Raw genomic sequence first — 49,658 nt, 5'->3', positions numbered from 1 at the left:
TAAGGATTATGTTTCAATATAATACTATTTGTATCTGTTGCCAGTACATCTATTTGATAGCCTAATTCACTTAACTCTCTTAATAAGATAGTATCCACTATCATATCGCCTAATTTCCCTTCATTTCGTAATAAGAGAATAGTCTTTATGTTATCAGCATCAAAATATTTTTTCGCTCTATCATCCCAAATTAATTTAGAAATAAATAACTTAACGTAATATCTTAAATCTTTCATCAGATAATTTCGTTTACGATTCCATGCTCTCAATGTAGCAAATTTCTTATTTTTTTTATTCATACCATTCCAATTTCACATGAAAAAATAACAACCATCTCATTATTCATTTGTATGAGCCCCTCACTCTAATAACATTTAAATATCAACTAAAAGCATTTATAGTTCTGTTTTTACATCATTGCTATAACAAAACTTTAAATATGCTCATAGAATGATAAAATTGCCCTTTGAATTTACCTATAAAATATACCTACCATTATAATACTATTTTAAAATTTTTTAAGTATATATTAGCAAGATAAATGTATCTAACTTACACCTGATTTTAACTTGAAGGTGCAGTTCTCAATGGCATGATACTAAAATTCTCACAGCCACTGACAAAGGGCGAAAAAATAAGAACGCCTATAGGAAAAAGTAGTCACTTAATTCCCTTGTTCCCAATGGGGATAGCATTATCACTTACATTTAAACCGATAATACTCTCCCAACGTCATTCCCTGAACCAACGGATTCAAAAATTCAAATAACCCCTCTAAATCCTGATAAAGTTGTTCTATCTGTTTTTCATCCTTAAATGTCGGACTACCGCCAGGCATAAATTCCGATGAGTGCAACATAAATTCAACATAATCACTACCAGATGCCAATGTTTGCTGGACAACTGTTTTCATCTGTTCCAAGTTACCACCTTTTGGGCGCAGCCAGTTAACCGATGGAGTACGTTGTTTCCCTCTAAGAGAGTCGTATTTCTGCTTAATAAAAGTCATAAACGGAGAGTGCTTATACTGGATACTCATTGGTACCTGTAACAAAGCAGAGTCTCCTTCTTTGGAAATATCCTGCAAATCCATAAAATAAGCCTGAGATGGAAAGTGGCTATAATCTGTTCCACCCTTTCCATTAGGATCACCTTTAGTAAAATGCCAGTTAACTTTAGGTGTAACAGAGCAATCTATCTGATAGCCATATTCAACCAACAATTGTGCATAATATTCGTTAAATGCCCAGCGACCCGCACGATGACTCACCATTTTAGTCTGAAGTTTTTCTTCAAGCAGATTTGTCATCAATTCGATTTTCGCCTTGATCTGATCTTTCGGATACTCAATTAGATACGGCTTATAATGCATATCATCATCAGTCAGAGGTATAATCGGAGGATTGTTCCAGGCATGCAGATGCATACCGATCTCTCCTGTATTTCTGGCAATGACATCTTTAGCAAATTCGATATAGCTATCATCCATTGCCATTTCGTAATTAGTTAACCAAACAGGTTTAAACTCAAAACGCTCACATAAGTTCTGAAATCTGGGTAGGTAATGAGTATTTTTCGTTGAGATATGATCTCGATTTTGCCATAGATCATCACCTTCAGTATCGATCGTGATAATAAAAGCGGGTAATGACATCAACATGCACCAAAATGTGATAATAATAGTTGCCCTAATGGTACTCATAGTAATTACATAGCGCAATTAGAGAATCTTAGCGACTAACTTGAGTGTAAAATCAATCCAGCAAGGCTGTTTTTATTTATATCTAAAGAACTCAATATATGGAAAGAAAAAATAATAAAATCAAAAGAATTCTGGTGATAAAACTACAACATCATGGCGATATGTTGCTGACCACTCCAGTTATCAATACATTGGCTCATCATTACCCTAATGCAAAAATTGATGTCCTTCTTTATCAAGAAACGCTACCCATGCTGGAGAATTTAAAAGAAATCTCCCAAATTTTTTCAATAGACAGAAAATGGAAACAGCTAAGGACAAAGAAAAAATTATCACATGAGTGGAGCCTACTGAAAACATTAAGGCAACAACGCTATGACTTAGTTATAAACCTAGCAGATCAGTGGCGAAGCGCATTTATCACCCGTTTTACTGGTGCTCCTATCCGCTTGGCACTTGATTACCCCAAGCGCCAGAATTGGAAATGGCGTTTATGCCATACTGAGGTCATATCCACAGATGATCACGAATCTCTGCATACAGTAGAACAAAATCTTTCTGTTCTTAATCCACTGAATCTTAATCCCCTCATAACCAAGGTGACAATGAGTTATAGTGAACAAGATTCACAGTGGGTAAAATCATCTCTTTTGAATCATCAAATTTCTGGGCAATATATAGTAATTCAGCCTACTTCTCGCTGGTTCTTTAAATGCTGGAATGAGAAGAAAATGGCACAAGTAATAACTGCCTTACAGAAGGATGGACAAAAAATTATTATTACTTCAGGGCCTGATAATCGGGAGCTAGAGATGGTCAATACTATCTTATCCCACTGCTCTGAGAAGGAGAAAATCCTGTCTCTCGCAGGTTTGTTAACCTTACCTAAACTTGCAGCACTAATCGATCATGCTAATTTATTTATAGGGGTAGATTCAGTCCCTATGCACATGGCTGCTGCACTGAAAACGCCCTGTATTGCGTTATTTGGACCATCAAAACTCACATTCTGGAAGCCTTGGGAATCAATTGGTGAAGTAATTTGGGCTGGTGATTATGGCAATATTCCGCACCCTGATGATATCAAAACTCATACAAATGAACGCTATCTCGACCTGATATCAGCAGATACAGTCATTTCAGCCGCAAGGAAATATATTTCATGAAACCTCTCCGTTTAGCTATTGTCCGTCAAAAATACCGCCCAGATGGAGGGGCTGAACGTTTTGTCTCTAGAGCATTAGAAGCATTAAATCATCAAGACATTGAGCTCAATGTCATTACGCGCTCCTGGCAGGGAGAGAGTAATCCTAACTGGAATATTCATCTATGTAACCCTGTTAAGCTTGGCAGAATCAGTCGCGAGCGAGGCTTTGCCCAGGCTGCCCGAAAATTATGGCAAAAAGAACAATTCGATTTAGTTCAAAGTCACGAAAGAATTGCTGGTTGCGATATTTATAGAGCTGGAGATGGAGTGCATAAGTCTTGGCTACATCAACGATCACGCATTTTACCTAAATGGAAGGCAAAATGGTTGTTAAATAGCCGCTATCACCGCTATATAATGAACGCCGAAAAGGAAATGTATTCAGATAACTCACTGAAGCAAGTAATTTGCAATGCTGAGATGATTAAAAATGAAATTATTGAGGAATTTGGTATATCTGAAGACAAGATTTCCGTGATATACAATGCCATTGATAATAAGAAATTCTTTCCTGCTGATGAACAAATCCGTCAGCAATTACGTAAACAATACGAGATACCTTTTACTGCAAAATGTCTGGTCTACGTTGGTTCAGGATTTGAGCGTAAAGGCTTAGCCGCCGCAATAAAAACAGTAGCAAAAACAGGTGACTACCTACTAGTTATAGGTAAAGACAAAGAACAAAAAAAGTATCAAGAACTTGCTAAAGAGTTAGGATGTTATCCTCGTATCCGATTTATGGGACTACAAAAAAACACCCTCCATTTTTATCAAATGTCTGATACGTTATTGTTGCCAACACTGTATGATCCATTTCCGAATGTCATACTTGAAGCTATGTCATGTGGTTTGCCTGTGATCACCAGCACAACCTGTGGTGGAGCAGAATTTATTACCGAAGGTAAAAATGGCTTTGTCTGTGATGCCTTGGATCTCCCCAAATTGGAGGAAGCAGTCCGTTGTATACCTGACTATATTTTAGGTACAGATATGTCTATAGCAGCAAGAGAGAAGGTGATAAATTCAACTCCTGAAAATTTATCACAACAATTAATTCAGCTTTATCAACGAGTTTTAGCATAGTGAAAGAACATATTCTTTTTGTTATTGATGGGTTACCGGGGGGAGGAGCTGAAAATGTGACTCTCCGACTGGCTACTGGTTTACATCAATCAGGTTATCAAGTCTCATTACTTTCACTTAACACCCAATTGGCTTACACAATACCAGAAGGTATTCACTATGTTGTCAGCCTTGATCATTATAATGGTCCGTTAAGAAAGGTAAATGAACTTAGTCGCCGTGCTAAAGCTATGGATAAGGTGCTACTGGAGCTTTTTCAGCAAAAAGGTAAACCAGTTCTTGTTCTTTCTAACCTACATAAAACTGATCGTATCGTAGTTAAATCAAAATTATTGCATGATTGCAATGTGTGGCATTGCATCCATGGTGTTTTCTCAAAGTCATACTTGAGCAATAAAAATACCTTTTCTTCTTGGACAAAAAAAGAAAAGATAAAAAAAGTTTATAAGAATAGAAAAATCATCTGTGTTTCTAATGCAATCTGTAAGGATTTGTTAGAGAACATAGGCGTTCAGCCAGCACAGATAAAAACCATTTATAACCCATTTGACTTCAATGAAATAAAAAAGAAGTCTTTACAACCCAATCCTTACCAGAACTTAAACTATCTGCTACATATTGGTCGTTTTCATGAAGTAAAACGTCAGGACAGATTGATAGAAGCTTTTGCAAAGGCCAAACTTCCATGCAAACTTCTTATCGTAGGGAATGGTTCTGAAGAAATAGAAAACGGTATTAAGAAAAAAATTCGTGAATTAGGCCTAAATGATAATGTTATTTTAGCGGGATTCCATTCTAATCCACTCCCTATTATTCACGATGCCAAAGCAGTAATCATCAGTTCTGACAGTGAAGGGCTACCCACCGTACTAATCGAAGCATTGATTTGTCATACGCCAATAGCCAGCACGGATTGCCCAGGTGGAGTCAGAGAAATCATGACACATGGGCTCGAAAAATATTTAGCAGAACTGACTGCTGACTCGTTAGCGGAAAAAATGCAGCTTGCTTATACTCAGCCTCCAAAGATCTCAAACATAATGTATGAAAAATTTGAGGTAAGAAATATTATAAAGCAATACATTGCGTTAATAGAAAAATAGCCCAAGCTATTGCCATTTGGGTATAAAGGGTATCCGCATTTTGCACACTTTCTTCAATCCAATGTGATACTATAGCCGCAGTCTATTTCAGTGAATTTGATAGAATGTTGCTTCGCTTATATCAGGTACTTCTCTACCTTATCCAACCTATTATCTGGTTGCGCCTGCTACTGCGCAGCCGTAAATCTCCGGCTTACCGTAAGCGCTGGAGTGAACGCTATGGTTTCTGTGCCCAAAAGGTGAAACCGGGAGGAATCTTACTCCATTCGGTTTCAGTCGGAGAAACATTAGCTGCTATTCCTCTCGTCAGGATATTACGGCACCATTATCCTTTTCTGCCAATCACTGTAACAACGATGACGCCAACCGGTTCGGAAAGAGTACTTTCTGCACTGGGGGCCGATGTTAACCATGTTTATTTACCGTATGATTTGCCGGGCTCTATGGGGCGTTTCCTTGATAATATCAATCCCAAGCTGGTGATTATTATGGAAACTGAACTATGGCCTAATCTCATTACCCAGCTGCATCAGCGCGGAATACCACTGGTTATTGCTAATGCCAGACTTTCAGCACGCTCTGCTACCGGGTATCAGAAAATAAACAGTTTTATCAAAACTATTCTAAATAAAATAACACTCATCGCAGCACAAAATCAGGAAGATGGTGAGCGTTTTATTGAATTAGGGCTAAAACGAACCCAGCTGGCAGTCACAGGCAGTCTTAAATTCGATATTTCTGTCACACCAGAACTGGCAGCCAAAGCCGTTACGCTTCGCCGCCAATGGGCTGCACACCGTCCCGTATGGATAGCCACGAGTACTCATGAAGGTGAAGAAACGATTATACTGGATGCACATCGAAATTTATTAAAACAGCATCCTGATTTACTGTTAATTTTAGTTCCACGCCACCCTGAGCGTTTTGCCAAGGCAGAGGAATTAACACAAAAAGCAGGGCTAAAGTCAGTACTGAGGAGTTCCGGCACTATCCCTGATGCAAATATTCAGGTTGTTATCGGCGATACGATGGGTGAACTGATGCTCTTGTACGGGATCGCTGATTTAGCTTTTGTCGGTGGTAGCTTAATCGAGCGCGGTGGTCATAACCCTCTGGAAGCTGCCGCTCATGCAATCCCTGTCATAATGGGCCCACATACATTCAATTTTAAAGATATCTGTGCCAAGCTGAATAAAGCTGATGGCCTTATCACGGTTACAGATAGCTCGTCTTTAAGTAGTGCTGTTAATAGCCTGCTGACAGATGAAGACTACCGCCTTTATTACGGTCGTCACGCCGCCGAAGTACTACATGAAAATCAGGGCGCATTGCAACGTTTGTTAAAATTACTGGAACCCTACCTCCCACCACGGAGCCATTAATGAGTGTGAGAAAACGTCTGTCCGTTGTGATGATTGCCAAAAATGCCGCTGATTTGATTGGTGATTGCCTGTTATCTGTGGATTGGGTGGATGAAATTATCGTTCTGGACTCTGGCAGTACCGATGCTACCTGCCAGATAGCCACAGAGATGGGTGCGAAAGTATACACCAATGCACAATGGCCAGGCTTCGGTTCACAACGGCAACTTGCTCAATCTTATGCCAACGGTGATTACATCTTCATGATTGATACCGATGAGCGGGTTACTCCAGAATTAAGGGCTTCAATTGAACAGGTTTTGGCAGCACCTGATGATAATAAAGTCTATGCCTGCGCTCGCCAGAACTTATTCATGAGCCGATTTATGAAGCACAGCGGCTGGTATCCTGATAAAGTCACCCGCCTTTATTGCCGTGAACGTTATCAATATAACGATAATCAGGTTCATGAATCACTTGATACTCAGGGTGCCCGTGTCGTGACATTAAAAGGTGACTTACGCCATTTAACTTGTCGCAATCTGATGGAGTTCCAGCAGAAACAACTTAATTACGCAAAAGACTGGGCCAAACAACGCCACGAACAAGGTAAAACCACCCGGTATTTTTCTATTATCAGCCATACTTTGAGCGCATTTTTTAAAACATGGCTGCTAAGAGCAGGTTTCCTTGATGGCAAACAGGGGTTAATATTAGCTGTTGTCAATGCTCAATATACATTCAATAAATATGCAGCACTCTGGGAACTCACCCAAGCAGAGAATCAAAGGCAATGAAAAAAAAAGCAATTTATCCCGGTACTTTTGATCCTATCACTTACGGTCATCTCGATATTGTGACCCGTGCAGCTAATATGTTTGACCATGTTTTGCTGGCGATCGCCAACAGTGACAGAAAAAACCCTATGTTCACTCTCGAAGAACGTATCGCGCTGGCAACAGAAGTGACTTCTCATTTAGATAATGTTGAAGTCGCTGGATTCAGCGAATTGATGGCCAATTTTGCGAAAAAACAGCAGGCGACAATTTTAATTCGTGGTGTTCGTTCAATTTCTGATTTTGAATATGAATGGCAGCTTGCCAATATGAATCGGCATTTTATGTCCGAGCTGGAAAGCGTCTTCTTGCTACCTTCTCAAAATTTATCCTTTGTATCATCATCCTTGATTAAAGATGTTGCCCGTCATGATGGCGATGTTTCATCATTCTTGCCAGAACCGGTTACACAAGCCATGTTGAAGAAGCTAGCGAATTAATCTTTCCGGGGGCACCTACGCCCCCCAAGTACAGATCTAAACACAATCAATGCTGGCATTGCCGACAAAAAAATGTGCTTCTTTGCCCCAGTTTTATGCTGTCAATTTTTTCACCACATATTGGGCAAGACTCGCCTTTCTTACCGTAAACAAATAACTCTTGCGCAAAATATCCTGGTTTTCCATCCGATTGCAGAAAATCTTTCAGCGTTGTTCCTCCCTGTTCAATAGAACGACGCAAGATCTGCTTTATTGTATCAGCCAGCAGGTGTGCTTCTTCCTGAGTCAATGAGGACGCAGGACGTTCAGGCAAAATATGAGAAGCATACAGAGCTTCATTGGCATAAATATTACCCACACCAACAACCACTTTGTTATCCATTATCCAGGGCTTAATTGCCGTTCTCTTGTTGCGGGAAAGGGTATAAAGATATTCACCATCAAACAAATCAGACAGAGGTTCAGGACCTAAATGAGCCAATACAGAGCACTCTTCCAGGCTCTGACTCCATAGCCAGGCACCAAATCGCCGTGGGTCGGTATAACGAAGAATTTTGCCATCGGCCATCACTAAATCGATATGATCATGTTTTGCCGGAGGAGAGTCATGCAGCAAAATACGCAAACTGCCGGACATACCCAGATGAACAATAATCCATCCATCAGATAATTCTATCAGCAGATACTTTGCCCGACGCTGTACGCTGATTACACGGCTATCCGATAACTTCATAATCTGCTCAGAAACAGGCCAGCGCAAACGTGAGTTTCGTACTTCAACATAATGAATCACATTTCCGGCCAAATGTGGCTCAATTCCCCTGCGACTGGTTTCAACCTCTGGTAGCTCCGGCATATTTACTCCTTGGATAAACGTTCTACAGCACCTATTTCAGCAGATTATACTCAAGAAAGATTTTTCTCTATCTCCTGCATAATTAATTTTGCACGTTGATCCCAATTAAAATGCTCCTCAACCAATCTCTGGGAGTGTTCCGTTTTGAGCACTATTTCAGCCGGGTTATCAATTAATAACTGAATTTGTTGCGCAAAACTTTCTGCATTTTCACTGTGGGCAAAACTCACTGACTTCTCATCAACAGCATCACGAATGGAAGGAAAATCAGAAATAACAACGGGTTTTCCCATTGCCATATATTCAAAAAGTTTAAGAGGGGAAGTATAACGGCTACCAATGCTGGTTTTTGTCAACGGCAGGATGCAAATATCATTATCTGCAATGACTCGAAAACGATCTTTAGGGTGGATAAACCCCATAAAATTAACTCTGTCACTGACACCAATCTGCTGTGCTACAAATTTTAGCTGCTCAATCTGCTCACTATTTCCGCCAGCTATATTCAATACTGCATTATTGAGGTAACACATCGATTTCATAGCAGTCGGTACACCTTTCCAGCGGTGTAAACTACCCAGATACAATACCTGTGTTGTTTCTCCTTTCTGGTATTGTTTACCAGAAGAGGCCATTTTTGTTTCTTCAACTGCCAACAGATCAACACCATCAGGTGCAACAATAATCGGCGTTTTTACACAATATTCTGTATAAATGTCATCACGCAGTAGTGAAGTCAGCACAAAAATAGCGCTGGCACGCTGATAAACGTGCTGTTCAATTTTTCTCAGTTTAGAGTATTTGCTCTTATTAACATAAGTACTAATACCATGAGATTCTTTAAAGGACTGAGAAAAAATTTCATGGCTTTCAAAGAAGTGAGGAATATCAGGATGCTTGTGCAGCAGATAATTAGCCATCTTAATATTGCGAGTAAAAATGGCATCTATCTTATGTTTTCGCAACCAGCAAGAAACCTGAAAATAAAATAATTTTTGCGTGTTGACAGGAAAATACCATCTACGCCGCATATCACGCAAAGCAATTAATTCAACAGAGGAAGGTAATTTTCTGCCGAGGATCTCCTCGACATTATTTCGGCCAGCAGGTGTAATCAAACAAACCTCGTGCCCCTGACGAGCAAAAGCATCCACATTCTGCAAAATTTGCAGTGAAGCAACTCGAAAATCAGGTACAGGGTAAGGGTCAATATAAGCAATCTTCATTATTTTTTTATAGTGTCTAATAAACGGTTTGCAGAATGCTCCCAGGTATACAGGGTTTCTATTCTCTGACGAGCACGTTTTCCCATATCTTTTCCTCTATCCGGTAAAGACAGGAGATGATTAACTGCTCCGGCAATAGCCGTCTCACTACCCGGTGCGACCAGAATACCAGACTGGTTTTCATTTCCCACCACTTCAGGTATGCCACCGATATAACTAGCAATAACAGGACGTCCGCATGCCATTGCCTCTGCAATAGTAATACCGAATGCTTCATCGCCAATACTCGGAAATATCCCAGCATCCCCTGCGGCATAAAACTCAGGTAATTGGTCATGGCTAACAGGAGGATGGAAAATCACTGATTGTTCTAATCTTAACTCAGCAACTTTTCTTTCAAGTTGCTTTAGTTCTTCACCTGCGCCAATAATTAATAATTTAACATCCTTATCTCGCAGCAAAGCCATTGCTTTGATAGCAACTTTCATACCTTTCCAGCCCACTAAGCGGCCAGCAAAAGTCAGCAAAAACGTATTTTCATGGATCCCAAGCTTGCTCCTGACATCAGAGTGAGCGGGTTTAAATTTATCAATATCTACTCCATTGTAGATAACATTTGGAAATTGTTTGAAATGATGCTGAATCTGCCAACCGTTAAAATGGCTACAGGCGGCCCAGGCTGATATTTTTTTCCCTAACAGCCGATCACCTTTAAAAAAGCTGGTTCCTCCACTCATATAACAAAACTTAGTACGGGAATGAGTTGGCATCATTCTGGGCCAGAAAAAATCAAAAGGTTTTGTCAGTATGACCCAGTCAAAATTTTCAGCAATCACCGCCTCACGGGCATGACGGGCAAACGAGTAACGTTCAACAATTCGCTGGAAACGACGACCGATATTGATTACACGTTCTCTGGGAATAAATGGGAAAGTATGGATCCGAATATTTCGATTGCCCAATTCTGGTTTAATATCCCCTGTACCTCCGAAAATATGGATCTCATGCCCTGCGTCAGTCAATGCCTTCGCCAGCTCCCAAACTGCGGTCTGAATACCACCGTAGGACATCGTCACGGTGACATCAATAAACCCTATTTTCATCGTTTTTATTATCCTTTGTCTTCGGCTTCCAATATGCTTTTCACTGATTGCCAGACCTGTTCCACTGATATATCTGACATATGATCTTCGCGAGTTGCCTGACGATAATCCACCGGATGCTCGATGACAGCCAATTTTGCATGCTGTTGTGGAGCAAGAAAGCGACCGGGATGAAAGCTATGGTACATAGCAACCATTGGTATCCCCAATGCTCCGGCCAAATGCGTTGTTCCCGTATCAACACCAACATATAAACTCAGTTGACTTATAATCGCCGCATTTTGACGCATCGTCGTTTTTCCAGCCAGAGATATACACCTTTGTGCGCCTAATTGCTCAGACAAGCGTTCTGCCACTTCAGCACTATCCTGACTACCCAGTAGTAAAATAGAAGCTGACGGGTAATGAGAATAAATTCGTTCAGCTAGTTCATGAAAAGAGTCTACTGGCCAGTCACGATAAGATTTCGCTGGAAAACTTTGTAACTGGAAGCCAATCCTTAATTTATCTTCAAGCCCGTGGAGATGTAAAAAAGAGTGGGCATACTCTGCTTCACTCGGACTCACGCAATATTTCAAACGCCAGTCATGGATCTCAATACCAAGGGCATTCGCTAATAACGCTCTTTCCTGCTGAGCCTGTATAAGCTCCTGCGGTTTTTCTACAGATAATTCATTTAAAGTTTGACGGGAATGTTCAGAAAAACAAACAACGACATTCGCTTTTCTTCTGGCATATTGTAGCAATGGCTCATCATTACTATATACCAATGCCAAATCATAGCTATGACGAGAAAACCATCCTCTCCACTTCGCTTTTGTTTTTGAAAAAGCAATTATTGAATTGATTTCATCAATATTCTCAAGGATCTCTTTTGTTCTTTTATGCGCCAATACATCAATATTGGCTTCCGGCCAGCTTAGTTTCAAAGCTCGAATTACTGGTGTGACGAGTAATGTATCACCAAAACGTGCAATATTGACGATCAAAATATTTTTAGGCTGCATAATGATGAATTATAAAATTATCCATTAAAGAGATTACTCAAAAGAACCGAGGTCAAGGTTATTTAATATGTATTGGTGAAACTAACTATCAATTTTGCTTTAATATAATAATTCATGCTGTATTTGATAAAGCAATGATAAGAGCATAAATTACTATTTTCTGCCACTGGTAATAAATATAGACTCCATTTTATCCAGCATATTATCCATACCAAATTCAGATATTGCCCGTCTCAGTGAAGCATCTCCCATCTGTAAACGTAGTTCTGCATTTCTTATTAGCAATTCTAACTGATTCGTTAATTGTTCGACACACTTAGGCTCGATAATATAGCCAGTTTCACCATCAATCACAGCCTCAGAAATCGCGCCAACCGATGTCGATATGACCGGTAAACCACAGGCCATTGCCTGCATAATACCTTGCGGTACTCCTTCGTTACCAAAAGAAGGCAATGCAAAAATATCCATTGAGTTTAAACAGTCCGGTACATCCTGCCGATTGCCAAGAAAGATAACACTATCCGTCAGGCCTTCCTGCTTAACCCATGGTTCAAGATTTTTTCGCTGTGGCCCGTCGCCAACAAACAGTAATTGCCACTCCGGATAGCGTTTATGGAGTGCTTTCCAGCTATCCAACAGATAGCGGTGCCCCTTCCAGGTTCGCATTGTTGCCACAATCCCAATTGTCGGTTTATCTGCAATTCCAATACGTTGACGGCACTCCTGTTTATTTTTAGGATGAAAACGGGTCAGATCAATGCCTGTGGGAACAGATGTCATGTGGGATAAAGGGTAACGATTGTTTGTGTGCAGAGACTGGCGCAACTTTTCTCCAGTCGTCACGATATGGCGGCTAGACTGCAAATAAAGCCAGCGGGTCGCTATAGACGTTGAAACATTGGTGGAAACGTGTCGGGTCCGGACTATCGGGGGCATGCCCTTTAATGTGGCACTCGCCGCAGCTACCAGCCAGGAATCAGTCGAACTGTGGGTGTTAATGACATCAAACCGTTGGCCTTCAGCCTTTAACCAGCGGCGCATTGCTGTAAAACATGAGAAGCGTTTTTTTTCAATCGGCAATGCCACAACAGGAACACCATAATGGTGAGCCTCACGATAGAGTGTAGAAGTAGGACAGCAAACGATAACCACATGATGTCCACGGCGCATCATACCCTGAGATTCCGTCAGAATACGAATCTCCTGCCCTCCCCAACCACATGATGATTCTGTGTGTAAGATATTTAAGGTTTTTCTAGTCATTTTCAGAGTCACGCCTGACGATTCATATATCAAAAAACGTAGTATAACTGAACGACCGTTTACGTTCACGAGTAACCATATCCATCTAAATATATGAAGGTTTCAATTGCATCAGGCATAAAAAAGCCCAGCAATTTGCTGGGCTTTTTCAATCCACTAAAATTATTTAATTTTAGCTTCTTTGTACATTACATGCTGACGAACAACTGGATCAAACTTTTTCATTTCCAGTTTTTCAGGCATAGTACGCTTGTTCTTCGTAGTGGTATAGAAGTGACCAGTACCAGCAGAAGAAACCAGCTTAATTTTATCGCGAATACCTTTAGCCATTTTTCAGCTCCTTAGTATTTCTCACCGCGGGCACGCAGTCCAGCAAGAACTGTATCGATACCCTTTTTGTCGATCACACGCATACCTTTAGCAGTTACACGCAGAGTTACAAAACGCTTCTCAGACTCAACCCAGAAACGGTGAGAGTGCAGGTTAGGCAGAAAACGACGCTTGGTCGCATTTAATGCGTGAGAGCGGTTGTTGCCACTCACAGGACGCTTGCCAGTAACTTGGCAGACTCGGGACATGTCTATTCTCCAAAAATCAATTCAGCTCGAGCTTTGTATTGGGTATGGCCGCCTCGTCAGGCTTAGGAGCCCATCTCAGCAAATTTTCTTTACTGATAAAAAACGTTGCTGAAAAGACTCACAATCTCTCAGCAAAAAATCCACTGAGATAGGCTCTTCTCGCCAGGCCCAAGATCCTCAAAGGTGGCGTAGTATACGCCCTCATTCGCCGATGCTCAAGTCCCGAACAGCTAAGATCTGATCGGTTCGTGCAAAAACCGTATTAAATCCAGCCTCTTTCTACAAATGAAACACAATATTGTTTGCCAATAACAATATGATCTAAAACTTTAACCCCGATTAAATCACAAGCCTCAATGATTTTTTCTGTTACCAGTTTGTCCGCCAGACTGGGCTCCGGGTTACCGGAAGGATGATTATGGGCCAGGATAATGGATGCAGCATTTACTTTAACTGCCTGTTTTACAATTTCACGCGGGTGGATTTCAACTTTGTTTATCGTTCCTTTAAACATTTCATCATGACAAATGACTTTATGCTGATTTGTCAAAAACAGGACGACAAAAATCTCCCGATCCTGCCAGGATAATAAATCCTGCAAATAATTTTGGGTTGCGACCGGGCTGCTCATCACATCTTCATGGATAAATTGGCTGGAGAAGAAACGTTTTGCCAGTTCAGAAACGGCTTGTAACTGCACGTATTTGCATAATCCCATACCTTTATGTGAGCAAAAATCAGCATAATCAGCTGAAAGCAGATGGTACAGGGAACCGAATGATTGCAATAGATGCTCAGCCATTTGTACAACAGGCACACCTCTGGCTCCTGTGCGTAAAAATATCGCTAACAGCTCTGCATCCGTCAGAGCAACCGCACCATATGCCAGCAGTTTCTCCCGGGGAGCAAGATCTGAATTCACTTCATCGCTTTTTTCCACCATCGTGATATCCATTCGCTCCCCCCTTTTACTTATCCTGTGTCTGGTGAACAGCCATCATGGCGCATACTGCCGATACTCACATCGCTAATATCTCATGATGAAAAAACAACCGCCAGAGCCATTCTTATGCTTTGCGTAACGCTTCGCAAACTTGTCATTTAGTCATCACAAAACAGAGGCGTTCTCAACGCCATATTCTCAGTACCTTATTTTCTTATGATAGAATCTTGATAATCGTAACTTACAGGTGGACAATCAGAATGGCAGGACTTTCCGGCAACGAATTTTCTGGTAAGCATCTTTCTGGTAAACAGATTGTGCTCGGTATCAGTGGCGGTATTGCTGCTTATAAAACAGCGGAGCTGGTACGTCGTTTACGCGATCGCGGTGCACAAGTGCGCGTAGTGATGACACCAGCAGCAGAAGCTTTTATTACTCCTCTGACATTACAGGCCGTCTCAGGCCATCCGGTTTCTGATGATCTTTTAGACCCAGCGGCAGAAGCGGCTATGGGGCATATTGAACTGGCGAAATGGGCTGACTTGATCATTCTTGCCCCTGCTACCGCCGATCTGCTGGCCCGTTTAAGTGCTGGTATGGCAAACGATTTAGTAACGACTATTTGCCTGGCTTCAGCAGCACCTCTGGCAGTTGTTCCTGCAATGAACCAGCAAATGTACCGGGCCAAAGCTACTCAGCATAATCTCAACATACTAAGAGAGCGTAATGTGCTGATTTGGGGTCCGGATGAAGGCAATCAGGCCTGTGGTGATGTAGGGCCGGGAAGAATGATTGAACCGATGGAGATCGTCGAGCGGGCAACTCAGCACTTAAACCCTGTCAGAGATTTGATGGGCCTTCAAATCACAATTACTGCCGGCCCGACTCGTGAGGCATTAGATCCTGTCCGTTTTATTACTAATCATAGCTCCGGAAAAATGGGCTTTTCTATCGCTCAGGCAGCGGCAGAACGTGGTGCAGAAGTCACGTTGATTACCGGCCCTGTTAATTTACCGACGCCTCTGCACGTCAAACGTATTGATGTCACCAGCGCACTGGAAATGTACAAACAAGTACAGGAAACGGCTGCTTCACAGCATATTTTCATCGGCTGTGCTGCCGTCTCTGATTATCGCTTCAAGCAGACTGCAACTGAAAAACTCAAGAAACAGGGTGATGAAATCACCTATACATTAGTCAAAAATCCTGACATCGTAGCGAGTGTTGCGGCAATGGAAAAACATCGCCCCTTTGTCGTTGGATTTGCAGCCGAAACCCGGAATGTGGAAGAATACGCCCGCGGAAAACTCAGGCAGAAGAATCTGGACCTGATTTGCGCGAACGATGTATCGCTGGCTGAACACGGCTTTAACAGTGATACCAACGCATTACAGCTGTTCTGGCATGATGGCAGCATTAATTTACCGCACAGTGGTAAATTACAACTCAGCCACCGCTTATTAGACGAGATATTCAAACGCTATGATGAAAAAAATCGACGTTAAAATCCTTGATCCCCGCATCGGACAAGAATTTCCTTTACCGACTTACGCTACTCCTGGTTCTGCGGGTTTAGATTTACGTGCTTGTCTGGATAATGCAGTGGAACTGGCTCCCGGTCAGACTGAACTTCTTCCCACGGGGCTGGCTATCCATATCGCGGATGAACAACTCGCTGCGGTCATCCTTCCCCGCTCTGGCCTGGGTCATAAACACGGGGTAGTACTGGGTAATCTAGTCGGGTTGATTGACTCTGATTATCAGGGGCAGCTGATGGTTTCTGTCTGGAACCGCGGAGATAAGACCTTCGTCATTGAACCGGGTGAACGCATTGCACAAATGGTGCTTGTGCCCGTTGTTCAGGCTGAGTTTAACTTGGTAGAAGATTTTGAAAGCAGTGAACGTGGCAGTGGTGGTTTTGGTCATTCCGGTCGTCAATAATTTTCCTAACGCCTGATACCATTAACCCACTTTTATATTTTTGCCCATCTTTGCATGGGCAAAATGTATACCCAATCAGTTTTGAGTTGCGATTTATACCCAATGGATTTCAAGTTGCATCGCGGCGGCAAGGGAATGACAAATTCGTCGGGAACGAATTTGCCCAGCCAAAGGCTGGCCTCCGGTGAGAGGCAGGAGCCTCTCAGCAATCCCCGGGAGCATAGATAACTATGTGACCGGGGTGAATGAATGCAGCCAACAAAGAGGCATCTTGAAAGGCGAAAGGTATAGATATTTTGCTGTCTTTGCAGGGGTATTACCAGACATGGCAGAAATAGAACGTACAAAAAAGAAAAACAGACGTGAAGAAATCTTGCAGGCACTGGCACATATGCTTGAATCCAGCGATGGCAGCCAGCGTATTACCACAGCAAAACTTGCCGCCAACGTCGGTGTTTCTGAAGCCGCACTTTATCGTCATTTTCCAAGCAAAACCCGGATGTTTGACAGCCTGATCGAGTTCATTGAAGACTCTTTGATTTCACGTATCAATCTCATCCTACAGGATGAAAAAGAGACTATTCCCCGACTCCGGTTAATCCTGATGCTGATTTTAGGCTTTGCAGAAAAAAACCCGGGGCTGACCCGTATCATGACAGGCCATGCCCTGATGTTTGAGCAGGACAAGCTACAAAGCCGCATTAACCAGCTGTTTGAGCGCATTGAAGTACAGCTTCGTCAGATCTTAAAAGAGAAGAAAATACGGGATGGTCATGGTTTTAGTTATGATGAAACCGTGCTGGCATCACAATTGCTGGCTTTTTGTGAAGGAATGCTCTCTCGCTTCGTTCGCTCTGAATTTCGTTATCGACCAACGAAAGAATTTGAAGTGCGCTGGCCTTTGATATTAACGCAATTACAATAAATCACGCTTACCACTTTTCATGATAGAAATTTGATAACAGGCGTTTTTTTACATTAATTTGTGTTAACATGATTTGGCTAGCTGAGTTGACTACCCAATCGCTCAGTAATGACATTCCAGCCATATTATATACGGAATGTTATTTCTACTACTCACCCCGCCCACCATTGGGCGAGGGATTTTTTTTAGCCTGCTATTACGGCAGAACTTATCAATCAGATACCATACTCGCGACGGTAAGCTTCCACAGCTTCCAAATGAGACTGCATTTCCGGATTTTCCCGCAGATAAGTGATCAAGTCATTTAAAGTAATGATAGAGAAGACCTGACAATGGTAATCACGTTCAACTTCCTGAATTGCTGAAAGTGTTTCCCGCCCGCGCTCCTGACGATCCAGACACAAAATAACGCCAGATAACGTTGCACCATGTTGTTTGATGATTTCCATCGATTCACGAATCGCAGTTCCGGCTGTTATCACATCATCTACCACAACAACTCTGCCTTGCAGTGGGCTACCGACCAGCGTTCCGCCTTCCCCATGATCTTTCGCTTCTTTGCGATTAAAGCAATAAGGCATATCAATATCATGATGTTCCGCCAATGCTACAGCGGTTGTCGTTGCAATTGGGATCCCTTTATAAGCTGGCCCGAACAGCAGATCACACGGGATACCACTATCCTGTAATGCTGCAGCATAAAAACGACCAATCAATGCCAAATCACGCCCGGTATTAAAAAGACCCGCATTGAAAAAATATGGGCTCTTACGACCGGATTTCAGCGTAAACTCGCCAAATTTCAGCACTTGCTTTTTCAGTGCCAGTTCAATAAATTCGCGCTGATAGGCTTTCATGGGTTTCTCCTTTTGTGCATTATTATCATTCTTGTTGCTGTTATTACAGACATAAAAAAGGCGACTCTTCAGCCGCCTGATCTATTTACTTTTCTAGCGCATCTCGCTGCGCCGCAAAAATAGTTTCCAATCCCCCTTTTGCAAGGGAAAGCAATGAGAGCAGTTCATCATGGCTGAATGGTTCACCTTCTGCTGTGCCCTGAACTTCAATCATCCGGCCATCATCCATCATGACGACGTTCATATCAGTTTCAGCCGCAGAGTCTTCTACATACTCCAAATCACAACGGCCTTCACCTTCAACAATACCAACAGAAACAGCTGCTACCATTGATTTCAGCGGGCTTTCTTTCAGTTTGCCATCAGCAACCAGTTTATTCAGTGCATCTACCAGAGCCACACATGCGCCGGAAATCGCGGCAGTACGCGTGCCGCCATCTGCCTGAATAACATCACAGTCTAACGTGATGGTATATTCACCCAGCTTTTTCAGATCGACTGCCGCACGCAATGAACGGGCAATCAGACGCTGGATTTCCATTGTACGGCCAGTCTGCTTGCCTCTTGCTGCTTCACGGGCATTGCGGGTATTTGTCGCCCGCGGCAACATACCATATTCTGCTGTGATCCAGCCCTGCCCCTGACCTTTCAGGAAACGGGGGATCCCTTCTTCAACGGAGGCATTACATAACACCTTGGTATCCCCAAACTCAACCAGAACTGAGCCTTCCGCATGTTTAGTGTAATTACGGGTGATTGTAATAGGACGAACCTGCTCTACTGCTCTTCCTGCCGGACGCATTCCTATCTGGCTCATAGTGTTCTCTCCGCTGTTAATACTTTATTGGGGGCGCATTATACGGCCTAACGTGGCGAATGCCTATCCTGCATCTGCATGGAGCGTTATAATCTTTCATCATTTTATAAATTGGGAATGAGTTATGATCCGTAGCATGACCGCTTTTGCGCGGCGAGATATCAAGGGAGACTGGGGAAACGCGGCCTGGGAACTGCGTTCTGTCAATCAACGTTACCTGGAAACTTACATTCGTCTGCCGGAGCAATTCAGAAGTCTGGAACCCGTCATCCGTGAGCGTATTCGTTCCCGCCTGACTCGCGGCAAAGTGGAGTGTAACCTGCGCTTTGAACTGGATACCCGCACTCAGGGCACACTGATTCTTAATGAAAAGCTGGCAAAACAGCTCGTTGAAGCCGCTGGCTGGATTAAACAGCAGAGCAACGAAGGGGAAATCAACCCTGTCGATATCCTGCGCTGGCCGGGTGTAATGTCTGCCGAAGAACAGGATCTGGATGCCATCAGCGCACAACTGCTGGCAGAACTCGATCTGGCACTGGATGCCTTTATCCAAAGCCGTGAAACTGAAGGTCAGGCACTTAAGGCGCTGATCGAGAAGCGCTTAGATGCCGTAACAGTAGAAATGGGTAAAGTTCGTGAACAGATGCCGGCCATCCTGCAATGGCAAAGAGAGCGTTTACAAACTAAGCTGGAAGAAGCCCAAATCCAATTAGAAAACAACCGTCTTGAACAAGAACTTATCTTGTTGGCTCAGCGTATTGATGTAGCGGAAGAGCTGGATCGTTTAGACGCACATATCAAAGAAACACGTAATATTCTGAAAAAGAAAGAAGCCGTCGGCCGTCGGCTGGATTTCATGATGCAGGAATTTAACCGCGAGTCGAATACGCTGGCATCAAAATCAATTAATTCCGATGTAACAAATTCTGCGATTGAGTTGAAAGTGTTGATTGAGCAGATGCGTGAGCAAATACAAAATATTGAATAAGGTTTCTTAGCATTTCAGAGAAAATCATAAAGCCAGATATATATTGTTATATCTGGCTTTTTTACTATCAGAGCATTGCAGAGCGAATCACAGTAGCGCATGATTAGCGTGTACCACTAGGGTGTACCACTGCCATTATAGAAACCCATTTAGTGGTACACATCTATTTTTTATATTGGAGATTACACAATGCCTAAACTCACCGATAAAGAGATCAGGGCATGGATAAAATCCGGCGAAAGGTTCGAAGGAAAAGCGGACGGCAATGGGCTATATCTATGCTATCGAAAAACCTTTAAACACCCCATATGGCGCTTTAGGTATAAGTTTGCAGGTACGCCCAGAGTGATAACTTTAGGTTCATACATTTATCTATCACTATCAAAAGCACGAGAACTTACGAGAGAACTATCAGCGCGTGTTTCTTTAGGCTATGACGTTGCAGGAGAAAAACAGGAGCGCAAAGCTGAAGCACTAGCAAAAATTGAGGCTGAAAAGAATGCTATCAAAGTTTCAGACCTAGCAGCCGAATACTTCGAGCGCCAGATACTTCCTCGCTGGAAGCACCCCGACATACTCCGCAGGCGAATAGACAAAGATATTAACCCACGTATCGGCGATATGAAGATTGAGGATGTTAAGCCCTATCATATTGATGAAATACTAAAAAGCATCGTTGATAGAGGCGCACCTACCATAGCGACAGACGTTCTCAGGTGGGTTAGGCGCATATTTGACTACGCTATCAGGCGTCAGCTCATTGATGTAAATCCCTGTTCAGCTTTCGAGGTTGCAGACGCAGGCGGGAAAGAGGTATCACGCGATAGATGGCTAACCAGAGAAGAATTGATCATCGTTCTGAGGGCGTTTAGAACGTCTATCATCAGCCGCCAGAATGAAATCAGCTTTAAGATACTGCTTGCTCTATGTTTGCGTAAAATGGAATTATGCGCCGCTCGTTGGGAGGAATTCGACTTTGCCAATGGTGTTTGGCATTTTCCGGCAGAACGTAGCAAAAACGGTGATGCGGTAGATATTCCACTATGCCCACAGGTTATAGAGTGGTTTATGGAATTAAAATCCATGTCCTGTGGTAGTCAATACGTTTTGCCAGCCAGAAAAATGCAACATCGCATGATTCCACATATTCAGGAAACCACCCTACCCGTTGCACTTGCCAAAGTAAGGCGTGCATTACCTGTTAGCATACCTAACTTCACGATCCATGATTTTAGGCGAACCGCCAGAACACATTTAGCCGCTCTAGGTGTTGATCCCTTTGTGGCTGAACGTTGTTTAAATCATCGTATAAAAGGCGTTGAGGGCATTTATAACAGGCATGATTACTTTGACGAACGTAGAGCTGCATTGACTAAGTGGTGTGATTTATTGGTAGCTTTAGAGAGAGGCGAAGACTACAACGTGACCCCAATAAAGCAAATTAAAAGGAAATTTTTATGACAATACCTGAAATTGATGTATTAAAGTTATTTGCCTCACAAGGAACTGCGACTCCTAGTGCTGTAGCCCTTTCAATCTATGGTTTAGACCCTTATACATCAATGACAAACGTACCAGATGAATATTCAAAAAATGTCCACAATATAAGAAGTGCTATTTTAAGTAATGTGAACGCCCTCAGCTTGTTCCGAGAAAAAAAAACACACACAAATAATGCCATTGATTCGGATATTGTGTTTGGTGCTGCATATCAATGCCTGAGCTTAATAGAAGGTATCCCAGAGGTCATAGCGTCAAGAATAGAGCAAGCTTTAGACAATTTATGCAAAGAGCACAAAAAAAATGGTGGATGGGAAGAATATATTAAGGTCTTTGGTGGGCGTGCATTAGTTGAGAAAATAGCACTACAGAATAAAAAAGGTCAGGGGCAATATCGAAAAAATGATGAACAAAAAGGAACTTACAAATTAATCGGACTGCTCGTATTACTACTTCAAGAAAAAAGTATAAAAGGATGTCAACCATCAAACAATTACGGCTCAATAGGTAGTCCTATTAAACAAAGAATTTATGATGATATCGAAAAGTTAGTTGACGATATGAAGAAAAACGATTTTTTAGTTGGTGTTGGGCGATCCACATTCTTTAGTAAACTGGGCGATGCCGACTACTATTTAAATGAGAAAGATGAGCAGCTAGTTCATAAGCGATAGTCTAAATTAAATAAACCTACCTGTGAATATTGTTGCTTGCAAAGTAAGCAAAAGTGACGATCAGTGACGAGCAATAGTGATCAATGATGGTCAATGTTGCTCAGTATTACTTATGGTATGACATAGTTTTACATGGTATTGACATGGTTACTAACCCACGCACATTACCACTCGACATAAATTACATATCATATTGATATAATTAAAATAATTATTAATTCTTTGACTTTAATCTTAGTATTAAAATTTCATCACTAACCATTAGTTTTTAATGGATTATAAAAGTTCTAATGGATTTAAGAATTATTTCAATGGATTCCATTCTTGATGGATATCGCGTTTTTTAAGCCCTAGAATGCTCTCAACACGTCACAGCAGAGATAGACATAACATAGGGAGGCTAGAGGCAGCATGACGAAGCAGAAAAATCCACGCATGAAAAATACCAGCCCATATCCTGAAGTCGGTAATGCACGTAAACGCCATACTGCTGACTTCCTAGGTATATCTGATTCAACATTACACCGTTGGATTAAAGATAAAAAGATACCGCAGCCTTTTGAGTTAGAGGATGGTTTTTTTGTCTTTGATGCAGCGGAAATACGTGAATGGGTAGAAAATAAAAAATCACGCAGAGAATCAATATAGTTATATAAATTTATTGATAAATTAAATCTCATTCAACATAAATAGCAACCCTAAAAGTATCAATTAAATAGGTGTTGAACTTTCACGCCCATATATAACCAAAAAAGGATAAAGGTTATGAATGAAGTGTCATTCTATAAAGATGAAAATCTATCATATATTTTTAATTACAAGTTCATACCGTTTACAGAGAACGGCAAGGATACCGGGTTTATGGTTCGAATTATCGAGTTATATAAACTGGCAAATATGAAAGATTCAATTAAAAAATTTACTGAACTAACAGGCTTTAATTTTGATAATCTTCTTCCCACTGTAGAAGAAATAAAACTCCTCATTAAACGAGGAAAAAGTATCGTATCGAGTTATTCAAAGCTTCCCGAAAAAGAGGAAGTTGAACTTAAAAACTTGGTTGATATATTAAATAGCGCTCAAAACGGTAAAATAAACAAACCTGCGGGTTATCATCTCAGTACCCGTGTTTGGATTACTGACATGCATCGCGAAGTAGAAAGTAAAAAAGTTTCTATTGAGCGCGAGAGAGGTAAACTGGAAAAAATGAGTGGTCTCTATGGTTTATTAAACCCGGTCATTGAATGGCTATTATCTGAAAAAACAACGGGGTTTAAAAAAGAATTATTAGAACCCATTCCAAGAGAAATAGTGTATTTAAATTCACTATCATCCGAAATGGGTTGGGGGCATAGTAACACATGCAAATTTATTATGTCAGCAATGGATAAATTGAAAAATTGCATTGATATAGTTATAAAAAATTGTTCTTATCCGAGAGATAAATACGATTTAATTCATACTCCATCTTATAGAATTGATTACTATAGAAATTATTATAGCAAAGAGAATGGTTATTTGAAAATCGCATTGACCGCTGATGAGTACGTGAAGGCTATGGTTAATGCTAAAAAAAGAATTAAAGATAAATTGAATTACATGTAATTTAAAATATAAGGAAATCATTATGTATATTACTGCCATTCCTGATGTGGCTAGAGTTTTTCATGCCAATTTTACCCGTGGGGCTAAATATTCCTCTAGCAATAGTGATACTTTTTCTATTTCTCCGACATCTGAAAATTTATTACGTGTAGCTATTTCAGATTCAAGTTGGTTTTTAAATAAGTTAACGTTAGCGGATGTTAGCCAAGAAAATGGCGACACAATTAGTTTAGGCGATAATACCCTCCATACAGGAAGAATCTTTGACGGACGATTCCATAAACGCGCCAAAATGGAAAGTGCACCTTATGCTTTAGAAGAAACAGATACCTGTGCTGCAATTTCTTATGAACAAATGTCACTGATTGCCAACAGTGGCAGTGGTGATGATGAACACTTTACTCAAGTGATGTCTGACTTATTCTCTAAAACAGTATCGTTAGACATGATTAGAATCGGCTTTAATGGTGAATTCTGTGCATTTCCGACTCAGCCCGATATCTATAAACGCGGGCAAGATGTTAATCGGGGCTGGCACGCAATAGCGAAAGAATTTAATCAGGGTTCACAAGTGATCACCGATAAAATTGTCTTAGGTAAGAATGGGAATTTCCCAAATTTAGATGCTATCGCAAATTATCTTATCACCAAGAAAATTCCTGAAGAGTTCCGAGAAGATCCTCGCTTAGTGGTATTAGTCGGTTCAGAACTGGCAGCGCTCTATCGGGAAAAGTTATTTAGTGCTTCAGATAAAGCGGCAGATATTCAAGCCAGTCAAATAGCGCTCAGTACCATCGCGGGACGCTTTGCGCTCATTCCTCCGTTTATGCCTGGTCGTCGATTGGTTGTAACCACGTTAGATAATTTGCATATCTATACGCTAAAGAATAGCCGACGTTTTCGCGCGGAGTTTGTTAACGAAAGAAAAGCCTATGAGCACAGCTACTTGCGTTATGAGGGTTACGGCTTAGGGGATATAAACCTTTATGCAGCCGTTGATGAAAATGCGATCCACATTGAAGAGGAAGTATTTTCGCTATGAGTGAAGTACAGCTAACGACCACTTGGATTTGTGTTGCAACTGAAGGGCAAACCGTCGATAAACGTGTTATCGAAGCACAATGGCTGTATGAAATTGCAGAAACCTACGATACCAACTATTACACCGCGTTAATCTGGGAAGAACATAACCGAGAACTTGATAATTTAGGGGAAGTGCTCGCTGCTAGAACGGATGTCATTGATGGAAAAGCACGGCTCTACGTGCGATTAAGACCAAATCTAAAACTCATGGAATATAACAGGCAGGGGCAAAAATTATTCTGCTCTATCGAAGTTGAAGAGGATTTTCAAGGTAAGGGTATCTTTTATTTATTTGGTCTTGCTGTGACAGACAGTCCTGCGAGTGTCGGAACCGATAGATTAAAATTCAGTATTAACCGTTCTCACTTTTCCCACAAGAAAAGTAAGTTTTCGATTAGTTCGCCGATAGCCTTTGATCTTTCGGATGGACTTAAAAATACAAAAAATCGTTGGTTTACCGCTATCTCCGCAGGTTAACGCTTTTGCCCGGTTTAGGCTGGGCTATTTTCTCACTCCTATCAACTTCGCAGTTTAAGCTGATTTTAATCATGAAAATAAAAAGGTTGCATCCGTCTGATCGGTTGGGCTATATTGGAAAAACGTTAGCAAAATCTAACGTCAGGCGTGGAAACCTGAGAATAGTAAAGGCGACAGTAGACGCCACATGCGTCTTTTTTTGTGTCGTAAATAATGCCTATCTAATGGCGGCTTACGCCTATCTGAATTCAATGGTGGCGTTGTCGGAGCACCCGAAAGGGTGGCTGGTTTCCTTTACTACCAGTATTTCCACCTCTGATAACGTCACCGCCCCTATTGAGCGTGGAAACTCTGGCGGTGATCCCTTTGATAAAGTAAAGGAGATCATCTTTATGATGGCAGTCCCTACCCAAACTCAATTTAAATTTCTATTCCTGTGCGTCAAACGTTCTGATATTACCGCTAAACCCTGCCGTGTCGAGGCTACCGCGTCAGACGAACACAATGCAAGAATGCTGCTCGTTCATGATTTTGTTCTCTTGTTTGCAGGTCGTTTACCTGTGCAACCAAAAAGAGGACATTGATCATGAAAAATACCCCCCATAAAAATACCGTCATTTCTGCTACCGCAGAAAATGAGCTATTAAGAGTAGCGCAAATGACAGCATGCTTCGCTGAATTATTAAACAACAGCGCAGGTAAGCATATTTCAGGCGAAGGTATGGCAGCCGTCATGGAGTGTTTATCGGAAAAAATTGAACTCATTATTGAGGAAAGCAGCTTAATGAATAGGGACATTAAATAATGAATAATCAAAACTATCCTGACATTTCAACGATGCCAACAAGTATACCTACTGTGACGGATATCGTTAAAGCAGCCAACGGGCGCTGGTATTATATTTTAAGTAATTTAGGCGTATCTGTCCCTGAAAATAACAGGCACGGTGCTTGCCCTAAATGTGGAGGCAAAGATCGCTTTCGGTTTGATGATAAAAACGGTAAAGGAACGTGGTTTTGTAATCACTGTGGTAACGGTGACGGACTCGATTTAATTAAATTGGTGACAGGTCAGGATGTTAAAACCGCATGTTTTGAAATCAATAAAATACTCCACCTGCCTGAATTCAAAAAAATAACGCCAACCAGAATAAAAAAGGCTGGCACACAAAAAGGTATCGAATTATTTGAAAAACTGAAAGGTTTATCTCTTTCAGGGGAAAGCCAATATCTCTCAAATAAAGGCTTAACTCATCATCAATATTTAATTACGCAGCAACAATATACGCAAGGTGAGATGATTTTTCCAATTGGCTCACTTTTATTACCATTAGTTGATAACCAAATTTCAATTAAAGGCGGGCAATTAATCAGCCCGAAAGGGGAAAAGAGCCTGCTATCCGGTTCTGCGCTTTCAGGTTCATTTATTATTGTCGCGGATAAAACGGATAAAAACATTGAACAGGTGGTGATTACAGAAGGTTTTGCTACAGGATTAAGCTTGTCAAAAGTGATTGATTCTTTCATCGTGGCGGCTGTGGCTGCCACTAATCTGGTCAAGGTAGCGCAACAATGGAGAGAACTGTGGCCACAGGCAAAAATCATTATTGCCGGTGACAACGATTTTATTGATGGTAAGGAGAATACGGGCAAGTTATGGGCAGAAAAAGCGGCTAAGGCGGTAGATGGCTGGGTCACATTGCCACCGACTCACTATAAAGCAGATTGGGATGATTACCGACAGGAAAACAGCGATAACAAGGTAAAAGAGGCTTTCTTTGAAGAAATGACCTATTGCGGAAAGGATAAAACCTATTTACCGCAAGGCTTCCGACTGACTCAAGAATATTTATGGTACGACAAGCTCGTCAATAAATCGGATGGTGATACCGAAGTCAGGAACATCAAAATTAGCAGCCCGATAAAAGTAACGGCAATTACCTGTGATGCTGACAGTAGTAATTACGGACGGTTATTAGAATGGGAAGATACTTACGGTAATTGCCGTAAGTGGGCTATGCCGATGGAAATGCTCAGCGGTAGCGGTGAAGAGCTCCGCCGCGTGCTTTTGGTCAACGGCCTATCCTACATCAATATTTCAGGGCAGGCACGGGCACACTTGATGGAATACATTTCACTATGCCGTCCAGAGAGAAAGGTGACTTGTGTCAATAAAACCGGGTGGCACGGTAATGTCTATGTTCTGCAAGACGAAGTTGTCGGCACAGGCGCAGATTCCGTTATTCTTCAAACCTCCAGTGTTCAGGGAAAAGATTTTAGAGTCTCAGGCACCAGTGAGGAATGGAGAGAGCATATCGGCAAATATTGCACAGGAAACGCAAGGCTCGCCTTTTCCGTAAGTTTAGCCTTTGCCTCCTCATTGCTGAAATTAGTGGGTGTCGGTGGCGGTGGCTATCACTTAAAAGGTGAATCCACCGATGGTAAGACAACCACAATGAAAGTGGCTGCGTCTGTCTGTGGCGGAACGGATTACTGGTATACCTGGCGGGCAACCGGCAATGCACTTGAAGGTACAGCCTGTCGCCGTAATGATGCAACATTGATGCTAGACGAAATCAGAGAAGTTGACGGGCGTGAGGCGGGTAATATTGCCTATATGCTGGCAAATGGTCAGGGGAAAGCCAGAGCGAAAACAGATGGAAGTGTCAGAGAAACCAACCGCTGGAATTTACTTTTCTTATCAACAGGGGAACTTTCTTTAGTTGAACATGCGTCAAATGCGGGTGAACGTACTTATGCAGGTGTGGAAGTCCGTATGATCCAAATTCCGAGTGATTCCGGTAAACACGGTGTTTTTGAAGAGTTGCACCAATTTACCAGCGGTAAATCACTGGCTGAGTATCTTGAGCACGCCGTGACTAAATATCATGGCTCACCGTTCCGTGATTGGCTGAAATATCTCACTCATGACCTCACGTTTATCTCAGGAACAGCTAAGGCCTTATTGAAAGAATATACCGCAAAAATGATGCCAGAGAATGCGGGTAATCAGGTTGGTCGTGCAATTACCCGTTTTGCTCTTGTTGCTATGGCAGGAGAAATTGCAACAAGGGCAGGAATTACAGGCTGGCAACAAGGGGAAGCGTATACAGCGGCTGAGAAATGTTTAGCCGCATGGATGAAAGAGCGCGGACATACTGCTAATCAGGAAGACATTACTGCATTGGAGCAAGTGACCGATTTTATTTCACGTAACCAATTCAGCCGCTTTGCGGATTGGTACGATGAGAATAGTCGTCCTATCAATATGATGGGCTTTCGTCGTGTTGAAAAAGGCACTGGCAATCAAGATCCAACTGTTCAATTTTATGTTTTGTCCTCCGCATGGAAAGAGATATGCAAGGGCTTTGATTCGCGCAAAGTGGCCCGCTTATGTGTTGAGAAAGGTTGGTTAGAAGCAGGCAAGGACGGCAGGATACAAACGAGTATACGCCTACCAGAAATAGGGCTTAAACGGGTTTACTTATTTAACAGTGACGTCTTAGGTTCTGCCGAATAATCAGGATAAAACTGACTGTCTTATATTTAATGTGTAACAGTGGTAACACTGGTAACAACCAGTCATACCAAGGCTTATCACTGTTACCAGTCAATTTTTGCGAGTGGCAACAACTGGTAACAAAAATAGGCTGTTACCACTTGTTACCAGTTCGTTTTTTGGAGTGGTAACACATTAATCTCTTTTAAATCAACGTTGTTACCAGTGTTACCACTGTTACCACTGAAAATAGAAAGGTATGTATTAAATTAGCTTTATTCTGGCAGGCAATTGATATGAGGGTTATCGATAATGAAAGTATTAAAAGTTTATTGCCCAGAGTGCGGTGATCAGGCAACAATCAAAAAAATTAAAAGGGAAGGATTGGATAACATACCGGAGATTTATTGTTGTTGTAATGATGTTGAATGTGGTCATACATACGTTTTAAGCATGAGTTTTTCACATTCCATACGCCCTAGTAAGTTGATACAAGATCCAAGTAATCATGTATTAGAGTTGTAGTAATCTAAGAATTAGCATCAACACTTTCTGGCTAGAATTGTCAGGTACAGAACGGGAACAGTGAAAATAAATTTTTCACGCAATTTCAGTTTACATTTCATCTTACCCTGCATAAAGACTGGCTTTTCGGTTTTTATGTTGGGTTTCCGCCCAAGTAAAAATCTCACGTAAAATAGAAAAATCATTTAATTTCAAATAAATACAATTTAACCCCCAGAGTGTAACTGGATAAAAGACTGAAATTTACTGAAATTCTTTTCACTCATTTCAGTTTGAGATTTTCCTCACACAGCCAGTACGGGTGCGGTCTGGCGATTTGGTTTGTAGAATTTTCAAACTGAAAAAACTTTTTGATCCAAAACGTGCAGGCGGGTGCGGTGTAGTGCGTTTTACGTGGAGATTACGTTTATTTCGTGGGGATTACATGGCGTGAGCGTGATGTAGTGACGTGATCCAAATGAGCCTGTCTAGGTCGCAAAATTATACCTGCGTAGCTTAAAGTACGATTGGCTGCGTTATATGAGGATGTAAAAAAGGCCATGGTTAAAGGTGAGCTATGCCGAGATCTATTTTTTGATTAAATTGAATAAATGTACAAAATACATGCAAGTTCTGGACATATTCGACAGTAAATTATGCGTATATACAACTCAAGCGTGTGCCGATATCGCAAACGTTCTGGATGCAGAGTTTGATTCGATTATACAGCGCTACAAGCATACAATAGAGGTGCTGACAAACCGATGATATGGGGCAGCAATTACTAGACACGATCACTAAGCCCACATCATTTTTAAGGTAAAAACAAAACGCGGTGAAACATGCTATATCAAAGCCTCTCATTACATGAACTAAAATGCCTCCGCTACCTTGTTGAGCACTATATCTTAACTATTGAGGTCAACACATTAACCATTGATTGGGCAGAAGCTCTGGTTGTATCAGGCTATGATAGTAATAATGCTTATATTCTTGCGTCATTTTCATTAGACAAGCAGGTTGAATCACATGAGGTGAAATATTATTTCAGTCTTCTTTGTGACGAACTTGGTTCAGAGGATGTGAATCTAGAACAATCGCTTTTTTGTTTAATCAAGCTAGATTTTTTACGTACTGCGAATGCTATAGATGGAGACTCACAAAGTTATGCTTTGTATGAACTAATCAATAAGTGGTATGACAGCAACAATTATATTCTTAATAAGACACTAGCCTATTGGAATCATATTTTTTATTACCACTATGATTATTTAGGTGATTTTGAAGATAACAATATAGAAAATAAAGAGAAATCATTTATAACTATCAAGTCTGATGCAGTTAGATTTTACCGCCTTTTTTCTCAACTGGAAGATATGAAAATACCACGCTAACCTCTTTATGAGGTGAGCTTATCAAGTGAAAGATATTTTACAAAGAGTATTATTCTTGGATGGCAAACCCTCCAGAGAACACATTTCTATCAATTCAGTGGTACACCTCGATTTAGCGTGTACCAAAGGGTGTACCTCTAGAAAATATTAATCACAGCAAATCCAGTATTGACAAGGCTTAACGCTACATACTCAATGAATAGATTCAAATAACGTTTCTTAACCTCTCACAACATTTCACAAAGCCAGATAATACAAGTTATTACTGGCTTTTTTGCTTTCAGAATAATAGCCGGAAGTTACAAGCAATACCATCATGGTTGAACCTATCCTATCCGTTAAAATTTGTGACTTGTTGAGATAACAGAACAGCTATATTTGAGATCTCCATAACCTTGCTTTTGAGATACGAGTGAGTCACTATGATTCATAACGCACCATAAATAATCACTTTTTTTCTTTATTTTAGAGATATTGAAAACTTAACCTTTGAGATAACTTTAAGATATGGCTACATTTAATCACTTTGAACTCGAATTATTAAATCCTAGTTTTGACTCTCCTCTTGTGGATGCCATTACTGAGCTAGAGTTATTAAGACACTTACGTCTAGAAACTAATGTACATCCATCACTTTTTACTCAGTTAAAAGAAATCTTTCATATGCTTGAAAGTCTTGGCTCAGCCAGAATTGAAGGCAACCATACAACCCTCGCTGACTACGTTGAAAGCAAAATTGCAGGAACTCAAAGCCAAGATGACCAATTGAAAGAAATCGAAAACATTGAAAAAGCAATGAGCTTTATAGATGAATATATTAAAAGTGGTGACAAAATAACGGAATATTTTATAAGAGAATTACACTCACTTGCTGTCAGTAATTTACAACGTGAAGGAGATAAAACACCCGGTCAATATCGTAATTATAGCGTGAGCATAGGGAAATCAGCACACCTTCCACCTGATAGCATACAAGTACCTAGCTATATGAATGAACTAGCCTCTTTCATTAACCGGGCAGACAACCCTAAATATGATTTAATGAAGATAGCTCTTGCCCATCATCGCTTTGGATGGATTCACCCTTTCGGTAACGGAAATGGGCGGACGGTAAGATTGCTGACTTACGCATTACTTATCAAGTATGGGTTTAATGTTCAAGCTGGTGGTAGAGTTCTCAATCCTACAGCAGTGTTTTGCAATGATAGAAACAAATATTACGCAATGCTATCAAAAGCCGATCTCGGGACGAATGAAGGACTTGAAGAATGGTGTACTTATGTATTAGGTGGCATATCTACCGAGTTAAAAAAGGTAGACCAGCTAACTAATCTAAAATTTTTGAGCCAGAAAATTTTATTTCCAGCAATAATCTTTGCCTTAGAAAAAGGCGTTCTCAGCAATATTGAGGCAAAAATACTGAGAAAAGCAGTTACAGCAGGCATCATTAAAGCAGGGGACTTGAAAGAGGTTTTACCTGAACTTAAGCCAGCGCAAATAACATATCAAATATCTAAACTCGTAGAACAGAAACTATTAGGACCAACATCAGATAAAGCCAGAAGCTACACAGTTGATATATCTCATTCATATTTGATAAGAGGCGTCATTCAATCGTTGAAAAATGAAGGATTCATCCCTAGCTTATAGCTCTATCAATCTCGTGGTACACCTTGATTGCACATATATCCAAGTATGTACCACTAAATCCTTTATCCTAACGAAGCACGCTTTCTTCCTGTGGAAGAGCGGATTTGGGCAATCCGAAAATTTTGTCAAAAGCCCAGTTAAAAAAGAACGTATAGATAGGGATGAAAATAATTAGTGCGAAATCCAGTATGAGCGCCTGAAGTAAGCTAATTGAAAGCCACCATGCAATAAGCGGGATTAAGAAGATAACCAAAGTTAGCTGAAATAAAACAGCATGTACGACTCGACGCCGGAATGTCCGGATGTGTGATTGCTGACGCGATTCCCAGAACTCAAACAATGTATTAAAGATAAAATTCCAACTGACCGCAATGGTTGTAATGACCAGAGCCAGGGGACCTGTAACGCCCGCCGAATTACCAGATAAGAAAGCGAGTGTCAGCGATGAAATCATCCAACCGATAACTTCATAAGCAGTAATGAAAACTACTTTACGTTTAATGCCCTGCATATTTTATTCGAAACCTGTTTTTGTGCTGTTATTTTGAAACTGGCAAGTTAAATCAATAAACGTGATAATAAAAGTTAACTACTATCAGTTTTATTGAAAGGTTGGATATGCCATTCACTAGTGACAACTTACTCGTGTTCCTGACAGTATTAGATAAAGGCTCATTTTCAGCCGCAGCCAGAACACTACATCGGGTTCCTTCTGCGGTTAGCATGGCAATTGCTAATCTTGAAGCGGAGTTGGGATTTGCCTTATTTGATCGAAAGAGCCGGGAGCCAGTACCGACTGAGAAAGCAAAAACTTTGGCTCCTTACGCGCGGGAGATAGTCGATAACTTACGTCAGCTTAATGTTTTTTCACATGAATTGACGCAAGGAGTCGAGAGTACACTCACTATTGGGGTATCTACGGGAGTTAATCCACAAAAATTATTCCTTGCTTTGCATACAATTAATCAACGTTATCCATTAATGAATGTTGAGATTATTACCGCTCCTCAGGATGATATTCTGCCTTTACTGCACCAGAATCGTATTCAATTGGCATTAGTTTTTGGCGGATTACATGTTAATCCACAGGAGCAAATTTATTGCATTGGTCATGAATCATTTATCGCAACAATCTCATCATCCCATCCATCTTTATCTCATCAGACTTCCCTTTATATTGAGGATCTAGTCCAAACCCGGCAGATTATTATTGCCAGTCATCATCGTGAACCGAGTGATCTTCGTACTCAGGTCGCAACTAAATATTGGCGCACGGATAATTTTTCGATGGCACTCGGTCTGGTTGAAGCAGGTATGGGATGGGGAAATCTTCCTTACACTCTCATTAAAGAAAAATTAATTGACGGATCGCTGAAACAACTGAAATTCCGTAATACAAAAAATGGATTAGTATTACCTATACATGTTGTGTGCCTGAAAGGAAATGCGCTTAAGCGTGGTGCACAAGAATGCGTTGAATTATTACAGCAGAATTTACAACCACATCACGACGAACAGATAAATGCCGGTCCTATCACAATTAGATAAAAATAGTTAGAAAAAATGAATTATCGTCTATAAAGTATCCATCGTAATTTAAGACGCTTTGTCTCTCAAATTAACAGGATAACCCGATGAGAATGGTCAACGAATACACAACAGATAGATAAGCCGCAGCAATCCTCGTTTTTTCGATTGTTGCGGCGTCCTCAAGAACCTATCAATTCTATGAGCACGCTGCCAAATCCTTAACTTTAGGAGATGGATTCGTGCACACAAAAGATTTTTCCTGGCAATATTCTCTTACCGCCACAATATTATTGTTATCTCCATTTAATTTACTGCCATCGCTGGCGATGGATATGTACCTGCCCGTAATGCCTTTCATTGCTGATGCTCTTGATGCCGGAGCAGGAACAATCCAACTGACGTTGACGGTATACATGATCCTATTTGGAGTCGGTCAGCTTCTCTTTGGCCCGCTGTCAGACAGGTTCGGTCGCCGCCCGGTTTTACTTAGTGGTGGCGTTGTTTACACGTTAGCTTCATTTGGCCTTGCCATCACTTCATCACCAGAAATCTTTTTGGGTTTCAGAATTATTCAGGCCTGCGGAGCTTCAGCGTGTCTCGTAGCGATGTTCGCTGCTGTGCGCGATATTTATTCTGGCCGCAAAGAAATCAACTTTATCTATGGCTTGCTCGGCTCTATGCTTGCTATGGTTCCGGCTATAGCGCCTTTGCTCGGAACACTGGTTGATGTCTGGCTGGGTTGGCGCGCAATTTTTGTTTTATTGGGAATTGCGATGGCAGCTACGGTTATTGTGTACGGGATATTCTGCCCAGAAACGCGGCAACAAAGGACGGCAGCATTAAAATGGTCGCAGCTACTTCTTCCTGTAAAAAGCATGAATTTCTGGCTGTATACATTCTGCTACAGTGCGGGTCTAGGGAGCTTCTTCGTCTTCTTTTCAATCGCTCCATGGGTAATGATGAACCGGCAAGGATTATCACAAATGACTTTCAGCTTGCTGTTTTCCACGGTAGCTATCGCAATGATGATAGCAGCGCGAAGTGTGGGAAATTTGATCGTCCGCTGGGGGCTACTGAATACGTTACGAATGGGTATGTTTTGCCTGATAGCAGGAGCATTGTTGTTATCAGCCGGAGAAACTTTCATACCTAATTCAGTATTGGGTTTCATTATCCCGATGTGGCTTGTCGGAGTTGGAATCGCTATAGCAATTGCAGTCGCACCTAATGGTGCACTACAGGGTTTTGATCATATGGCCGGAACGGTAACGGCATTCTACTCCTGTCTGGGTGGGGTGTTGTTGGGAATCGGTGGAACGCTCACTATTACACTTTTTTCCAATACCACTACCTGGCCGATTATCGTTTATTGTCTGGTTCTGGCAATAGGAGTGCTTTGTTTTTCTTACATTAATAGTAGGCAATCTGGGCCGCGTTATTAGCGGATTAACCTGAAAATATCACGGCACGAACGGCTTCTTTCTGATAATTCGTGCCGTATTTTCTGGTAATAAACTTATGGTTTATGGTAATACCCATAATATAAATACGCTCTACTAAGGGGTCATAAAATATGTCTTCTGTTCCATTTGTAACAGCATTTGCAGCTGAAGATCATCTAACACTCATCGGAACAGATATTGAGACTAATGCTCATAAGCACACTTTTCTGCAATTACTGATCTCCTTAGATGGCAAACCCATAACGGTTACTATTTCTGGGCAAACTTTACAAACTAAATCGATTCTAATTAATAGCGATGTCATTCATGATGTTACATTGAATAACAGGTTTTATTGGCTGACATTGATTAACCATACATCTCCTTTAGGATTGTGTTTAAAGCATCAGTTAATAAATGGAAAAATAAATTATGTAGTATTGGATTACAATAAATTAGCATCTGAGTGTAGGGCAATATCAGCTCAATATACTTCATTGCAGGAAAAAACTTATCTCGTACACTGGGATAATCTACATAAAAAGGTACTGACACAAACTTGCAATCTTAATCACACAATAGGTGATAACCGTTTAAAAGCTATATTAGGTCACCTAATTTTTTCACAAAAAATCTATCATAGTGTCCTTGATATATCAGCAAAAATACCTCTTTCCTCAAGTCGTTTATCACATCTTTTTTCTGAAAAAACAGGGGGGAATCTAAAAAGTTATATTCTTTTTCACCAGCTTCTTAATGCTCTATTTTTAATTGCCGAAGGTAAAAAAGTAACAGATGCTGCCATGCAATGTGGTTTCGATAGTGCTTCACATCTTTCCTCCACAGCCAGAAAATTGATGGGTATAAAACCAAGCTTTGCGAAAAAAATCAGCGGATTTTTGAAAGTTTTCTCCTCATAAGTTTTTTACTCTTAAGTAATTTAAACGAGGAGAAAATAGGTAATGAAACAGTATCTTTCATGCACGCCTTTATTAGATTTTTATGCCGAAAATATTCAGCATTTAATTACCGAGAAAGGCTGGCTAAACCTGGCTCAGACTGAAAGAATAAAAGTAATTTATAATTTTGTTAAAGATGATATTACTTTTGGATTTAATGAGGATGATTTACTTACAGCGTCAAAAATATTACAAATGGGTTATGGTCAGTGTAATACCAAATCTATTTTATTTATGGCTCTTCTTCGTGCGCTAGGCCTTCCCTGTCGCTTACACGGCTTTACCATTGATAAATCACTACAATACGGAATTATGCTAGGGGAAATATATGAAATGGCTCCGCAGGAGATTTATCATACATGGGTTGAAGTCTATATTAATGGGCAATGGCTAAACTTTGAAGGTATCATTTTAGATAAAGGCTATCTTACTTCGCTACAGAAAAAATACGCAACTCATAAAGGAAAATTTGTAGGCTATGGTGTGGCAATTGATGATTTAGCTAATGCGCCTATTGAATGGCATGGAGATAATAGCACGTATATTCAACGAGCCGGAATAGTACAGGATTTAGGTCTATTTGATTCACCGGATAATTTCTTTAGCAAGTATGAACAAAAAATGACGTTACAGGAAAAAGAAATATTTGCAAACAAGATACGCCATGAAATAAATCGGAATATTAATCATATGCGCGACAGCTAAGTAGCTCTGGTCGTTATTTACCAGATTCCCCTGAGATTGAATTAAAGCACCCCATTCCCCAACACTAATAGTTCCCCGCCAGATGGCGGGGAAAATGTTGAACTTAAAATCTGTAACCTACTCCAAGATTAAATCCATTAATAGGGCTGTTCATATCCGCCATTTTGAACGTAGTACCTTCATAGCCCAAGTTGATCACGAAATCATCTATGGGATTAATTTCAACACCGGCACCATACGCAAAAGAACCTTTTTTCTTGGATATATCACCGCTAACTTTATCACGCTCGAAATTAATCTTAGCATTTGTATAAGCCAATCCCACTAAGCCATACAAACTCACCTGAGGATTTATTCGGTACGCCGGGCCAACAAGGAATGAGGTGTATTTAATATCACCTTTATGTTTTGTCAGACCTTTTGTCTCTGATTTATTAGATAAACCACCCTTGCCTGCCATATAGGTCAAAGAGCCAATAACACTGACAGGGTCATCCCATTCATATCGATACTTGAGATTTACCCCTTTAATATCTTTGAAATTTTTTACTTTACTTTGTGCATAACCAATGGAAGCGTTTTGTGAATCAGCATAAGCAAAAGAACCCACCACCAATCCTGATGTAAGCAAAGACAACAAAAAAACTTTTTTCATATCCATGCCCTTTTTGTAAAAAAGAAAATGTAAAAAAATTCATTTTAGCCAGCCATAAAATATGACTGACTAAAAATAACCCTTTATATTCTCTTGACAGCTTCCCGAAAAAAGCAAAAAAAAAAGAGCTTTTATCTACTTATTTTGGCTAAGATCACAAAAATAAAAATTTCATATCCCAACAGTAGATAAATTACAGTTATTCATCAATGCTGTATTCCTAACCAAATAAATCACCAGCTATCTGAGGCACCCTTATTATCACTCTTACCGCCGCCACCAGTGAAAATGTCTTTATTATCAGAAAGCTCTGCATTTTCGACGAATATATCGGAACTACTAACAGGAGATGCAGAACCCGCCCCACCAAAGAGGCGTTTAAATAATCCACCCACCAGCGATGCGCCGAAAAAGAGCACAATTAACACCAGAATAACTGGCAGGAAGAAAATCAGCAGATAATATCCCAGAGGAAGAGCAGGAAATACACCTGCCAGACTGAGTACAAACGTAATAACAGCGACTGTTGAGGCGCATTTGAGAAAGCGTTTAAACCAGCCACCTGTACGGAACACCGCCAATGGCAGAATTACCATACCAAGCAGCCAGAGGATCAACGGAGCTGAAAAGTCTTCACCTGATGATACGTTATCTAAAATATTGTCGTTATCGCCAGCAATGTTCGATACACCCTGCGGTGCTTTCTCTTGCCCTGCGTTTTTTATCAATACCCCAATAGAATCAATACTGGTACGTATCCCTTCGTAATAGTCACCCTCTTTGAAGGCCGGTTTTGCATCCTTACTCAGAATATTTGCTACCTTTGAATCCGGCAGCTGCTTTGTGAGGCCAGAACCAATAGTAATACGCATTTTGTGGTCATTGTATGCCACTAAAAACAGAATGCCATCATTACGCTGTTTACTACCTAACTTCCATTCAGCAAATACGCGGGAAGAAAAGGTTTCAACGCTATCGCTTCCTATCGTTGGTACAATCAAAACCGCCATTTGTACTTTATATTCCGAACGCAGTTTTTCCAGCTGGCGAATCAGTCGTTGATGTTCATTCTTAGTCAAGATATTGGGTATATCTGTAATACTCTGGCTAAGAGCCGGAACTTCAACGAGCTTCGTTTCCTGTCGAACTTCTTTTGCGGATACACTGCTTATGCTCAAAAGCAGCGTAAATAGGATAATAATATGCTTTATTATTGAGTGGCTGTATCTTTGGGGGGATGTCTTACTGGTACTAAAACCATCCGTTGGTTGGCTGGAAATCATGAACATCAAATATCCTTAGGTTTATTTTCTAATATATCGCAGCAATATATTATATTTATCTTTCCTTTGACGTCTAATACCGTAATTATCTAAATAATTTACCTAATAATGCCGAATTTAATATGGTACGAAGTGAGGAAATAGCGCTATTTCGTCTACATTGGCTTTTCTGAGGAAAGCCAATGTAGCCATCATATACGTAATGGATTTCAGGCTGTGCCTGCGGTGATGAGCTGCTTCTATCGGCTCTCTGCGGTAATCTTTGCTGATTTCCATGCAGTAAACAGCGCCAGTATGGGCGCAATGGCAAAAAGTAAAAAGAGCCAGTGGGAAGCAGAAGCCGCTCCTTCCAGACCACCCGGCTGATAAAAACCGAATATATTGGTCACCATTCCGGCCAGTGCAGAGCCGAATGCAGTGGCAAACAACTGAACCGTTGTAATGGATGAACCGGCAATATTTCTGTCAGCCTCACTGGAAACCTGCAAAATACGAGTCAGTAAATGAGGCCAGCCAAAGCCCACACCAAAACCAAATAGCCCAAGCCCCAGAATGATTGGTAATATTATCTGCCATTCACCTAAGGATTTATAAGGCAGCATCGCAAGCAGTAACAGCATCCCCACCAGCATAAAAGCAGGGCCGCTTACAATCGCAAAACGCATTTTCGCCCCCTGCCAACTGGCACTCATTACTTCCCCAATAGTCCAGCCAATTGCTGCCATTGCAACCATATAACCAGAGGCTAAAGGAGACTGCTCGTGCAGAACTTGCAAAAAATAGGGAACAAAAACATCTCCTGACAACCCAATAACTAAAAGCATCATGGTTGCGAATAAGATGAGATGAGGTGAATTCAGACTCAGCGCATTTTCAGGCAGTAACTTCACCGAAGCCTTACGTTCATAGAGAACTAACAGAAATACCAGCACTACTGCCGTCATAATACCAAGAATATTAATGCTCACATCTTGTGACAGGCTCCCTGAGGAAACAGCAAGTACAGCAACAGATAATAGGATCAGCTGGGTAATGGGCAAAGCCATTTTGCTTGTCTTCTGTTTTTGCTTCGGAGGTAAAATTCGATAACTAAATAAGGCATAAAGCAAAATCACGGGTAACATCATGCCAAATGCATAACGCCATGCATTCATTTCAGCAAAAATGCCACCAATAGCCGGCCCGATTAAAGTTGCCACTCCCCAGGTTCCGGAAATCAACGCCATCGCTTTAGGCCAGAGAGATTCCTCAAACACCAGATTAATCATCGAATAAGAAAGTGCGAATAAAAATCCGCCACCAAGTCCCTGAATGGTTCTCCCAACTAGCATGGATTCCATTGTTGGTGCCAAAGCACACCATAAACTACCGATTAAAAAAATCAGGGCAGCAACCAAATAGGCATTTCTCGCACCTGATGTATGCAGTAATCTCGCTGAAAGTATGGAACCAATAATGGATGCCACAACAAACAGCGTTGTATTCCAGGCATAGAGATTTAATCCACCGATATCCTTTACAGCAGAAGGCAGGAGCGTAATCGCAATTAAGGTATTGGCGGCCATCAGCCCGATACCGATCGAAAGTACTATTGCACTGGGTGCGTTTTTACTGGAAAACAGATCCCTCCAGCGATTTTCCTTCGTTATTATCATGCTTATTATCCTGAACTCAGGTTGAGTTGTGAAATATCTTACGTTAAATTAAACAAGGTAAATCTTGGAATAAATTACTGTCAGGTTCAACAATATGTCAAGCATTGACTTGGAAAATAGCACTATTTCCGTACAATCCGTTAGTGAACGGTTATTGATGCTGTTAAAAACACAAGGCGCTATGCAAGCCGCAGATGCCGGTAAGCTCTTAGGCACGACAGGGGAAGCAGCCCGTCAACAATTTGTGAAACTGGCTAAAGAAGGGCTGGTTGAAGGACGCTCTGAAACAAGGGGGGTTGGCCGCCCTATTCAGCTTTGGCATTTAACTGACAAAGGGAACGCCAAATTTCCGGATACACACGCAGATTTAACCGTTCAGATGATTACGATTATCCGTGAGCAATTAGGTGAATCCGCACTGGATGTAGTGATCCAATCCCGCGAACAGGAAATTTCTGAAAAATATAAAACAGCGCTAAAAGGCGCTGCCGATCTACAAGAAAAGATTGAGCGTCTGGTTAAAATCCGCTGTCAGGAGGGGTATATGGCGCAATATTTTATTCAGGAAGATGGCACTATTTTATTTGTCGAAAACCACTGCCCCATCTGTGCCGCTGCCAGTATCTGCCAGAGTTTTTGTCGTACTGAGCTGAAAATGTTCCGGGATATTCTTCAGGCACAAGTAGAACGAACTGAATATATTCTGAATGACGATAGGCGCTGTGCTTACCGCATTACTCCACTGAAATAAACCTATACACTTCGTCTTTCAAGTTGCCTCTTTCATTGGCGGCGGCGAAGTGTATAGCCAGACAGTGGTTACTCCTTACCCGCCACAGATAACTGCTGGTAAATATAATGCTTATAGCTTTCTACCAGCGCCTTATCCTGACAGTCGTTAAGCTCCCCCCCACACAAATGACGCATGGTCATATTTGCCTGATAGAAAGCGGGAACGCTCAACCGTGCTCTTTCCAAAATCATACCACCGAGAAAAGAGATATCGGTCAGTTTACCGGTCGTTATCGGTGCCCCCTGTTTCAGGTTATCCCTCATGGTAAATTGCGTCAGATGTGCCGGATCAGAAAGGGTAGAAGCGTAATCGTTAAAATGGATATTTGGCTGATGATCACCGAATGTGAGAAAAATGGTCGGTTTGTCGCGTTTAGCCACAAACTCACTGAATTCTCTGATCGATGGGTCTGATGCTATGATTTTTTCCATATAATGACTGAATTTTCCGACAGCGGATGAATTATCCAATTTGCCTGCCAGCCCATAATCATCGCTATGGCTCTCTTCATAAGGCCCGTGTTCATACATGGTCAGAGAATAAATAAAGATGGGTTTATCCGTTTCCTTAGCCAGAATAGTTTTCACATAAGACAACATATCCTGTGTGGTGATTTTCCACAAATTCTCATCCATACTTGCCGGATAACCCAACTCTTGTGGCTGAATAATGCGGTCAACACCCAGTGTCTGGTAAGCATGCCCGGCATGATAAGCCGATTTATTGAATGGAGTCAGTACAACGGTGTAATAACCATTATCTTTCATCGTACGGAACAGGCTGTTTTGCAAATGATCAACCACAAAATAAAACACGCCATTTTTACGCGAGCCAAAATCATCTGTATCCAGTCCCGTCAGAACAGAGAATTCTGATAACCACGTTCCACCCCCAAAAGTTTGCACCCGCAGCAAACCTTGCGCGTTCACATCGGCATCATGCCCGAACATAAAGAGATTAGGTAATCGGGTACCTGTTGGTAATTGATAAATATGTGGGTCGACCGTAGATTCCTGCAATAACACCACCACATCAGGTTTTATTTCTGACTGTACTTCAGGCAGGGAGACATTTTTTGCCTGCTGCAAAAAATAATCAGCTGATACTCCAAATTGGGGAGGCTGATATTGTGCATCCCGGGCTGACATGACCATATTAGTCATCGTTCCGCGCCCTTTTGGCAACTCTGCCTGCCATTCATTATGGTAAGCACTGACTGTCATATTGACATCCCAGACCCCGACAGCAACCAGTACCACGCTTAATCCACGCCACTTGATACCCGGAACTGGCTTTGCACTTTTCCAGCTCAGGAACATATTGAAGATTAGCCAGACCAGCATAGCTGCAACAGCCAGACCTGCCAGCCAATAATGATGTAATGTTTCCTGATTTGAAGGATCAAGCATAATATTCAAATCAGAAAACATCAGTTGATCTTTGTAGTAATGAACTTTTAGCTGGTTGAGGAATTTGATGATAATGAAAAGAGTTCCGGTAAACACCACGGAAAATAACCAGCGCGCTGAAAGCAGAAATGTCAGGCCAAAAAGAATGCTGAATACCCCAACAGAAATCAGTGCAGGATAGATATCACTGCTTTTTTCAAACACTAACAGCAAGGATGCAACCAACAATAGTCCAAAATAGCATCCTGAAATTATTTTTTTATTCATACTCTTGAGTTCCATGTATGAGTGTATAAGACCGGTTTAACATCAGTAGATGAAAGTAGCACAAGTTTTTCAACATACTACAAATAAAATGAAGCCACTCACTCCAGAGTGAATTTATCGTTCAGATGATAAGACTGAGTTTTGGTGAGAATTTACATCTGCCATTTTATCTTTAGTAAATTGATCAATAAGTTAATAATAATCAGCTACCAGCTTATCCATTCACTGAATAAATGCGCGATTAAGACAACAATAACAGGTATCATCAGCATGAAATCCCGCTAATTCTGAGTTTACAATCTAGATTATTCATGTTTATAAAAAACAGAAGGGTGGATTTGACAGTAATCATGATCACTCTTTTAGTTCACCCCTCAATAGTTAAAGAGCTTAGTGATGAAAATAACACCTGAAACATTATCCTCTGCAATAGAAGAATACGCGAAAAAGCCTGAGCAGAAACAGCAGCTAACCCCTCAGCAAACACGTTGGTTTTCCGAGCCAGAGAATGTCTTTATGTTGATCACTCTGGTGATAACACTCCCTGAAGAAACGATGGATGATATCAGGGGTGCCGTTAAAGACTGGCTTGATGTTGCCATCGCAGAACTAGAGTTAGTCGCGATTCATTCCCCGAAGGGAACCAAAGAACAATTTGAGCAGGCTGTTGGATTAGTTTTGGAGTATTGCAAAGAAAACTTCGAGCTTAATCACAATAATGTCCTGTTATGTATCTCAATCCTGAAGCGATATCAGTTTAATATCAGGACGGACGTTTCACAGCTGATGCAGAAATCTGAGTATCCTGATGAGACTAATGTTACCCCTTTCCCGCAAAAACCGCAGAAAATCAGGCAACTGATTAATGAGTTTAACCTGAAATCCAGTATCGAATTCATTGAGGTTTTTGAAAGTGGTTTTTCTGTCGCACCACCTGAAGTACTGCCTTATATTCTGACGGAAGTCGTTCAATATCCATGGGGTATTGATGCTTTGCTTCTGCTGACGCAATATTTTGAAGAATCTATTGCGCTTGCCAGTGCTGAAATGCTGGATCAATGCCCTTCTTCGGCCTGGAAAAATTTATCCTACTTGCAGCTTGTGAACCTGTGTGCCCACTTCAACCGACATCCTTCAGTCAAGTCTTATATGAAGCGATGGAAAAAACGCGCTATGGCGCACCATAAAGCACGGGCAGCCGCTGAAATATATGAAATATACGCTTCTGAGGTGGATGGCAATGACTGTGCCAGTATGATGATGAAAGTCATGCTGAATAATCAGGAATATCAGCTAAGTATGATGCTCGATTTTAAATCAGGTATCAGAGAGAGCATGCTGAATATCGATCCTGACCAACCCATTCCTGAGTTGTTAGAACAGTTAAGCAGCGATATCAACTTCACTCCGGTTTCTCCGGACTGGCTAAAACAGATATTGCCCTGGATCCTTTCCGTTCAGCAAAATAAGAACACACCACTCGACCTCTATTCACTGTATTGGATAGCCCAACTTCCCATCGACTGGACGCAGCCAGAAGCGTTTGATCTTGAGCAATGGAGCCAGAAACTGAGTTATGAGGTCAATCCTAAGCGACAGGAAAATAGCCGTCTCGGTTACGCCAATTACGGTCACAATGTGCAATCATCGCTCATGATGACTTGGTTGCCACCTGAAGAGTATCTGCTGAAAGCGAAAAAACCCAGAGATTTACTGAAACTCTACTATTATGCCAACAAGGACATCTTTGCCGGACGATTGACCTACTCGGCTGCTATCGAGAAATATAAGCTCTCATCAGAAGAGCGCTGCCTGACCAATGAATATCTGGATTTGGCTCACGCGCTTTACGACCCTGCCATCAATCGTAAAAGGTTTGGCTTATTCGACAACCTGTCAGAAGCCAGTTTCCAGCTCTTTGCTATGGGGCTGACTGACACCTCAGACTCAATATTCCCTCAGGGGCTGGTGGTTAAAATCAGCTTAGATGAAGCAAGCCCAGCAGTCTGGCGCCGGGTTCATCTCAGTAACCAGATGACGCTGAGTGAAGTGCATGATGTGATACAGGCTGCTATGGGATGGGAAGATGCACACCTGTTCTGTTTTGAGGTCGGCGGAATAATGATCCCGGAAGAAAATTATGATCAGGTCTGTCTCGGTCTATTTTTACGTGATGTCGGGAGTGAGCTTCACTACCAATATGACTTTGGTGACTGCTGGGATCATCAGATCACAGTAGAAAAAGTTCTGGAAAAAGACATCATTCAACCTAAAGTCACCGCAGGAAACGGGACATGCCCGATTGAAGACTCCGGCGGTATCTGGCAGTGGAACAATGTACTCAAGTTGAGAAAAAAGAAACTGCTGACGGAAGAAGAAGCAGAATACCTAGAATTACTGGGACTGGATCCGCATCAGCCACTAGAGCCTTTTGATAAACAAGAGGCCAACCATAAACTTGGAGCCTTATTCAGTTATCTGGATTATCAGGGCTAAATTTGTCCCCCTGAGAAGCAAACTTTTACTTCTCAGGGGTATTATTCCGTTAAGCAGAATATTTTATCAGTCGATCAGCCAGAGCCTGTGCAAATCGCATCGCCCCACCCTCAGCAAAGGGCAGGTTCAGCGAAGGCTCACATATTTCTATTTCCAGTACAATCGGCTTACCACCTTTATCCCGCACAAGATCCACACGTCCGTAAAGCAAAGCATGATCAAGCCCCATATGCCGAACAGCGGTATCAAGGGCAAGTGAAGCAACTGCACGTTCATCTTCATCTGCCACTCGCGCCTTGCGAAATTCCTGTAATGGGAAATTCACTGTGCCATCGGACATAAGCAAAGCACCTTTACGGATAGCATGGCTATAAACACCGTCGAAGTAGGTCAGGTCAGTCTCGCCCTCACTATCGATTGAAGCCAGATAGGGCTGCAATATTACGTGACAACCTTTTTCTATCAGATAAGTGATGTGCTCGACAGCCTTATCCTCCTGCTGTCGTTTATAGCGCTGAATATCCTTCGAATAAGCTCCTACAGTAGGCTTTATCACAATTTCGTCAGCTTCCGTATGCTCAGCAAGAAATGCCCGCAGGTTCTGTAAGATATTCATACCAGGGCTAATAAACCTGCTAGGTACAACCGGCACACCGTGCGCCGCGAGATCAGCCAGATAAAACTTATCAAGATTCCAGCGCACTACTGGCAAGGGATTCAGCAGTTCTGTTAAAACACTAATACGTTCACACCAGACCAGAAATTCAGGTAAATGATCGACGTAGCTCCACGGAGAACGCAAAAGCACCGCATCAAAACGTGACCAATCAATAGTCTGGTCCTGCCATGAACATATCTCAGTGCTCAGCCCGATAGTCCGACAAGCATCGAGTAACAACGGCATATCATAATCTTCTGGCAAGCTGGCTTCATCAGTAATCAATGCAACTGTATTCATTAAGCAATTTCCATCAGATCAAATGTCCTCAACAATGATTACAGAGATGCCAGCCACTCATCATCTGACCCTTCATTCATCCCTTCGAACAAAAACGTGGAAAGATAACGTTCCCCCGTATCAGGCAGCATTGCGAGTAATACCGAATTTTCTGGTGCACTTTCAGCAACACGAAGTGCTGTTGCCAAAGTCGCCCCTGCGGAAATACCCACAAATATGCCTTCTTCCCTAGCGAGGCGACGGGCTGTATCACGCGCCGATATCTCACCCACGGTCAGTAGCTTATCAATAACGCTTTTATCGAGTATGTCAGGGATAAAATCCGGTGCCAGACCCTGAATTTGATGTAAATTCCAAGAATTACCCGCCAGCACAGCAGCATTTTCAGGTTCAGTAGCAATAATATTTACGTCAGGCCGCGCCAGTTTTAACATCTGACCGACTCCGGTCAGAGTACCGCTGGTACCAAAACCCGTGACAAAATAATCCAGCCGTTTTCCGGCAAAATCACTGAGAATTTCTGCTGCTGTTGTTTCACGGTGATAAGCCGGATTGGCAGTGTTTTGGAATTGGTTAGCACGAAACCAGTCATGTTTTGCCGCAAGCTTATCGGCTAGACGGTTTCCACCACTACTCCCTTCATGACCGGGGAAGAGAATAACTTTTCCGCCATACATACGTATTAATTTACGGCGTTCTACCGAATAACAATCCGACATCACCGCCACGAATTTATAGCCACGAGCGGCCGCCACCATTGCTAAAGCAATGCCAACATTACCGGAAGTACATTCACAAATTGTATCGCCGGGTTTCAGTAGCCCTTTTGCTTCTGCATCAAGGATAACGGAAAGAGCCAGCCTGTCTTTTACCGAACCGCCGGGATTGAAAGACTCTACCTTCACGTATACCGTGGCATGGCTGGGAGCCATACGATTTAATTTAACGATAGGCGTACGGCCAATTGTCTCAAGAATACTGTTGTAGAGAGGCATAAAAAAATTGTTCTCCTGTTATTTCACTTTTACTGCTGTTTCAAATACAGGAGCCACAATATCGAGAATAATTGAAAGTGCTTTTTCGTTCTTTTCTTCATCAGTCGAAGCATTAAACTCAGCCAGTTCGACTCCCAAAAGCTGTTCCAAAGGCATTGCTTCAAATATTGCCTGAATTTGCGATGGCAACATGCCATCCGGCACTGAATAATCCGCCGGTAAAAAGCCGGGCTCAAGAACATCCCAGTCGATATGGATCCAGACCGGCGCGCCATTAATGGCTTTCAGAACATTTTCAGGTGTTGCTTCTGCTGGTGGAATTATCCGAACACCCTGCTTTTGCAAAATTTCACGCTCAGGTGGATCTATATCACGGGCACCAACCAGAATAATTTGTTCAGGACGTAAACCAGAACCGTGCCCGCTATCCCAGAGGCCGCAGGCAGCAGCAAGTACCATACCACCGAGGTAACCTGATTCTGTTGTCTCCGGCGTGTTGAAATCACCATGTGCATCAATCCAAAGCACTACCGCTTCCGGATGCTCCCGTGCGACAACAGGTAATGAAGCAAGACTCGCAGAACAGGTATTGGCGAGCATAAACGTCCGGTTTTTTCCCTTAATACTCGCTTCAATTGCCTGACGCAATTCAATAAGCGTTTCACGGGCTTGAGGAAGACTAACACTCCAGTCATCGTTCTCAGGAGGCGCGCTCTTTCCAATAAAATGCCCCTGAATACCATAGTGTTTTTTTAACGCCTCAGCGGTACGAGCAGCGCCTTCTATCATGCGTGCTGCCCTATCAGCTATGCGCCCCTGAGAAACGATAAGATCAATCATGGAACAGTTTCCTTTTCATTATTATCAATAAAAAATTTCAGGTTAACCTTCGGTCATAACTCATAAAAAATATGCTGGCTTCATTTTTTCCTGAACATAAACGGGCACTTACCTTCTCTCTTCACATTTTCATCCAGAAGGCCATACTGCTGCCATTCAAGTGCTTCTGTACCATAAGAACCAAGCTGCAATGAACGGGGAACATCATCATATTTATCAATGCGATTACGGATATTTTCACGGATCTTACGACCACCCGGAGTATTACCGGCGACGATATCGAATCGCTCACGTGGGTTGATGACCATAATAAAATGCTCACCAAGATTCCTGCTTCTACGTGACTGGTTCGCCGGGCTGCTCATATTGCAGAATAGCTGCATACCGTTAAAACACATGCACCAGGCTGAAGAATCGGGATTTTTATTAATACTTTCCGGCCAGGGTTCGGGATCTATTTCATGTAATTTCTGCAAAACTTCCCAGCCAAAAGCGTGATAATCACTAATAGACTGAACTCTTATTGCTTCTTGTGAGAACGCAACAATCAGCGGGTATGCTGTATTTAAATCGCCATTCCAATTCTGCGAAAGTTCAACATAATCTTTAAGCCCTTCAGCTAAATGCTGAATGCCACTCTTCTCTGCATTCTCTACGAAGATAAATTTTAATAACTTTTTTTTAAATGCTCTCTTTGAGAAGACACAAGGAAAATCAACATGATCAAGTCGAAACCCTATATCACTGAGAACAGTATGATGCCAATCTTTTTCACTTTCATTCACTTGAGGTTGTGAGATTAATTTTGTAATACCTAGATTTTTATCTAATATATTCACTTAAATCACCTTTCATTAATAGAAAGAAGACGTGTCTGACACGGCGACAACTACCCTTTAAACGAATATTTAATGTGATAACTGAAAGATAAAATAATTTATTATTAAGGAGGGTAATTTAAATTTCATTCATTAATAAAAAACATCAAATATAAACAATAAAAACATTCTAGACTGTATCATCACGACCTAAAAGCATATATAACAA

At 41.5% G+C, this 49,658-nt stretch carries 47 protein-coding genes and 2 pseudogenes; 28 read left to right on the top strand and 21 right to left on the bottom strand.

The window, feature by feature from the left end; translation table 11 throughout:
- Both AACX38_RS08855 and AACX38_RS08850 read right to left on the bottom strand, forming a co-directional pair.
- Positions 1 to 299 (bottom strand): annotated as a pseudogene (locus AACX38_RS08855) (glycosyltransferase family 9 protein); the annotation flags it as partial.
- Between the two features lie 398 nt (positions 300 to 697).
- Positions 698 to 1,654 carry a polysaccharide deacetylase family protein gene (locus AACX38_RS08850; protein WP_228864062.1) on the bottom strand — a complete coding sequence of 319 codons (957 nt, stop codon included), beginning with the start codon at positions 1,652 to 1,654 and terminating at the stop codon, positions 698 to 700.
- Between the two features lie 146 nt (positions 1,655 to 1,800).
- On the opposite strand from AACX38_RS08850, the gene rfaQ reads away from it, so the two are divergent.
- From rfaQ to coaD, 6 genes are all read left to right on the top strand, one after another.
- Positions 1,801 to 2,868, top strand: coding sequence for a putative lipopolysaccharide heptosyltransferase III (rfaQ, locus tag AACX38_RS08845; protein ID WP_228864061.1), 1,068 nt, complete (start codon positions 1,801 to 1,803; stop codon positions 2,866 to 2,868).
- Positions 2,865 to 3,992, top strand: coding sequence for a glycosyltransferase family 4 protein (locus AACX38_RS08840; RefSeq protein ID WP_228864060.1), 1,128 nt, complete (start codon positions 2,865 to 2,867; stop codon positions 3,990 to 3,992). Before rfaQ ends, AACX38_RS08840 begins: the two co-directional genes overlap by 4 nt.
- Positions 3,992 to 5,095 (top strand): glycosyltransferase, encoded by a 1,104-nt coding sequence (locus tag AACX38_RS08835; RefSeq protein WP_228864059.1) that lies wholly within the window; start codon positions 3,992 to 3,994, stop codon positions 5,093 to 5,095. Before AACX38_RS08840 ends, AACX38_RS08835 begins: the two co-directional genes overlap by 1 nt.
- Before the next feature lie 104 nt (positions 5,096 to 5,199).
- Positions 5,200 to 6,477 (top strand): lipid IV(A) 3-deoxy-D-manno-octulosonic acid transferase, encoded by a 1,278-nt coding sequence (gene waaA / locus AACX38_RS08830; protein ID WP_228864058.1) that lies wholly within the window; start codon positions 5,200 to 5,202, stop codon positions 6,475 to 6,477.
- Positions 6,477 to 7,253 (top strand): glycosyltransferase family 2 protein, encoded by a 777-nt coding sequence (locus AACX38_RS08825; RefSeq protein WP_228864057.1) that lies wholly within the window; start codon positions 6,477 to 6,479, stop codon positions 7,251 to 7,253. The genes waaA and AACX38_RS08825 overlap by 1 nt, the downstream gene beginning before the upstream one ends.
- Positions 7,250 to 7,732 (top strand): pantetheine-phosphate adenylyltransferase, encoded by a 483-nt coding sequence (coaD, locus tag AACX38_RS08820; RefSeq protein ID WP_099120943.1) that lies wholly within the window; start codon positions 7,250 to 7,252, stop codon positions 7,730 to 7,732. Before AACX38_RS08825 ends, coaD begins: the two co-directional genes overlap by 4 nt.
- A gap of 46 nt (positions 7,733 to 7,778) precedes the next feature.
- On the opposite strand, the gene mutM is transcribed toward coaD, so the two are convergent.
- The 8 genes from mutM to radC form a co-directional block, all read right to left on the bottom strand.
- Positions 7,779 to 8,588, bottom strand: a complete 810-nt coding sequence (mutM, locus tag AACX38_RS08815) for a bifunctional DNA-formamidopyrimidine glycosylase/DNA-(apurinic or apyrimidinic site) lyase (protein ID WP_228864056.1) — start codon at positions 8,586 to 8,588, stop codon at positions 7,779 to 7,781.
- Between the two features lie 50 nt (positions 8,589 to 8,638).
- Positions 8,639 to 9,814: a glycosyltransferase family 4 protein gene (locus AACX38_RS08810; RefSeq protein WP_228864055.1), complete on the bottom strand. Its 1,176-nt coding sequence runs from the start codon at positions 9,812 to 9,814 to the stop codon at positions 8,639 to 8,641.
- Positions 9,814 to 10,917 carry a glycosyltransferase family 4 protein gene (locus tag AACX38_RS08805; protein WP_228864054.1) on the bottom strand — a complete coding sequence of 368 codons (1,104 nt, stop codon included), beginning with the start codon at positions 10,915 to 10,917 and terminating at the stop codon, positions 9,814 to 9,816. Before AACX38_RS08805 ends, AACX38_RS08810 begins: the two co-directional genes overlap by 1 nt.
- A gap of 8 nt (positions 10,918 to 10,925) precedes the next feature.
- Positions 10,926 to 11,924, bottom strand: coding sequence for a glycosyltransferase family 9 protein (locus AACX38_RS08800; protein WP_228864053.1), 999 nt, complete (start codon positions 11,922 to 11,924; stop codon positions 10,926 to 10,928).
- A 153-nt stretch (positions 11,925 to 12,077) separates the two neighbouring features.
- Complete coding sequence (locus AACX38_RS08795; RefSeq protein ID WP_228864052.1) at positions 12,078 to 13,190, bottom strand: glycosyltransferase family 4 protein; 1,113 nt, start codon at positions 13,188 to 13,190, stop codon at positions 12,078 to 12,080.
- A 162-nt stretch (positions 13,191 to 13,352) separates the two neighbouring features.
- Positions 13,353 to 13,520: a 50S ribosomal protein L33 gene (rpmG, locus tag AACX38_RS08790; RefSeq protein WP_010847629.1), complete on the bottom strand. Its 168-nt coding sequence runs from the start codon at positions 13,518 to 13,520 to the stop codon at positions 13,353 to 13,355.
- An 11-nt stretch (positions 13,521 to 13,531) separates the two neighbouring features.
- Positions 13,532 to 13,768 carry a 50S ribosomal protein L28 gene (gene rpmB, locus AACX38_RS08785; protein ID WP_228864051.1) on the bottom strand — a complete coding sequence of 79 codons (237 nt, stop codon included), beginning with the start codon at positions 13,766 to 13,768 and terminating at the stop codon, positions 13,532 to 13,534.
- A gap of 262 nt (positions 13,769 to 14,030) precedes the next feature.
- Entirely contained in the window at positions 14,031 to 14,723 is a 693-nt protein-coding gene (gene radC / locus AACX38_RS08780; protein ID WP_228864050.1) for a RadC family protein, read from the bottom strand.
- Positions 14,724 to 14,971: 248 nt separating this feature from the next.
- On the opposite strand from radC, the gene coaBC reads away from it, so the two are divergent.
- From coaBC to slmA, 3 genes are all read left to right on the top strand, one after another.
- Positions 14,972 to 16,216, top strand: coding sequence for a bifunctional phosphopantothenoylcysteine decarboxylase/phosphopantothenate--cysteine ligase CoaBC (gene coaBC, locus AACX38_RS08775; protein ID WP_228864049.1), 1,245 nt, complete (start codon positions 14,972 to 14,974; stop codon positions 16,214 to 16,216).
- Positions 16,194 to 16,652, top strand: coding sequence for a dUTP diphosphatase (gene dut / locus AACX38_RS08770; RefSeq protein ID WP_099120955.1), 459 nt, complete (start codon positions 16,194 to 16,196; stop codon positions 16,650 to 16,652). Before coaBC ends, dut begins: the two co-directional genes overlap by 23 nt.
- 325 nt (positions 16,653 to 16,977) lie before the next feature.
- Complete coding sequence (gene slmA, locus AACX38_RS08765) at positions 16,978 to 17,577, top strand: nucleoid occlusion factor SlmA (RefSeq protein ID WP_228864048.1); 600 nt, start codon at positions 16,978 to 16,980, stop codon at positions 17,575 to 17,577.
- A 215-nt stretch (positions 17,578 to 17,792) separates the two neighbouring features.
- On the opposite strand, the gene pyrE is transcribed toward slmA, so the two are convergent.
- Positions 17,793 to 18,434, bottom strand: coding sequence for an orotate phosphoribosyltransferase (gene pyrE / locus AACX38_RS08760; RefSeq protein ID WP_099110027.1), 642 nt, complete (start codon positions 18,432 to 18,434; stop codon positions 17,793 to 17,795).
- Positions 18,435 to 18,519: 85 nt separating this feature from the next.
- Positions 18,520 to 19,236 carry a ribonuclease PH gene (gene rph, locus AACX38_RS08755; protein WP_099121072.1) on the bottom strand — a complete coding sequence of 239 codons (717 nt, stop codon included), beginning with the start codon at positions 19,234 to 19,236 and terminating at the stop codon, positions 18,520 to 18,522.
- A 139-nt stretch (positions 19,237 to 19,375) separates the two neighbouring features.
- Here rph and AACX38_RS08750 point away from each other — a divergent pair, with 139 nt between their 5' ends.
- From AACX38_RS08750 to AACX38_RS08690, 13 genes are all read left to right on the top strand, one after another.
- Positions 19,376 to 20,239 (top strand): YicC/YloC family endoribonuclease, encoded by an 864-nt coding sequence (locus AACX38_RS08750; RefSeq protein WP_228864047.1) that lies wholly within the window; start codon positions 19,376 to 19,378, stop codon positions 20,237 to 20,239.
- Positions 20,240 to 20,428: 189 nt separating this feature from the next.
- Positions 20,429 to 21,700 (top strand): tyrosine-type recombinase/integrase, encoded by a 1,272-nt coding sequence (locus AACX38_RS08745; protein ID WP_228864046.1) that lies wholly within the window; start codon positions 20,429 to 20,431, stop codon positions 21,698 to 21,700.
- Positions 21,697 to 22,413, top strand: a complete 717-nt coding sequence (locus AACX38_RS08740; RefSeq protein ID WP_228864045.1) for a hypothetical protein — start codon at positions 21,697 to 21,699, stop codon at positions 22,411 to 22,413. Before AACX38_RS08745 ends, AACX38_RS08740 begins: the two co-directional genes overlap by 4 nt.
- A gap of 411 nt (positions 22,414 to 22,824) precedes the next feature.
- Positions 22,825 to 23,061 (top strand): helix-turn-helix transcriptional regulator, encoded by a 237-nt coding sequence (locus AACX38_RS08735; protein ID WP_228864044.1) that lies wholly within the window; start codon positions 22,825 to 22,827, stop codon positions 23,059 to 23,061.
- 117 nt (positions 23,062 to 23,178) lie between these two features.
- Positions 23,179 to 24,018, top strand: a complete 840-nt coding sequence (locus AACX38_RS08730) for a hypothetical protein (RefSeq protein WP_228864043.1) — start codon at positions 23,179 to 23,181, stop codon at positions 24,016 to 24,018.
- 22 nt (positions 24,019 to 24,040) lie between these two features.
- On the top strand, positions 24,041 to 25,060 hold the full coding sequence (locus tag AACX38_RS08725; protein WP_228864042.1) for a P2 family phage major capsid protein: 1,020 nt from the start codon (positions 24,041 to 24,043) through the stop codon (positions 25,058 to 25,060).
- The gene (locus AACX38_RS08720; protein ID WP_228864041.1) at positions 25,057 to 25,578 is read left to right on the top strand and encodes a GPO family capsid scaffolding protein; all 522 of its coding nucleotides are present in this window, start codon (positions 25,057 to 25,059) and stop codon (positions 25,576 to 25,578) included. Before AACX38_RS08725 ends, AACX38_RS08720 begins: the two co-directional genes overlap by 4 nt.
- 71 nt (positions 25,579 to 25,649) lie before the next feature.
- The gene (locus tag AACX38_RS08715; protein WP_339385668.1) at positions 25,650 to 26,162 is read left to right on the top strand and encodes a host cell division inhibitor Icd-like protein; all 513 of its coding nucleotides are present in this window, start codon (positions 25,650 to 25,652) and stop codon (positions 26,160 to 26,162) included.
- A 2-nt stretch (positions 26,163 to 26,164) separates the two neighbouring features.
- Positions 26,165 to 26,383: a hypothetical protein gene (locus tag AACX38_RS08710; RefSeq protein WP_228864039.1), complete on the top strand. Its 219-nt coding sequence runs from the start codon at positions 26,165 to 26,167 to the stop codon at positions 26,381 to 26,383.
- Positions 26,383 to 29,097, top strand: coding sequence for a DUF927 domain-containing protein (locus tag AACX38_RS08705; RefSeq protein ID WP_228864038.1), 2,715 nt, complete (start codon positions 26,383 to 26,385; stop codon positions 29,095 to 29,097). Before AACX38_RS08710 ends, AACX38_RS08705 begins: the two co-directional genes overlap by 1 nt.
- A gap of 291 nt (positions 29,098 to 29,388) precedes the next feature.
- The gene (locus AACX38_RS08700; protein ID WP_228864037.1) at positions 29,389 to 29,601 is read left to right on the top strand and encodes an ogr/Delta-like zinc finger family protein; all 213 of its coding nucleotides are present in this window, start codon (positions 29,389 to 29,391) and stop codon (positions 29,599 to 29,601) included.
- A gap of 821 nt (positions 29,602 to 30,422) precedes the next feature.
- On the top strand, positions 30,423 to 30,974 hold the full coding sequence (locus AACX38_RS08695; protein ID WP_228864036.1) for a hypothetical protein: 552 nt from the start codon (positions 30,423 to 30,425) through the stop codon (positions 30,972 to 30,974).
- Between the two features lie 507 nt (positions 30,975 to 31,481).
- Complete coding sequence (locus AACX38_RS08690) at positions 31,482 to 32,624, top strand: Fic family protein (protein WP_228864035.1); 1,143 nt, start codon at positions 31,482 to 31,484, stop codon at positions 32,622 to 32,624.
- A gap of 67 nt (positions 32,625 to 32,691) precedes the next feature.
- On the opposite strand, the gene AACX38_RS08685 is transcribed toward AACX38_RS08690, so the two are convergent.
- Complete coding sequence (locus tag AACX38_RS08685; RefSeq protein ID WP_228864034.1) at positions 32,692 to 33,135, bottom strand: PACE efflux transporter; 444 nt, start codon at positions 33,133 to 33,135, stop codon at positions 32,692 to 32,694.
- 107 nt (positions 33,136 to 33,242) lie between these two features.
- On the opposite strand from AACX38_RS08685, the gene AACX38_RS08680 reads away from it, so the two are divergent.
- The 4 genes and pseudogenes from AACX38_RS08680 (at position 33,243) to AACX38_RS08665 (ending at position 37,260) form a co-directional block, all read left to right on the top strand.
- Entirely contained in the window at positions 33,243 to 34,172 is a 930-nt protein-coding gene (locus AACX38_RS08680; RefSeq protein ID WP_228864033.1) for a LysR family transcriptional regulator, read from the top strand.
- Positions 34,173 to 34,393: 221 nt separating this feature from the next.
- Positions 34,394 to 35,587, top strand: a pseudogene (cml, locus tag AACX38_RS08675) (CmlA/FloR family chloramphenicol efflux MFS transporter); the annotation flags it as partial.
- A gap of 140 nt (positions 35,588 to 35,727) precedes the next feature.
- Positions 35,728 to 36,516 carry a helix-turn-helix transcriptional regulator gene (locus AACX38_RS08670; protein WP_228864032.1) on the top strand — a complete coding sequence of 263 codons (789 nt, stop codon included), beginning with the start codon at positions 35,728 to 35,730 and terminating at the stop codon, positions 36,514 to 36,516.
- Positions 36,517 to 36,558: 42 nt separating this feature from the next.
- Positions 36,559 to 37,260, top strand: coding sequence for a transglutaminase-like domain-containing protein (locus AACX38_RS08665; protein WP_228864031.1), 702 nt, complete (start codon positions 36,559 to 36,561; stop codon positions 37,258 to 37,260).
- A gap of 103 nt (positions 37,261 to 37,363) precedes the next feature.
- On the opposite strand, the gene AACX38_RS08660 is transcribed toward AACX38_RS08665, so the two are convergent.
- The 3 genes from AACX38_RS08660 to AACX38_RS08650 all read right to left on the bottom strand — a co-directional run bounded on the left by AACX38_RS08660 (position 37,364) and on the right by AACX38_RS08650 (position 40,853).
- The gene (locus tag AACX38_RS08660) at positions 37,364 to 37,915 is read right to left on the bottom strand and encodes an Ail/Lom family outer membrane beta-barrel protein (RefSeq protein ID WP_228864030.1); all 552 of its coding nucleotides are present in this window, start codon (positions 37,913 to 37,915) and stop codon (positions 37,364 to 37,366) included.
- Between the two features lie 233 nt (positions 37,916 to 38,148).
- The gene (locus AACX38_RS08655) at positions 38,149 to 39,198 is read right to left on the bottom strand and encodes a TPM domain-containing protein (RefSeq protein WP_228864029.1); all 1,050 of its coding nucleotides are present in this window, start codon (positions 39,196 to 39,198) and stop codon (positions 38,149 to 38,151) included.
- 239 nt (positions 39,199 to 39,437) lie between these two features.
- Positions 39,438 to 40,853: an MFS transporter gene (locus AACX38_RS08650; protein WP_228864028.1), complete on the bottom strand. Its 1,416-nt coding sequence runs from the start codon at positions 40,851 to 40,853 to the stop codon at positions 39,438 to 39,440.
- A 94-nt stretch (positions 40,854 to 40,947) separates the two neighbouring features.
- Between AACX38_RS08650 and AACX38_RS08645 the strand changes: the two genes are divergently transcribed.
- Complete coding sequence (locus AACX38_RS08645; protein WP_228864027.1) at positions 40,948 to 41,604, top strand: helix-turn-helix transcriptional regulator; 657 nt, start codon at positions 40,948 to 40,950, stop codon at positions 41,602 to 41,604.
- A gap of 68 nt (positions 41,605 to 41,672) precedes the next feature.
- Here the strand turns inward: AACX38_RS08645 and AACX38_RS08640 are convergent, their stop codons facing one another.
- A complete protein-coding gene (locus tag AACX38_RS08640) occupies positions 41,673 to 43,322 on the bottom strand; it encodes an LTA synthase family protein (RefSeq protein WP_228864026.1) in 1,650 nt (549 codons plus the stop codon).
- A gap of 396 nt (positions 43,323 to 43,718) precedes the next feature.
- Here AACX38_RS08640 and AACX38_RS08635 point away from each other — a divergent pair, with 396 nt between their 5' ends.
- Positions 43,719 to 45,818 carry a plasmid pRiA4b ORF-3 family protein gene (locus AACX38_RS08635; protein WP_228864025.1) on the top strand — a complete coding sequence of 700 codons (2,100 nt, stop codon included), beginning with the start codon at positions 43,719 to 43,721 and terminating at the stop codon, positions 45,816 to 45,818.
- 49 nt (positions 45,819 to 45,867) lie between these two features.
- Here AACX38_RS08635 and AACX38_RS08630 read toward each other — a convergent pair whose 3' ends face one another.
- The 4 genes from AACX38_RS08630 to AACX38_RS08615 form a co-directional block, all read right to left on the bottom strand.
- Positions 45,868 to 46,776, bottom strand: coding sequence for an ATP-grasp domain-containing protein (locus tag AACX38_RS08630; RefSeq protein WP_228864024.1), 909 nt, complete (start codon positions 46,774 to 46,776; stop codon positions 45,868 to 45,870).
- A gap of 38 nt (positions 46,777 to 46,814) precedes the next feature.
- Positions 46,815 to 47,771, bottom strand: coding sequence for a cysteine synthase A (gene cysK / locus AACX38_RS08625; RefSeq protein ID WP_228864023.1), 957 nt, complete (start codon positions 47,769 to 47,771; stop codon positions 46,815 to 46,817).
- Positions 47,772 to 47,789: 18 nt separating this feature from the next.
- On the bottom strand, positions 47,790 to 48,611 hold the full coding sequence (locus AACX38_RS08620) for an arginase family protein (RefSeq protein ID WP_228864022.1): 822 nt from the start codon (positions 48,609 to 48,611) through the stop codon (positions 47,790 to 47,792).
- An 80-nt stretch (positions 48,612 to 48,691) separates the two neighbouring features.
- Positions 48,692 to 49,450, bottom strand: coding sequence for a YqcI/YcgG family protein (locus AACX38_RS08615; protein WP_228864021.1), 759 nt, complete (start codon positions 49,448 to 49,450; stop codon positions 48,692 to 48,694).
- Positions 49,451 to 49,658 lie beyond the last annotated feature (208 nt).

Source organism: Xenorhabdus sp. PB30.3 (assembly GCF_963895965.1).
Classification (GTDB): Bacteria; Pseudomonadota; Gammaproteobacteria; order Enterobacterales; family Enterobacteriaceae; genus Xenorhabdus; species Xenorhabdus stockiae.
This window is presented reverse-complemented; position numbering and strand designations above follow the sequence as displayed.

Excerpts from the sequence above, each read along its gene's own strand:
- AACX38_RS08850 (WP_228864062.1), bottom strand. The coding sequence starts at position 1,654 with ATGTCATTACCCGCTTTTATTATCACGATCGATACTGAAGGTGATGAT.
- rfaQ (WP_228864061.1), top strand. The coding sequence starts at position 1,801 with ATGGAAAGAAAAAATAATAAAATCAAAAGAATTCTGGTGATAAAACTA.
- AACX38_RS08840 (WP_228864060.1), top strand. The coding sequence starts at position 2,865 with ATGAAACCTCTCCGTTTAGCTATTGTCCGTCAAAAATACCGCCCAGAT.
- waaA (WP_228864058.1), top strand. The coding sequence starts at position 5,200 with ATGTTGCTTCGCTTATATCAGGTACTTCTCTACCTTATCCAACCTATT.
- AACX38_RS08825 (WP_228864057.1), top strand. The coding sequence starts at position 6,477 with ATGAGTGTGAGAAAACGTCTGTCCGTTGTGATGATTGCCAAAAATGCC.
- coaD (WP_099120943.1), top strand. The coding sequence starts at position 7,250 with ATGAAAAAAAAAGCAATTTATCCCGGTACTTTTGATCCTATCACTTAC.
- mutM (WP_228864056.1), bottom strand. The coding sequence starts at position 8,588 with ATGCCGGAGCTACCAGAGGTTGAAACCAGTCGCAGGGGAATTGAGCCA.
- AACX38_RS08810 (WP_228864055.1), bottom strand. The coding sequence starts at position 9,814 with ATGAAGATTGCTTATATTGACCCTTACCCTGTACCTGATTTTCGAGTT.
- AACX38_RS08805 (WP_228864054.1), bottom strand. The coding sequence starts at position 10,917 with ATGAAAATAGGGTTTATTGATGTCACCGTGACGATGTCCTACGGTGGT.
- AACX38_RS08800 (WP_228864053.1), bottom strand. The coding sequence starts at position 11,924 with ATGCAGCCTAAAAATATTTTGATCGTCAATATTGCACGTTTTGGTGAT.
- AACX38_RS08795 (WP_228864052.1), bottom strand. The coding sequence starts at position 13,190 with ATGACTAGAAAAACCTTAAATATCTTACACACAGAATCATCATGTGGT.
- rpmG (WP_010847629.1), bottom strand. The coding sequence starts at position 13,520 with ATGGCTAAAGGTATTCGCGATAAAATTAAGCTGGTTTCTTCTGCTGGT.
- rpmB (WP_228864051.1), bottom strand. The coding sequence starts at position 13,768 with ATGTCCCGAGTCTGCCAAGTTACTGGCAAGCGTCCTGTGAGTGGCAAC.
- radC (WP_228864050.1), bottom strand. The coding sequence starts at position 14,723 with ATGGATATCACGATGGTGGAAAAAAGCGATGAAGTGAATTCAGATCTT.
- coaBC (WP_228864049.1), top strand. The coding sequence starts at position 14,972 with ATGGCAGGACTTTCCGGCAACGAATTTTCTGGTAAGCATCTTTCTGGT.
- dut (WP_099120955.1), top strand. The coding sequence starts at position 16,194 with ATGATGAAAAAAATCGACGTTAAAATCCTTGATCCCCGCATCGGACAA.
- slmA (WP_228864048.1), top strand. The coding sequence starts at position 16,978 with ATGGCAGAAATAGAACGTACAAAAAAGAAAAACAGACGTGAAGAAATC.
- pyrE (WP_099110027.1), bottom strand. The coding sequence starts at position 18,434 with ATGAAAGCCTATCAGCGCGAATTTATTGAACTGGCACTGAAAAAGCAA.
- rph (WP_099121072.1), bottom strand. The coding sequence starts at position 19,236 with ATGCGTCCGGCAGGAAGAGCAGTAGAGCAGGTTCGTCCTATTACAATC.
- AACX38_RS08750 (WP_228864047.1), top strand. The coding sequence starts at position 19,376 with ATGATCCGTAGCATGACCGCTTTTGCGCGGCGAGATATCAAGGGAGAC.
- AACX38_RS08745 (WP_228864046.1), top strand. The coding sequence starts at position 20,429 with ATGCCTAAACTCACCGATAAAGAGATCAGGGCATGGATAAAATCCGGC.
- AACX38_RS08740 (WP_228864045.1), top strand. The coding sequence starts at position 21,697 with ATGACAATACCTGAAATTGATGTATTAAAGTTATTTGCCTCACAAGGA.
- AACX38_RS08735 (WP_228864044.1), top strand. The coding sequence starts at position 22,825 with ATGACGAAGCAGAAAAATCCACGCATGAAAAATACCAGCCCATATCCT.
- AACX38_RS08730 (WP_228864043.1), top strand. The coding sequence starts at position 23,179 with ATGAATGAAGTGTCATTCTATAAAGATGAAAATCTATCATATATTTTT.
- AACX38_RS08725 (WP_228864042.1), top strand. The coding sequence starts at position 24,041 with ATGTATATTACTGCCATTCCTGATGTGGCTAGAGTTTTTCATGCCAAT.
- AACX38_RS08720 (WP_228864041.1), top strand. The coding sequence starts at position 25,057 with ATGAGTGAAGTACAGCTAACGACCACTTGGATTTGTGTTGCAACTGAA.
- AACX38_RS08715 (WP_339385668.1), top strand. The coding sequence starts at position 25,650 with ATGAAAATAAAAAGGTTGCATCCGTCTGATCGGTTGGGCTATATTGGA.
- AACX38_RS08710 (WP_228864039.1), top strand. The coding sequence starts at position 26,165 with ATGAAAAATACCCCCCATAAAAATACCGTCATTTCTGCTACCGCAGAA.
- AACX38_RS08705 (WP_228864038.1), top strand. The coding sequence starts at position 26,383 with ATGAATAATCAAAACTATCCTGACATTTCAACGATGCCAACAAGTATA.
- AACX38_RS08700 (WP_228864037.1), top strand. The coding sequence starts at position 29,389 with ATGAAAGTATTAAAAGTTTATTGCCCAGAGTGCGGTGATCAGGCAACA.
- AACX38_RS08695 (WP_228864036.1), top strand. The coding sequence starts at position 30,423 with ATGCTATATCAAAGCCTCTCATTACATGAACTAAAATGCCTCCGCTAC.
- AACX38_RS08690 (WP_228864035.1), top strand. The coding sequence starts at position 31,482 with ATGGCTACATTTAATCACTTTGAACTCGAATTATTAAATCCTAGTTTT.
- AACX38_RS08685 (WP_228864034.1), bottom strand. The coding sequence starts at position 33,135 with ATGCAGGGCATTAAACGTAAAGTAGTTTTCATTACTGCTTATGAAGTT.
- AACX38_RS08680 (WP_228864033.1), top strand. The coding sequence starts at position 33,243 with ATGCCATTCACTAGTGACAACTTACTCGTGTTCCTGACAGTATTAGAT.
- AACX38_RS08670 (WP_228864032.1), top strand. The coding sequence starts at position 35,728 with ATGTCTTCTGTTCCATTTGTAACAGCATTTGCAGCTGAAGATCATCTA.
- AACX38_RS08665 (WP_228864031.1), top strand. The coding sequence starts at position 36,559 with ATGAAACAGTATCTTTCATGCACGCCTTTATTAGATTTTTATGCCGAA.
- AACX38_RS08660 (WP_228864030.1), bottom strand. The coding sequence starts at position 37,915 with ATGAAAAAAGTTTTTTTGTTGTCTTTGCTTACATCAGGATTGGTGGTG.
- AACX38_RS08655 (WP_228864029.1), bottom strand. The coding sequence starts at position 39,198 with ATGATTTCCAGCCAACCAACGGATGGTTTTAGTACCAGTAAGACATCC.
- AACX38_RS08650 (WP_228864028.1), bottom strand. The coding sequence starts at position 40,853 with ATGATAATAACGAAGGAAAATCGCTGGAGGGATCTGTTTTCCAGTAAA.
- AACX38_RS08645 (WP_228864027.1), top strand. The coding sequence starts at position 40,948 with ATGTCAAGCATTGACTTGGAAAATAGCACTATTTCCGTACAATCCGTT.
- AACX38_RS08640 (WP_228864026.1), bottom strand. The coding sequence starts at position 43,322 with ATGAATAAAAAAATAATTTCAGGATGCTATTTTGGACTATTGTTGGTT.
- AACX38_RS08635 (WP_228864025.1), top strand. The coding sequence starts at position 43,719 with ATGAAAATAACACCTGAAACATTATCCTCTGCAATAGAAGAATACGCG.
- AACX38_RS08630 (WP_228864024.1), bottom strand. The coding sequence starts at position 46,776 with ATGAATACAGTTGCATTGATTACTGATGAAGCCAGCTTGCCAGAAGAT.
- cysK (WP_228864023.1), bottom strand. The coding sequence starts at position 47,771 with ATGCCTCTCTACAACAGTATTCTTGAGACAATTGGCCGTACGCCTATC.
- AACX38_RS08620 (WP_228864022.1), bottom strand. The coding sequence starts at position 48,611 with ATGATTGATCTTATCGTTTCTCAGGGGCGCATAGCTGATAGGGCAGCA.